The sequence below is a fragment of the Serratia quinivorans genome, from assembly GCF_946227985.1.
Taxonomy (GTDB): domain Bacteria; phylum Pseudomonadota; class Gammaproteobacteria; order Enterobacterales; family Enterobacteriaceae; genus Serratia; species Serratia quinivorans_A.
Genome location: NZ_CAMKGL010000004.1, coordinates 230,687 through 286,978 on the forward strand (window position 1 = coordinate 230,687; position 56,292 = coordinate 286,978).

Sequence of the window (56,292 nt, forward strand, 5' to 3'; positions counted from 1 at the left end):
GCCATCTTTGGTGACGTGTCCCACCATCACAATCGCCACACCGCGCGTCTTGGCGAAACGGGTCAGGTAGGCGGCGGTTTCACGCACCTGCGCCACGCTGCCCGGCGAAGACTGAATATCCGCCATGTGCATCACCTGAATGGAGTCGATCACCATCAGTTTCGGCTGTTCCTGCTCGGCAATCAGGCAGATTTGCTCGATACTGGTTTCCGACAGCATATTCAGGCCGCCGGTCGGCAAGCCGAGACGGTGAGCGCGCATCGCAACCTGCTGCAATGATTCTTCACCGGTGACGTACAGGGTTTTCATCTGTTCGGAAAGTTTGCATAGCACCTGTAACAGCAGCGTACTCTTGCCGGCACCAGGGTTACCGCCGATCAGGATCGCACTGCCTGGTACCACCCCACCGCCCAGCACCCGGTCAAACTCAAGGAAACCGGTGGAGAAACGCGGCAGCTCATCCAGACTGATGTCCGACAGCTTTTGCACCTTGCTGATGCCGGCATCACCGGCGTAGCCGCTCAGGCGCTCATTGCGAGAAGAGGAGGACACCGCAGCCAGACGCACTTCTGTAATGCTGTTCCAGGCGTGGCAAGCGCTGCACTGCCCCTGCCAGCGCGGATAATCGGCCCCGCACTCATTACATACAAACGCCCGTTTTGCTGCTTTTGCCACGTATTACCTCAATCTTTTGTTTATACCCTAAATAATTGGAGTTGCATCAAGGCGGCAAGTTTGTGAGTCCCCAGGAGCTTACTTAGGTAAGTGACTGGGGTGAGCAAATGCAGCCAACACAGAGACAGCTTCAAGTATGAAGGGTTTAGCGAACTTCGTGTTTCAGGCTGCCGGTCAGTACACACAGCACGCCAATCAGGTCAGCATGGCGAATCGACACCTGCGCCTTCTCATAGACTTTCGGTTTGGCGTGATAGGCAATGCCCAACCCGGCAACCTGCATCATTTTTAAATCGTTGGCACCGTCGCCGATGGCCACGGTTTGCTGCGGCGCAATGCCCAGCTTTTCCGCCAGTGCGACAAGCGTATCGGCTTTGAACTGTGCATCGACTATCGGTCCCAGCACTTCACCGGTCAGCTTGCCGTCGCGAATTTCCAGCTCGTTAGCTGCCACCGCCACCAGTTTTAGTTTATCGCGCAGGTACTCGGCATAATAGGTGAAACCGCCGGAAGCGATCGCCACATGCCAGTCCATCGCCTGCAGCTTGCGCACCAGGTTGACCAGCCCAGGCATCAGCGGCAGCTCATCGCGCACCTGCTTGAGGATATTGGCATCGGCGCCTTTCAGCGTGCCGACGCGTTGGCGCAGGCTGGCGGTGAAATCCAGTTCCCCCCGCATCGCGCGTTCGGTGACTTCAGACACTTGCTCCCCGACGCCCGCCAGTTTGGCGATCTCATCGATGCATTCAATCTCTATCGCCGTAGAGTCCATATCCATCACCAGCAACCCTGGGGTGCGCAGATGAGGGATCTTGCCGAGAGGGGCCACATCCAGCCCGCTCTCCGCCGCCAACAGCTTGGCGCGCGCCGTCAGAGTGCCTGCCAGACGCACCACCTGATAGTCCTCGACGCACCAGGCGGTAACAATCACCATCGCCGCACCCAGCTTACGCTGGAAATCGGTAATGCGCGTTTTGTTCAGTTCTCTGCCATATAATAGCCAACCGGTATGACCCGCCCGATAATCCAGCGGCATCACTTCGTCACCGCTCAGCGAAAGGGGAAGACCCGGCCATTGAGAGATCTCTGCCGGGAGATCGCAATAGGTCAGACTATTCGACATCCTTAACTCCTGAAAAACACTGCATGATAAAACGACGCATCAAGCTATCCTATCGCCATTGCTTCTGGCAACATAAAGTGTCCAAGATGCCCAAGGAACCTGCATGGCTCGCGCTAAACTGAAATTTCGCCTGCACCGCACCGCTATTATCCTGATTTGCCTGGCTTTGCTGGTACTGTTGATGCAGGGCGCGTCCTATTTTAGCCTGAGTCATCAACTGGCGCGATCCGAACAGGTGGAAGAACTGGCGCAAACGTTGACCAAACAGGTCGCGTCCAGCCTGGCACCGCTGATGGACGACGACAGCGACGTCGATAACCAGCGCATTGACGCCATCCTCAAACAGCTCACCGGGGGCAGCCGCATTCTGGACGCCAGCGTCTATCAGCTTGACGGTACATTGGTTTCCCACGCCGGTGAACAGATAAGTATACGCGATCGTTTGTCGCTCGACGGTAAACGCGCCGGCAGCTACTTCAATCATCAACTGGTTGAGTCCATTCAGGGCAAAGACGGTCCGATCGGGTTTATCCGCATCACGCTGGACACCCACGTACTGGCGACCGAATCCAAACAGGTGGACAACACCACCAACCTGCTGCGCCTGATGATCCTGCTGGCTCTGGCCATAGGTATTATTCTGGCACGTACCCTGCTGCAACACCGTCGCAGCCGCTGGCAGCAATCGCCGTACCTGCTGACCGCCAATACGCCATTGGAGGAAGGTAACACGGTAGAAAATGACGATGATGACGCGCGGCCGGATGCGAATAAAGAAGAAGAGAAGAAGCCCGAGAGCGGTTCTTAAGCCATTCGCTGAATACGCTCGTTCAGCCCCTGAACCTGTGCCAGCATCTGGTCGGCGATAACGCGAAAATCTTCGCTGATAAGTGTATGCCGTGCCACACGTTGCCAAAACTCCAGCGCCATCAATTCCGCCTGCCGCCAAACGGCACCGCTGACTTCATGACCCAATCGGATTTCCAACGCTTGATGGCGCATATTACCGCTGCTGGTTGGCGCAAATGCCATCGGCAACATGTCATACAAAGGGGCTAAAACTACCGGCCGCTGTTCGGGGTGCAGAAACGACAAGTTCCCCTGATGCATATCGCTATTGGCAATCAACCTGCCGAATGCCCAATACAGTGCCATTCTCTGACAGGTAGGGCTGTCTATCACACCATGCTGCAATAACCCTTGCGCCGCCGTAACCCAATTGGCATTGCCGCTACCGCTAAACTCGGCATCCAATGCTTCGAGTGAAACCATCGCCACCCGGCCAAACGGGCCGATGCGATCGAACCGTTCAATTTCCAGAAAACACTGCTGATTTTCACCCAACAAGACTTCACTTCGTGCCGCAGGCAACCCCGCTTCCGCCACGACCTGTAACGCCAGTGACTCTGCGATCAGCAAATCACTCCAACGCTGCGCATTGGGGTTTTCCGGGGCCGTACTGAATTTAACCAATACATGACCTTGTCGCTCGTCCCTCAGTTCAGCATAAGCAATAAACTTGGGTTGCTCACCACCGGCAGAAGACCCGACCAGTTCCCCCGCCAATGCCTGCTTCGCCAGCTCTGCGTAACGGACTGTTTTTTCCGCCATCGGCACTGCCTGCTCCAGGTCATGTACCAGCCAGCGTTGATAGCTGCCGTTGCCAGGCAGCAGGTTACCGCTCATGTCGTCACCAAAGTGACAAAGCGCCCACAGTCGCTGCTCTTCGTTCCAAAGCAGAGTATCTTCCGGCAGGCGCAATACTTGAGAAACCGCCTTCCCCCATGCCCGGCCAAGAAAACCTATCGGCCGCAGATCGTTCAGATACCAAGGCAGACCATCATAAAGTTGCCATTCACCATTTTGCTCATTTTGTACCGCGCATCCTTCAGCCGGATAGACAGGATAAAGCGTGGCAAACTTATGTGCCTTACCCTGCTCATCCACCTGATACAGCGGAAAATGCCCTTCACCTGCCCCGCTTCTGAGCAACGCATAGCGGGTGGCCCGGCCTTTGCCCATCACCAGTACGCTTCCTGCCAAATTGCGAATACGGCGCGATAGTGTCGGTTGACTGATACCCAGCGCTTCAGTAAGTGCTGTAGATGTCGCTGGGCCATTACGTAGTAATTGCTCGATACCCGTCATAGATGAATAGATTCGTGAATAGATTTATGAATAGAGTAATAGCGCTAATTAGCTGTCAGGTAAAGTATTTGCAGGAAATGATTTAGGAAAGGTGAATAGATTGCTACAGGGGCGCAGCAAGGTGCTGCGCCCGCTGGATATTACTCTTTGTCGCCCAGCAGTACAGATTCCAGCGCGATAACGATCATTTCGTTAAAGGTGGTCTGACGCTCTGCTGCGGTAGTCGCTTCGTGACGCAGGATGTGGTCAGAAACGGTACAAATGGTCAGTGCCTTACAGCCAAACTCTTCGTACAGCTCCGCCGCCACACCGTAGATACCGGCCGCTTCCATTTCCACACCCAGGATGCCGTACTTCTTCATCACCTGGAACATGTCCGGATCTGGCGTGTAGAACAGGTCAGCGGAGAAGATGTTGCCCACGCGCGCCGGGATACCCTGCGCTGCCGCTGCGTCTACTGCGTTACGCACCATGTCAAAGTCGGCAATTGCCGCGTAGTCATGATCCTTGAAACGCATACGGTTCACTTTGGAATCGGTGCAAGCGCCCATACCGATCACCACGTCACGCAGTTTGACATCGTCACGCACCGCGCCACAGGAACCCACACGGATGATTTTCTTCACGCCGAATTCGGCAATCAGTTCGCGTGCATAAATGGAGCAGGACGGGATACCCATACCGTGACCCATTACGGAGATTTTGCGGCCTTTGTAAGTGCCGGTGAAACCCAGCATGCCCCGCACGTTGTTCACTTCCACCGCGCCTTCCAGGAAAGTTTCCGCGATGTATTTTGCACGCAGCGGATCGCCCGGCATCAGTACTACGTCAGCGAAATCACCCATTTCAGCATTAATATGCGGCGTAGCCATAATTGTCTTCCTTTAGAAATCGTATTTAATAAAAACGTCAAACGTCCAAGCCATTGGATTTCAAGTTGTAGCTAGGCAGCTAGCGAGTGAATCCCCAGGAGCTTACTTGAGTAAGTAATTGGGGTTCACTCGTGAAGCTAACAACGCTGCAGCTTGAAAGACGGGGCTTAGAACATGGATTTGCCGTAATCCATCGGCGACACACCAAAGTAACTGGCGACGGTCTGGCCAATGTCGGCGAAAGTTTCACGGTGGCCCAGCGAGCCAGGCTTCACGTTCGGGCCGTAAACCAAGACTGGGATATGTTCGCGGGTGTGGTCGGTGCCCGGCCAGGTTGGGTCACAGCCGTGGTCAGCGGTGAAGATAATGATGTCTTCATCTTTAACCAGTTTCAGCAGCTCCGGCAGACGGCGGTCGAACAGCTCCAAGGCGGCGGCATAACCCGCAACGTCACGGCGGTGGCCGTAAGAGGAGTCAAAATCAACGAAGTTGGTGAACACGATCGTGTTGTCGCCGGCTTTTTCCATTTCAATCAGGGTGGCGTCGAACAGCGCGTCGATACCGGTCGCCTTGACCTTCTTGGTGATGCCCACGTTAGCGTAAATGTCGGCGATTTTACCAATAGACACCACTTCGCCGCCCTTCTCGTCCACCAGCTTTTTCAGCACGGTTGGCGCCGGTGGTTCGACAGCCAGATCATGACGGTTGCCGGTACGCTGGAAATTGCCCGGCTTGTCGCCCAGGAACGGACGCGCGATCACACGGCCAATGTTATAACCGCCTTCGGTCAGCTCTTCACGGGCGATTTCACACAGTTCATACAGACGGTCCAGGCCGAAGGTCTCTTCATGACAGGCGATCTGGAAGACCGAGTCGGCAGAGGTATAGAAAATCGGCTTGCCGGTTTTCATATGCTCTTCGCCCAACTGGTCGAGGATCACGGTGCCGGAAGAGTGGCAGTTGCCGAGGTAACCCGGCAGATTGGCGCGCTCAACCAGCTTGTCCAGCAGCTCCTGTGGGAAGCTGTTGTGCTCATCGCTGAAATAACCCCAGTCGAACAACACCGGGACGCCGGCAATTTCCCAGTGGCCTGACGGCGTATCCTTACCGGAGGAGAGTTCGCTGGCGTGTGCATAGGCACCAATGATGTCTGCATTGCGGTCCAGACCCTGCGGGAAGGTGCCGGTGGATTCTTCCGCCGCTTTGCCCAGGCCCAGACGGCTCAGGTTAGGCAGGGTCAACGGGCCCTGACGGCCCACGTTGGCCTCACCGCGCGCGCAAACCTCGGCAATATGGCCCAGAGTATCGGAACCCTGATCGCCAAATTTCGCCGCATCCTCGCTTGCGCCAATACCGAATGAGTCTAATACCATAATAAATGTGCGTTTCATCATGCTCTCCTGCGTGTTCTCACGCTATTGCGGCTGCAAGACTGCAATCGCCCTTAATTCTCTAAATTTATACCCAATGGATTTCGAGTTGTAGCTAGGCGGCTAGCGCGTGTATCCCCAGGAGCTTACTCAAGTAAGTGACTGGGGTGCGCGCGTGCAGCCAACAACGCTACAGCTTGAAAGACGAAGGGAATCACTCTTTAGTGATGCGCTTATACACTACTGGCGTCACTTCCGGCGCTTTGTCACTCAGCACCATCGCACTGCGTACCGCTTCGGCCGCCTGCTGCCAGCTTTCTTCGTCGTTGGCGTGGATCACCGCCAGCGGCTGCTGGGTATCGACTTTATCGCCCAGACGGGCCATGCCTGTCAGGCCGACGCTGTAGTCGATATTATCGGTCGCGCGACGACGACCACCGCCCAGCGATACCACCGCCATGCCCAGCGCACGGGTATCCATCGCACTGATGATACCCTGTTTTTCGGCGTAAACCGGTTTACTCAGGGTGGCTGCCGGCAGGTAGCTGTCGTAGCGCTCGACGAAATCGGTCGGGCCCTGTTGCGCGGCCACCATGCGACCAAACACTTCCGCCGCTTTACCATTGTCCAGCACCGCCTGCAGTTTGGCACGCGCATCGGCGTCATCTTTCGCCAGGCCACCGGAAAGCAGCATTTCCACGCACAGTGCCATGGTCACTTCCAGCAGGCGCGGGTTACGGTATTCACCGGTCAGGAAACGCACCGCTTCACGAACTTCAACCGCATTACCTGCGCTGGAAGCCAGCACCTGGTTCATGTCAGTCAGCAACGCGGTAGTTTTACAGCCTGCGCCGTTAGCCACGCCGACAATCGCCTGCGCCAGATCGGCCGACAATGCGTAGGTTGGCATAAAGGCACCGGAACCGACCTTCACATCCATCACCAACGCATCCAGCCCTTCTGCCAACTTTTTCGCCAGAATTGAGGCGGTGATCAGCGGGATAGAATCCACGGTGGCGGTGATATCACGGGTCGCGTAGAAACGCTTGTCCGCCGGTGCCAGCGAGCTGGTCTGGCCGATAATCGCCACGCCCACGTCCTGAATGATTTTACGGAAGGCATTGTCGTCCGGGAAAATATTAAAGCCCGGGATCGCCTCCAGCTTGTCCAGCGTACCACCGGTATGCCCCAGGCCGCGGCCGGAAATCATCGGCACATAGCCACCGCAAGCCGCCACCATTGGCCCGAGCATCAGCGAAGTCACGTCGCCCACACCGCCGGTAGAATGCTTGTCGACCAACGGCCCGTTCAGCGACAGACTTTTCCAGTCCAACACGGTGCCGGAATCACGCATTGCCATGGTGAGCGCCACCCGCTCCGGCATGGTCATATCGTGGAAGTAAATGGTCATCGCCAGCGCCGCGATCTGCCCTTCGGAAACCACATTGTCACGGATCCCATTGATGAAAAAGCGGATTTCCGCTTCGCTCAACGGCTGACCGTCACGTTTTTTACGAATAATTTCTTGTGCCAGGAACAAGGCATCCCCCTGTTTTAGCTAATGTAGAGTGCAGGCAGGCGCCATTTCGCGCCTTGCCGACGGAATCGATCAGTAACCGCTGCCAGACGTCTCGGCACCGTGGCCCAGCGTTGCCAACAGGCTGGCTAACAGGCTGGAAGCCCCGAAGCGGAAATGACGCGCATCGGCCCAGCCCTCACCCAGAATACGATCGGCAAGTTGCAGGTAATGCAGCGCGTCTTCCGCCGTACGCACACCGCCGGCCGGCTTGAAGCCCACCGTCTTGGCGACGCCCAGATCGCGGATCACCGACATCATCAGCTCGGCGCTTTCCAGCGTCGCGTTGACCGGCACTTTACCGGTTGAGGTCTTGATAAAGTCCGCGCCGGCATTGATGGCAATTTCCGAAGCTTTGCGGATCAGATTGGCCTGCTTCAGCTCACCGGTTTCGATGATCACTTTCAGCAGCACGTTAGCGGCCAGACAGGCCTGCTTGCACTGTTTCACCAGCTCAAAACCGACCTGCTCATTACCGGCGATCAGCGCGCGGTAAGGGAACACCACGTCCACTTCATCGGCACCGTAAGCGATAGCTGCACGCGTTTCCGCCAGCGCAATCTCGATATCATCATTGCCATGCGGGAAGTTGGTGACGGTCGCAATGCGGATGTCCGGCGTCCCCTGCTCACGCAGGGCCTTGCGCGCCACCGGGATAAAGCGCGGGTAAATGCAGATGGCCGCGGTATGTCCGGCCGGGCTGTTCGCCTGACGACACAGCGCGATCACTTTCTCATCGGTGTCATCATCGTTCAGCGTGGTTAAATCCATTAAGGTCAGCGCACGTTGCGCTGCTGCGGTTAATTCGGTCATAAAACTCTCCAACTGAGAACCTGGATGTTGGCGAGCGGACTTGGTTCCTTGAAGATAGCACTGGGGAACGGGTTCCCTCATCGGCAACTGAGATCCTTCTCACCGCACATACCCTCCGCATCGCGCAGGGTCAGTAATAGCTATTTGAACACGATCGCCTGGGGCAATTCGCGCTCACAGTCACACTATATGAAATAACACTGTAACAGACCGGAATTATATGTGAAGAACATCACAAAATAACGCGATATCGTTCACAAATTCGCTAAAGAAACGGGCAAAGACAGCGGGCACAGCATTCTGTGCCCGTCAGATTACTGACAAAGTCCTTTGCGGTTAAAAGTCCTGATCCGGGGCCCGATAGAAACAAAGGATTATGTCTTCTGATTTACCCCAAACACCCGAAAACCACGTTTTTCGGGTGTTTGCCAACGGGCTACGGGCACAGCATTCTGTGCCCGTGTTAGAAGTATAGGCGCTGTCCTGCAATAGAGCCTGTTGCCCTATGTAGGACGGCCTGGGGTTTACAACGCCAGGAAGAACCCGGCGATGGTTGCGCTCATCAGGTTAGAGAGCGTCCCCGCAGCCACGGCTTTCAGACCGAAACGAGCGATATCATGGCGACGATTCGGTGCCATACTGCCCAGACCACCGAGCAGGATCGCCACCGATGACAGGTTGGCAAAGCCGCACAGGGCAAAGGAGATGATCGCCTTGGTATGCGTTGAGAGCACCTGCAGCCCCTCTGCCGCCACCACATCGTCCGGACGCAAATAAGCACCAAAGTTCATGTAGGCAACAAATTCATTCACGATAATTTTCTGGCCGATAAACGAACCGGCGGTCATCGCTTCATGCCAGGGCACGCCAATCAGGAAGGCAATAGGTGAGAACACCCAGCCGAGGATCAGCTCCAGCGACAGTTGCGGATAGTCGAACCAGCCACCGATACCGCCGAGAATGCCGTTCAACAGGGCGATCAGCGCGATAAACGCCAGCAGCATTGCGCCAACGTTCAGCGCCAACTGCATACCGGAAGCGGCACCGGAAGCCGCGGCGTCGATCACGTTGGCCGGGCGGTCTTCTTCTGCGATCAACTTCGTCGCATCGTCCTTGTCGTGGGTTTTTTCGGTTTCCGGCACCATCAACTTGGCAAACAGCAGGCCACCCGGTGCGGCCATGAACGAAGCGGCAATCAGGTATTCCAGCGGTACCCCCATCTGGGCATACCCCGCCAGCACCGAACCGGCCACAGAAGCCAGGCCGCCGCACATCACGGTGAATAACTCAGATTGGGTCATGGTGGCGATATACGGGCGCACCACCAGCGGAGCTTCGGTCTGACCAACGAAGATATTGGCGGTAGCAGACAGTGATTCCGTCCGCGAAGTACCCAGCAATTTCTGCACACCGCCGCCCAGCACGCGGATCACCAGTTGCATGATGCCGAGGTAATAAAGCACCGCAATCAGCGAGGAGAAGAACACGATCACCGGCAGAACGCGCAGCGCAAAAACAAAACCACCGCCGCCAAAGACTTCAAACATCTTGTCGGAAACCAGACCGCCGAAGATAAATGAAATCCCCTGATTACCGTAGGCAATCACGTTGGCCACGCCGGCCGACATGCCGCCAAGAATGGCGCGACCTACCGGGACGTACAGCACCAACGCGCCGATGGCGACCTGAAGAACGAATGCCCAGCCAACGGTGCGAAACTTAATCGCGCGGCGGTTGCTGGAAAGCAGCACGGCGATGGCGATCAGCACTGCCATACCGACCAGGCTCATGATGAGTTGCATGCAAAATATCCCTGTTGCGAAAAAAAGAAATGCATCCCAGTCCGGTTGTACCGCAAGGGTTGCTTATGAGTGATTTCGGGGTGCGATTATACGGAGCGAGAGGATACCCGCACCGATTTATGTCACAAATGTATACAACAGGAAGCAAATGAAAATCTTATAACGTGACACTCATCACACTTAAGTCGTGTTTTAACGCTCAGAGCGTAAATAAGGCGTGAGTGTTGTGTTGCAGATGGGCGGCAATCTCATCCGGGGATTCAGGGCGCAGTTGGCACAGCGTATGGAATACTTCCACCGCGCGCTCGGGGCGGTTGGCTTGCCCCTGGTAACCGGCCAGCGGCATATCAGGCGCATCAGTTTCCAATAACAGCGAGGTCAGTGGCAGTTGGGCCATCACATTGCGGGTTTTCTGCGCCCGCTCATAGCTGATGGTGCCCCCCACGCCAATGTAATACCCCAGTCGAATAAACGCCTGCGCCTGCGACAGGCTGCCGGCAAAGCCGTGTACTACGCCACGCCGCGGCACTTCGGTGCGACGCAGCATTGCCGCCAGCTGATCGTGACTGCGGCGAGAATGCAGGATCACCGGCAAATCATGTTGCTTTGCCAGCTTCAATTGCGCGGTTAACACCCGCTGTTGCCGCTCGAACAGCGGGTTTGCCATATACAGATCGAGGCCAATCTCCCCCACAGCCACCAGCTTCTGCGGTCGGCTGGCCAGGAAGCCCGCCAATTGTTCAAGCTCGGGTTCATGGTGCTCGGCAATATACAGCGGGTGTAGCCCCAGGGCGGCAAATAACGGTGGATAATCGCGTGCCAGCTTTAACACCCGCACAAAACGATCGGCGGTTACCGTAGGTACGATAATCCGTCGCACACCCGCCTGTTCAGCCAGCGCCAGGCTCTCAGGCTCATGACCGCAAAAGGGCGGGAAATCGAAGTGGCAGTGGGTGTCGGTGAAGTCGTGCATCACAGCACGCCACCCTCGCCCGGTGGCACTTCGCCCGGCAAGATAATGTCCATCGCCGCCAGCTTGGCTTCCGACGGATTAGCAAGATCACGCGGGTGAGTGATGTCGGTAATGATTGGTGAAGGCATGATCACGTTTTCCGGTTGGATCAAGCGGCGTGACAGCGCCTTTTTCACCTTCATGCCATCCAGTTTGTCCTGCTCTACCAGCCAGTGGCCAACGGTCGCCAGGAAGTAGCGCCCGCACTTGCGGCCCAGGTGATAGTCCTGATTGAGCGACGTTAGGCGGCTCCCCAGAGCGTTACTGGCCAACGGTTTCGGCGGGAAAATCTCGAAGATGCGCAGCTTGCCGGGTGGCTTCTCAATAAACTGCTGGATGCGGTGGTAACTTTGTTCGTGGTGTTGCAGGATGCGCACCATCTGCTGCAGGCTGCTTTCGCTCAGCCAGTGCTCCATGCGTTTCATCCATTGTGGCGTGTAGTACATCTGCGACGGCACGGTGCGGATCACCACGATGGTATCCGCGCCCCGGCGATAGGCCTCTTCAACCGGGATCGCATCGCTGATGCCGCCATCCTGATAGCTAACGCCGTCCAGCTCCACACCCATGCGGTAAAAACCGGGGATGGCGCTGGATGCCTTGAGGGCCGGCAGCCAGCTTTCGCGCTGCGCCGGCAGGTAGGTCGGCTCAAAGTCATCACTGCGGCAGGCGCACATCAGGAATTCGCGGCCATCAATCAGGCTTTTTTCCGCAACGTCCATCGCCAACGGGACCTGTTGCGAAGTGGTATCGAGTAGCCAGTCGAGATCGATCAGATGCCCACCGCGCACAAAGCGCAACGGGTTAAAGAATTCAGCGGAAGTGGTGTAGCGGGTGATCACCCGCCGCGCGTAGCCCATCTGGCCACAAATAAAAGCCGAGAGGTTTTGCGCGCCGGCAGAGGTGCCGATCATCAGATCAAAAGGATTAAAGCGGGCACGCTGGAACTCGTCCAGCACGCCGGCAGTAAAAATGCCGCGCTGCCCGCCCCCTTCACATACCAGCGCCATTTTACCGGGCCGGTAAGGTTTATACGCCAGCGGTTCGATATTGCCGAGCGTGATGGGTATTCTGTATCCCAACCCTGCATCCTCAGTGAGACGTTTTACCCGAGGATACCTTGTCTTGCTCTCTTCCGTAATCCTCTTGCAGTACACCAGAGAGGCAATCATTGCTGCCCATCAGCCAGATGCAGTCGCTGTCAGACCACTGCGCTAACCTCTGACACACCTGGCCCTTCAGCTGTTTCCAGCGTCCGAGGATGATGTCACTGTTCATGACTGACCTCCCTACTGCGAGAAAACGGATTAAGCTTTGTTACACTTTGAGGATAAAGCTAAGGGCGTCGGCGGCCGGTAAACAGGCTGACCAGGAACAGAATGATCCCTACGACGAAGACGATTTTTGCAGCCCAGGCGGCGGTACCCGCCAGTGAACCAAAACCTAATGCTGCAGCAATCAATGCGATGACTAAAAAGATAATGCCCCAACGAAACATAAGCTTCTCCTTACCATAGTGAAAAAACGCATCGCAATCCGTGCCCTTCTCGGGCGCAACCAGACTGCCGGTCAGTTTCTTTTTTTGATGGTGCATCCTGGGCTAGCCTCACGGCTAACCCAGGATTTGGTGCTTGTTGTTACGCTTGCTAAAAAATTTATGGCTTAACGACCAGGTCGTTTTTAACGCTTTTCACACCGTCGATAGCCTTGGCAATGCTTTCTGCACGTTCTGACTGTGCCTGAGTTTTCACTTCACCGGAAAGCTGCACCACACCGTCGGTGGTTTCTACTTTCACGTTGCGCGAAGGTACGATGTCATCGGCCAGCAGTTTGGCCTTCAGTTCGCTGGTCGTCGCGGTATCACCGGCATAAGCCTTCATGGACTGTTTGCTTTCGTCTTTCACATGCAGCTTGTCGCTGACGGATTTGACGCCTTCCACTTTACCGGCCACTTCAACCGCGTGCTCGGCCTGCGCCTGGCTGCCGACAAACCCACTCAGGGTGACGGTGCCTTTTTCGGTTTTCACCGAGATATCAGAGCTGGCGATGGATTTATCATCGACCAACGCACTTTTAACTTTAGCCGTTGTTGCGCTGTCATCCATGTAGCCGTCAACTTTTTTCATGGAGCTATCGATTTTGGCACCCGCGCTATCAGCGGCACTTGACGCTTTATTGAGCATAGTATCTTCAGCCAGCGCGCTGCCACTAACCAGAACGGAACCCAAAACAACAGCCATCAGTGATTGTGCAAATTTAGTATTTTTCATCGATCTCTTCCTTTGGTTGTGGATCCAAAATGGTTACGGATCCTTCAGCCGCCATAACGCGGCCCACTCAGTAATACTTCACGATTTCTATACGTTCAAACATTCACGTTAAACGATTGTTGCCACATCAGGAGTATTGCAACGGCCATGCCAATTTTAAAAAACCATTTAAAATCAATAATAAAACAAATAACGCTTACATTTTAGGCTAAAAACTGTCGTCTATTGGCGACAACACCTATCAGTAAAATCCATGTTATCGCTATGTTGTTGATTTACATGACATCATACTGTCTCTAATTGGCAACAGTTCCGAATAACTCGCTGCCGTTATGACAAAAAGCAGTGAATTACGCTTACCCGATCGGTTATGCCCTGTTAAATATAGACCATATGACAAAAAAAGCAGGCGTTACCCGGCAAAACGGTTAACGATGAGGGATACAAAAAACTGATGAGGGGGATTAACTAATTAGCAGGCTCTGGGGGAAGACAACACAGGGCGCCCTAAGGCGCCCTGCTGTTCTGTTAGTGCTCGCGTGTTTTGCGGAACACCACTTCAGGGTAGCGTTCCTGGGTGATATTCAGGTTAACCATGGTTGGCGCGATGTAAGACAGGTTGTCGCCGCCGTCCAGTGCCAGGTTAAGCTCACACTTGCGCTTGAACTCTTCAAATTTCTTCACGTCGCTGCATTCAACCCAACGGGCGGTCGAAACGTTGACCGACTCGTACAAGGCTTCCACGTTGTATTCGCTTTTCAGGCGTGCGACCACCACTTCAAACTGCAGCACACCAACCGCACCGACGATCAAATCGTTGCTGGCGATCGGACGGAATACCTGTACTGCCCCTTCTTCGGACAGTTGCACCAGGCCTTTCAACAGCTGTTTTTGCTTCAGCGGATCGCGCAGACGAATGCGACGGAACAGCTCCGGTGCAAAGTTCGGAATACCGGTGAACTTCATGTCTTCACCCTGGGTGAAGGTATCGCCGATCTGAATGGTACCGTGGTTATGCAGACCAATGATATCGCCCGGATAAGCCTCTTCGACGTGCGAACGGTCACCCGCCATAAAGGTCAGGGCGTCGGAGATCACCACGTCTTTACCGGTGCGCACCTGACGCAGCTTCATGCCTTTCTCGTAGCGGCCGGAGACCACACGCATAAAGGCCACGCGGTCACGGTGTTTAGGATCCATATTGGCCTGGATTTTGAACACGAAACCGCTGAATTTCTCTTCCGCTGCTACCACTTCACGGGTGCTGCTTTGACGCGGCATCGGCGCTGGAGCCCAGGCCACCAGGCCGTCAAGCATATGGTCAACACCGAAGTTACCCAAAGCGGTACCGAAGAATACCGGCGTCAACTCACCGCTCAGGAAAGCTTCATGATGGAACTCGTGGGATGCGCCCTGCACCAGCTCCAGCTCTTCACGCAGCTGCGCGGCCAGGTCTTCACCCACGGCGGCATCCAGCTCCGGGTTATCCAACCCTTTAACAATGCGCACTTCCTGGATGGTGTGGCCTTTACCGGTCTGATAGAGGTAGGTTTCATCCTTGTACAGATGATAGACCCCTTTAAACAGCTTGCCGCAGCCGATAGGCCAGGTGATCGGTGAACAGGCGATTTTCAGCTCGCGCTCAACTTCATCCATCACTTCCATCGGATCGCGGATATCGCGGTCCAATTTGTTCATAAAGGTCAGGATCGGCGTATCACGCAGACGGGTAACTTCCATCAGCTTGCGGGTACGATCCTCAACCCCTTTGGCGGCGTCGATCACCATCAGACAGCAGTCGACTGCGGTCAAAGTGCGGTAGGTATCTTCGGAGAAGTCTTCGTGCCCCGGGGTGTCCAGCAGGTTAACCAGACATTCGCGGTACGGAAACTGCATCACCGAGGTAGTGATTGAGATCCCACGCTGCTTTTCCATTTCCATCCAGTCGGATTTGGCATGCTGATTTGAGCCGCGGCCCTTTACCGTACCGGCGGTCTGGATAGCCTGTCCGAATAACAACACCTTTTCGGTAATGGTGGTTTTACCGGCATCGGGGTGCGAGATGATGGCGAAAGTTCTTCTTTTCGAGACTTCGCGGGCAAATTCACTAGGAGACATGTTTTCAGATTCTACAGTTAGTCCGCCCTGCGAAAGCATCAGAACGCGCCGCGCACGGCGCCAGGCAAAGCGGTAAATAAAAGATAATAGCCGGGCATTTTCGCTGATTTACCAACCGGTGACAATCAATGCTTTTACCCGCGGAAAAGTTAGGACCGAGATATTCGCTATGCCAGCGGCAGCGCCATGACTATCGCGTCTTCACGCCCATGGGCAGCGGGGTAGTAGTTACGGCGGATGGTCACTTCATTAAAGCCGAGATCTTCGTACAGTGCGATGGCCGCACGGTTAGAAGCACGCACTTCCAGCCACAGCGTAAACACGCCGCGGGGTTCCAACTGTGCAATCAGCGCTTCCAGCAATTGACGGCCAAAACCCTGGCGTTGCCAGTCGGGATGAATCGCGATATTGAACAACGTGGCTTCATCCAGCACGATCTGGGTGATGGCAAAACCCGCCATCTGCCCGTCGACTTCCAGTTTCAGGTTAAGGTAGCGATCGCCCTGATTAGTGGCAAAGGTAGCTTGTGTCCAGGGAAAGGCGTGGCTGGCTTGCTCAATCGTGAAGGCTGTGGCCAGGTCGGCCGCGGTCAGGGTAGAAATCTTGTTCATGATGACAAATCTGCTGCCAGAGTGCGCGTTTGGCACTCGCATCGAGAGAAAGCTCGGCCAGTGCCGGGCTGTATAGCTGCGCGCCGGCCACCGCAAGCGGCTCCGCAACGCCCAACCGCCAACTGTTGCATTCGGTATCCTCAGGCAACATCGCCACCTGATCCGGCGTCAGGCCATAGGTTTGCGCCGGGGTCAGCCCCAGGCTGCGCAGCACGTCGCAAAACAGCGGATCGTTATGCTCAGGCAAGGCCTGCGCCACGACCAGTAAACGCACATCGGGTGACAGGCTGACCGCCACTTCGCCCTGCAACACGCCCGGGCGGCGCAATGTCCACTGCGTAATACCCAGTTGTTGTAACAGCCAGTCGCGTTTTGATGTCATGCCGATTCCTGTCAGGATCTACCCGTTGTGGTGCGCCATGCCTGCCATGCGCCGCGCTATGCTAACAAACCCGCGCGGCCTGCGCCAACAAACCCGTCGAACATATCGCCACAAAGCTCTATAATCCCCGGTCTAATTTCTAGGAGCCAAAACCTGATGTCTGCATTAACCCCCGCCAGTGAAGTCATGCTGCGCCACAGTGATGAGTTTATCGAACGCCGCGTTCTGTTCGCCGGTGACCTGCAGGACGCCCTGCCGGCCCAATTTGAGGCCGCGGATGTGCGTGTCCATACCCAGCAATACCATCACTGGCAGTTACTGAACCGGGCGATGGGTGACAACGTGCAGTACGGCCTGACCGTAGATGCCGCGTTCGTCGCCGAGTGCGATACGCTGATCTACTACTGGCCGAAGAGCAAACAGGAAGCGCAATTCCAGCTGTGCAACATTCTGGCATTACTGCCGGTAGGTGCCGATGTGTTCGTGGTCGGTGAGAACCGCAGCGGCGTGCGCAGTGCCGATCAGATGGTGGAAGACTACGCCACACTGGTGAAAATCGACAGCGCCCGCCGCTGTGGCCTGTATCACGGCCGCCTGGATACCCAGACCGAATTCAACCTGGAAGACTGGTGGGAAAGCTATCAGTTGCACGATCTGGAAGTGAAAACCCTGCCGGGCGTGTTCAGCCGCGACGGGCTGGATGTCGGTAGCTCACTGCTGCTGTCGACGCTGGATAAGCACATGAAAGGCAAAGTGCTGGACGTGGGCTGCGGTGCCGGTGTAATGGCCTCAGTGCTGTCCAAACTGTCGCCAAAAATGAAGCTGACCCTCAGCGACGTCAACGCCGCAGCCATTGAATCCAGCCGTGCAACGCTGGCCGCCAACGGCATTGAAGGTGAAGTGATCGTCAGTAACGTCTATTCCGACATTACCGGTCGTTTCGACCTGATCATCTCCAACCCACCGTTCCATGATGGGCTGCAAACCAGCCTGACGGCGGCGGAAACCCTGATCCGCGGTGCGTTAAAACACCTGCCTATCGGCGGTCGTTTGCGCATCGTGGCCAACGCCTTCCTGCCTTACCCGGACATTCTGGACGCCACCTTCGGCAGCCATGAAGTGCTGGCACAAAACGGACGCTTCAAGGTTTATCAGGCGACGGTCGGCCGCCCGCCACGCGATCCGAAAAAGAAAAAATAAGTCACCCCCGACGCGCAAATCTCGGGGATCAGGGCGCAGCGTTCACACGCCGCGCCCTTTTTTTATCCGTTGATATAGGTCATCGACTCTGCGCCATAGCGTGCGCCTGCCGCCGCCTGCAACGGAAACACCGCCTCAATCGCCGCCAGTTCCGCCTGGCTCAGCGTCAGTTCAACCGCCGCAATGTTCTCTTCCAGATAACGACGACGCTTGGTCCCCGGGATCGGCACAATATGTTCGCCCTGCGCCAATACCCACGCCAATGCCAACTGTGAAGGCGCTACGCCTTTCTGTTTGGCCAGTTCGCTGACTTTCGCCACCAGCGCCAGATTGCGGGCAAAGTTTTCCCCCTGGAAACGCGGGTTGCTGCGGCGGAAGTCATCGGCATCCAGATCTTCCGGCCGTTGAATAGCTCCGGTCAGAAAACCTCGCCCCAACGGGCTGTAAGGAACAAAGCCGATACCCAGACGCTCACAGGCCGCCAATACTCCTTGCTCAGCATCACGCGTCCACAGTGAATACTCGGTCTGCAACGCGGTTATCGGATGCACCTTATGCGCACGTTCCAGCGTAGCGACCGAAGCCTCACTCAGCCCGATGTAGCGGATTTTACCTTCGCTGATCAGATCCGCCATGGTGCCAACCACCTCTTCGATCGGCACCTCTGGATCCACGCGATGCTGGTAATAAAGATCTATCACCTCGACCCCAAGCCGCTGCAGGCTGCCTTCTACCGAACGACGAATATACTCGGGCCGACTGCTGACGCCCCTGGCACCGGGATTGGCCGGATCGCGCAGGATGCCAAATTTGGTGGCCAGGAAGACCTGCTGCCGTTTGCCCTTGATCGCTTTACCAATCAGCTGTTCGTTGGTGTGCGGGCCGTACATGTCGGCGGTATCGAGCAGGGTAACCCCCAGTTCCAATGCCCGGTGCAGTGTGGCGATGGCCTCTTTCTCGTCCTGCGCCGTCGAATAGAAATCACTCATCCCCATGCAGCCCAGCCCCAGGGCAGAAACGGTCGGGCCATTGGGACCTAATTGACGTTGTTGCATTGTGTTGCCCTCATGCGGTTTTCATCAGCGGAGTGCTGGTACAACTGAGTCTGGTTGTTTACCCTGAAAAGATAAATAATGCAGATCAGACATCACTGTTCAAAAATCGCTAACAATACGGGGCGGCAAAATGGATCAGATCCAGGCCATGCGCATTTTCACCCGCATCGTCGAACTGGGCAGTTTCAGCCGCGCAGCCGAGCGTTTGCAGTTACCGCGTGCCACGGTCAGCAATGCCCTCAAACGGCTCGAGCAGCGCCTCGGCGTCCGTTTGTTGATCCGCACTACCCGTCAGGTGCAGGTAACCCGCGAAGGCACGCTTTATTATCAGCGCTGCGTGCAGTTGCTGGGGGCGCTCGAAGAGGCGGACACGCTGTTCAGCCACCATAAACTGCAGCCTTCCGGCAAGATACGCATCGATATGCCCCATTCGCTGGCGCGTGAAATCGTGATCCCCGCTCTGGATGACTTTTACCAACGTTATCCTGACCTGACGCTGGCGTTGGGCGCCAACGATACTCATGTTGATTTGCTGCGCGAGGGAGTGGATTGCGTGCTGCGCGCCTGGGAAACCGAAGATGGCAGCCTGGTGGCACGGCGCATCGCCATGCTGCCACAGCTAACCTGCGCCTCTCCCGGCTATCTGGCCGCGTTCGGCGTTCCTCAGTCGATTGACCAGTTGCAGCAGCATCAGGCGGTGGGCTATTTTTCCCTCGCCAGCAACCGTAATTACCCGCTGGAGTTTTGCCGCAACGGCAAAGTGGAGTTGCGCGAATTGCCCGCCAGGCTGAGCGTCAGCGGTGCCGATGCCTACACCAGCGGCTGTCGCGCCGGAATGGGTCTGATCCAGGCGGCGCACTACTCGCTGGCCCCCTGGCTGCAGAAGGGAGAATTAGTCGAAGTGTTGGCGGAAACCCCGCCGCCGCCAATGCCAATTTACATCATGTATCCCCCCGGTCGTTTCCTTGCGCCCCGGGTCAGGGTATTGATTGACTGGCTGATTTGGCTGTTTGAACAGTATCAACAGCCCAAAACGGACGTTTTTCCAGCAAACGCCCGCAAACAGGGGAAATAACTATTGACGTCCCCGCCAAAATCTCTAGAATTCGCCTCCGTGGTACGTTACTCCGGTAATGTTCTTGGAATGCGAAGGTGGCGGAATTGGTAGACGCGCTAGCTTCAGGTGTTAGTGTCCTTACGGACGTGAGGGTTCAAGTCCCTCTCTTCGCACCAAATAACCACATGATTTATATTGCACAGCATCAATGCGAAGGTGGCGGAATTGGTAGACGCGCTAGCTTCAGGTGTTAGTGTTCTTACGGACGTGAGGGTTCAAGTCCCTCTCTTCGCACCAAGCTGGTGATATAAATCGAAAGCAAAATAAAGATATCGGCTGTGCGAAGGTGGCGGAATTGGTAGACGCGCTAGCTTCAGGTGTTAGTGTTCTTACGGACGTGAGGGTTCAAGTCCCTCTCTTCGCACCAATCGATAATTCTCTCCGGTAATATTCCCGAAGTCATTCCCAGTAGAACGATAATGAACACGCGAAAGCGTGGTTTTTGCGTTTTCAGCCCAGATTGAAGTTCAGACCGATAGCCGCCAGTCCGCCAGCCAGCGCCATGCAGGAAGGCAGCAGCAGGTAGTGGCGCCAGCGACTATTGAACAGCATCACCAGGGTGGCCAGCATGGCAATCACAATCAGCGTGCGTAATTGCATCATATCCAGATTGATCAATGCCAGTAACGGCATCAAGGCACAGGGCAGTAAAACCCCCCAGGCGCTGGCCAAACGGTTGCCAAGGCACCAACTGACGCCCCACAACCCACACGCGGTAATCATGGCTGCAATCATGATAACCCTACCCTTCAAGTGATAATGATAACCAATATCATATACCACTTTTTTTCACTGCGCATCATTTTCGCCGCGACGGTCAAACGCGGATGACATAACGGTTGAAAAATGATAGTTTGCCATAAGAAAATTCCTAGTCTAATTCGCATGTTAATAATCACAATCTACAACCATACAATGCGAGTGTTTAATTCCCACCGACAGAATTTTTCGCAACCTTACCTTTTCGACAGATCGATATTGTAAAGAGTGAACTCCGTATGAACGCGCGTTCTTATCAGGAACTGCTGAACAGCAAGCACCGTTTGTCATTATTTTTATTTTTATTGATGAACGCTGCCTCTTCCGTATTTACATTATTAGTCCCATTTCAAAACAAACCCGCATTTACCCTGCCTTTATTAGGGATACCGCTATTTTGTCTGGCGGCACTGTTATTTACCCTGCAATCTCCACGGTTATACGTCAGAAAACTGAATCTATTTTCCTGCGTTCTTGGTCTGCTGTGGGCAACGCATATTTACCTTAAAAGTCAGCACTGTGCGCCGAACAACCAAAGTTTTCTATTAATTAGTCTGTTCAGTATGTTCTTTATCAGCGCCATTGCCTTAACCGATAACTTTATCGCCTTTTGCCTGCACGCCGTTCCGTCCGCATTAGTCATTCTATTACTGGATGGTATGCACAATACCATGCGGATAGTATTCACCACGGTATTGCCGATTATCGCCTTCTCTATCCACCACCTGATGCTTAAACGCAGCGAACACTTTACGCAAACGCTGGTGGCTAATCTGTATAACGAACGGGACAGGTTCAGTAATTTAAGCATGATAGATCCCTTAACCGGGCTTTATAACCGCCGTGGTCTGGAGAATAAAATCAATATGTTGCCGGCAGCCGCGTCAGGCTGCCATTTCGTGCTACTGCTCGATATCGATCACTTCAAGGCTTATAACGATAATTATGGCCATACCATGGGTGACCAGGCGCTGGTGCAGGTCGCCATCGCCATCCGCGATTCGGTACGTTCACGCGATATCGTGGTGCGTTACGGTGGGGAGGAGTTTCTGGTGCTGTTGACCAACGTGAGCGAGGATTATGCCACCCAGGTGGCTGAGCGGGTACGTCAGCAGGTGCAGGGATTGAAAATCCCCCACCGCTTTAATCAGTTTGAAACTACCACAGTCACGCTCAGTGCCGGAATTTCCGTGTTGCACGAGCTTGATGTCGCCTCGGCAATCCGGGCGGCCGACGCCGCGTTATACCAGGCAAAAAACAACGGCCGCAATAACATTCAACTGGCGCAAATCATACAGCCCACCGCTGGCTAAGCCGGCGGGCTGTGAGCTTAGCGGCGGCGCTGCTGTAAGCCGTAAGCAAACACCACGGCGAAGCACAGCAGCGGCAGACAATACGACAACGCCGTGCTGTACCTGTCCGCCAGCGCTCCCATAAAGTAAGGCATGATGGCGCCGCCAACGATCGCCATGATCATAAAGGAGCTGGCGCGCTTGGTGTGTTTGCCCATGTTTTTCACCCCGAGGGCGAAAATGGTCGGGAACATAATCGACATAAAGAAGAATACGGCGATCAGCGCCACCACCGAGATGCCATCCATACTGAGCATGACGACACCGCACAGCACAATGTTGACCAGCGAGTAAACCATCAACAGCGTGGCCGGTTTGACCCTGCCCATCAGCCAGGTGCTGAAGAAGCGCCCGACCATAAAGCAAATCATGGCGATAGAAAGCAGGTAGGACGCGCTTTGGTTGGAAACATCACTCCAGTGTTCGGTGGCGTAGTTAATAAAGAATGCGCCGACGCCAACCTGTGCCGCAACGTAGAAGAACTGGGTGATCACCCCGCCAACAAAGTGCTTGTGCTGCCACAACCCCTGAGCAATTTCACCGTGCTCCGGCCGTTCTTCCTCGCGAATGTCCGGCAACCGGGTACGGCTGAACAAAAAAGCAATCAGCAACACCAGCACCGCGATAGCCACATAGGTCATCTTCACCGCGCTTTGGTCACCGCTGCCTGCCCCCTGGGTGGCAGAGAAAAACAGCGTGCCGCCGATCATCGGGCCGATAAACTGCCCTAACCCGTTAAACGACTGGGAAAGGTTCAAGCGTCTTTCTGCCCCCTGTACGTCCCCCAATACCGTGGCGTAAGGGTTGGCGGCGGTTTCCAGGCAGCCCAGTCCGCAGGCAATGACAAACAGCGCAAACAGGAACATGCCAAAACTGTTGGCGGAAGCCGCCGGCACAAACAGTAATGCTCCCAGCGCATACAGGCACAGTCCGATCAGAATGCCGGCTTTGTAGCCTTTTTTATCCATAAAATAGCCGGCGGGCAGCGCCACCAGGAAGTAGGCACCAAAATACGCCGCCTGTAACAATCCCGACTGCGCTTTGGTCACATGCAGGGTTTCCTGAAAGTGCTTATTTAATACGTCCAACAGGCCATATGACAGCCCCCACATAAAGAACAGGCTGGTGACCAGGATAAAAGCCCAGCGCAGATTGGCCGTCGCCTTGGCGCCCGCCTGAGGTGGGGCAGCAGTTTTTTCAGCAAGCATTGAACTATCCTCGGTAGGGTAAGTTATTGTTGTTTCAATGAGAATATCCGCTCCATCACCACCCATTTTTCGCCTTGCGGCGTCCAGGGGGTGGCCACCTGGTAGTGCCACATCAGGGCTTCCCAGCGCTGCACGTGGGGATTGCTCAAACCGGCGGCGTCAAACCGCTCGGCATCGAATCCGCTACTGACTTCAACAATCATGAACAGCCGGGTACCCAGCCGGTAAATCTCCATATCCAGGATGCCGTGCTCACGCAGGTGAGTGGCAATTTCTGGCCAGATGCGTTGGTGATAGGCCAGGTATTCCTCGATCAACGCCGGTGAGTCGACCAGATCGAGCGCCTGACAAAAGCGCTGCCCCGTCCCCGCCGCGCCACTCATGTGATCGCCCGGTCAAGATGCAGATAACCCCCGTCCACCGACAGCCACTGTCCGGTGGTGTGCGACGAACGCGAAGAAATCAAAAACACCACGGTGTTGGCGATTTCCTGCGGTGTAGTCATCCGCTGTTCGAAAGGAATGCGCGCGGTAATTTTCTCGAGCTGCTGCTCCGGCTGCTCAAAGGTATTGATCCAGCGTTGGTACTGCGGCGTGATCACCTCCGCCGGGACCACCGCATTGACCCGCACCCCTTCATGGCGCAGCGACACCGCCCACTCGCGTGTCAATGCCAGCACCGCGCCCTTGGCGGCGGTATAGCCACTGGTGCCGCCCTGCCCGCTCAGTGCGGTCTTGGAGGCGATATTGACGATAGCCCCCTTACTGCTTTGCAACGCCGACTGGCACAGGTGCGCCATCAGGTAGTAATGAATCAGGTTTTTCTCCAGCGATCCGACAAAGGCTTCACGTCCGGCCTCCAGCCCCACCCCGTCGTTAACCCCGGCGTTATTCACCAAGGCATCGATACGGCCAAAGGTTTCCTGCGTTTGCGCCACCGCCCGCCGACACTGCTGTTCTTCACACAAATCGGTGATGATCACCGTGCTTCGGGGCTGCAAGAGACGCAGCTGCGCCAAAAATGCGGCCTCTGGCATGGCATTAGTGACAATCACCGGGATTGCCCCTTCTTCAGCCAGCAATTGGGAGACCGCCGCACCGATGCCGGAGCCGCCACCGGTAACAATCACCACCTTATCTTTCAGATACAGATCCATAACCCGACTCCGTTAACCCATAAATTCGGCAGGCCGTGCCACCCCAAATCTCCGCCTGCTGCGAAGGACTCAGCATGGCGATGGCCTGCGCATTCAGTTGATAAACCTGGCCGTAATCACCCGCCAGCAGGCACACCGGCCAGTCAGAACCGAACATCAGCCGTTGCGGGCCGAACGCCTGCAGCGCCGCCTCAAAAAACGGCAATAGCTGTGAGGCCTGCCAATGCCCGTCGGGAGCTTCGGTGATTAACCCGGAAAGCTTGCAGACCACGTGCGGCAACGCCGCCAAAGGCTTGATTTGCTGTAACCAATGTTCTGCACCCTGGGCGATATCCGGTTTGCCAAGATGGTCCAGCACCAGCCAGTAATCATCATGTTCGGCGGCAAACTGCGCAGCCGCCGACAAATGCCGGTGAGTGACCAGGATGTCGTAAACGTACCCCTGTCGCTGCAACGCCTGCATACCGCGGCGCACCTCCGGCCGTGCCAGCCAGACGTCCGGCTGCGGCTCGTCTTGCACCAGATGACGCCACCCGCGCAGCAGTGGTTGCTGGCGCCATTCCTCAAGCCGCTGTGGCAACTGCGGCGCGGTGATGTCCAGCCACCCCACGACACCGCATACGCCTTGGCTTTGCTGCACCTGCGCCAGCAACGTCTGGGTTTCCTGCTCGCACTGCCGTGCCTGCACCACCAGCGCACCGTCAAAATCATGCTGTTGCAACAGGGGTTCGAGCTGCTTTGGGCCAAAATCCTGTTGCAACACCGTCATCTGCTCGCTGATCCACGGATAGCGTTGCGGCTGGTAATGCCAGTAATGCTGGTGAGCATCGATACGCAACATGGCGTGTTTCCCGTTCAACCGCGGAACCGGTACTGTTCGAGCGACGCCTCATGCATCTCGATCGAATATCCGGGATTGAGCGGGGGCATATAGGCCGCCCCCTTGACCTCACAGGGGTGGATAAAATGTTCATGCAGATGATCGACGTATTCGATCACCCGTCCATCGTGGGTGCCGGCAATGCACAGGTAGTCGATCATCGACAGATGCTGAACGTATTCGCACAGACCCACGCCACCGGCATGCGGACACACCGGCAGATGATATTTGGCCGCCATCAGCATCACCGCCAGCACTTCGTTGACCCCACCGAGACGACAGGCGTCAATCTGCACCACGTCAATTGCTTCGCGCATAATGAACTGCTTGAACAGGATGCGGTTTTGGCACATCTCACCGGTAGCCACCTTGACCGGATGCACCCCTTCGCGGATGCGGCGGTGCCCTTCCACATCGTCCGGGCTGGTCGGTTCTTCGATAAACCAGGGGTTGGCGAACGCCAGATGCTTTACCCAGGGAATGGCGTCATTGACTTCCCATACCTGGTTGGCGTCGATCATCAGTTGACGATCGGGGCCGATCACCTCGCGGGCGATGCGCACCCGGCGGATATCATCTTCCAGATCGCGCCCGACCTTCAGCTTCAGGTAGGAGAAACCGGCGTCGACCGCTTCCTGGCACAACCGGCGCAGCTTATCGTCCGGGTAACCCAGCCAACCGGCAGAGGTGGTGTAGCAGGGGTAACCGTCCTGCAGCAGTCGTTCCAGGCGCTGCTCCTTGCCGTGCGCCCGCTGTTTGAGCAGGGTAAGCGCTTCCTGTGGCGTAATGCAGTCAGTGATGTAGCGAAAATCGATACAGCGCACCAGTTCCTCTGGCGTCATCTCTGCCACCAGTCGCCATACCGGTTTGCCCTCGGCCTTGGCCCACAGATCCCAAACCGCGTTGATCACCGCCCCGGTCGCCAGGTGGATCGCCCCCTTGTCCGGGCCGATCCAGCGTAACTGGCTGTCACCGGTAAAACGTCGCCAGAAGGCCCCCATATCGGCGGCGATCTCCTCCAACGAGACCCCGACGATCTGATGCTCCAGCGCGCGGATCGCCGCGCAGCAGATCTCATTGCCGCGGCCGATGGTAAAGGTCAGCCCGTGGCCGGTCAGATCGTCGCGATCGGTCTCCAGGATCACGTAAGCGGCGGAATAGTCCGGATCCGGATTCATCGCGTCGGATCCATCCAGCGCCAACGAGGTGGGGAAGCGAATATCTTCAACCCGCAGTGCGGTAATTGTGGTCATGGCATGCTCCCCATCAGGCTTGTACGGTTGTTTGACGCTGTTCACCCAATCCCTCAATGCCCAGACGCATCGTCTGCCCGGCCTTCAGGTAGACAGGCGTTGGCTTTTGCCCCATGCCGACGCCCGGCGGCGTGCCGGTGGAAATCACATCGCCCGGTTGCAGACTCATAAAGCGGCTCAAATAACTGATAATTTGTGGAATGCGGAAAATCATGGTGCTGGTATTGCCGTCCTGATAGCGTTTGCCGTCCACTTCCAGCCACAGATTCAGGCTATGGGGATCGGCAATTTCATCGGCAGTCACCAACCAGGGGCCGGTGGGGCCAAAGGTGTCGCACCCCTTGCCCTTGTCCCAGGTGCCGCCGCGTTCGATTTGGAATTCACGCTCCGAGACGTCGTTAATCACACAGTAGCCGGCGACGTGCTGCATCGCGTCCTGCTCGCTGATATAACGCCCCCCCTGACCAACGATCACTCCCAGTTCCACCTCCCAGTCGGTCTTGAGCGAGTCACGCGGGATTTGTACCTGATCGTTCGGCCCGACCACCGCGCTGGTCCACTTGCTGAACACCACTGGCTCAGAAGGGATCGCCGCGCCGGTTTCCGCCGCATGGTCGGCGTAATTCAGCCCAATGCAGATAAACTTGCCGATGTGGCCCACACAGGCCCCCAAACGCGGCTGCCCTGCTACCTTCGGCAGTTGATTGATGTCCAGCGCGCGCAGTTGGTCCAACGCGGCGGGCAACAGTGCGTCACCACTCAGATCGGCGATGTGCTGCGAAAGGTCACGGATCTGCCCCTGAGTGTCCAATATCCCTGGGCGTTCCTGCCCCGGTGCGCCATAACGTAAAAGTTTCATCCTGTCCTCACTGTGGAGAATGTGTCGGGCATCGCTGTCTGGGCAGGGCCTCAGTTACTCCAGCCGCCATCGATAATCTGTACCGTGCCTGTGGTATAGGAACTGGCGTCGGACGCCAGATACAGCGCCAACTGGGCAATCTCGCCGGTGGTGCCGATGCGGCCAATCGGCTGACGGGCAACAAACGCCTGATACACCTCTTCTTCGCTACGGCCCTGCTCACGTGCCTGCTCGGCTATGCGCTGGCGCAACGACGGCGATTCCACCGTACCGGGACAAATGGCGTTGCAACGGATGCCCTGGGTGACGTAATCCGCTGCTACCGACCGCGTCAGGCCAATCACCGCCGCCTTGGTGGCGCTATAGGCAAAGCGGTTCGGCACCCCCTTCACGCTGGAGGCGACCGACGACATATTGATAATCGAGCCGTTTTTGCGTGCCAGCATGCCGGGCAGGAAGGCACGGATCATGCGGAACATCGCCGTCACATTCAGATCAAGGGCAAACGCCCACTGCTGTTCGCTGCACTCGAGGATCGAGCCGCTATGCACCACACCGGCACAGTTGAACAACACGTCGACAGGTCCGAGGATTTCCGCCGCTGCGGCGATCGCCGCAGGATCGGTGACGTTTAGCGTCATTGCTTGAATTCCGGCCAGCCCCTGCAGCGGTTCGGTGTTGATATCGGTGGCGATCACCTCGGCCCCCGCATCGGCGAACAGCCTGACGGTGCTAAAGCCAATCCCCTGTCCGGCAGCGGTGATCAGTACGCGTTTTCCGGTTAAATTCATTTTCGCTCCCTTGGCCTAAAGGCCTAATGGTCAGGCCATTAAAGGCGGTTAAAGGTCAGGCCTTTAACATGACAAAAGACGCTTTACGCGTTATGGTTTGGTGATAATGTTATGAGGCACACTTAAAACAGCATTTCGTTTAACCAATTTTTTACACTTGATTAACCATTACTCAAGCGGCTTGAGCAATATTTGTGCGCAACATCACTTAACATCGAACAGCCTAAGGTAAAAAATGCCGATCACCCGACTGGAAAACCCACGGATTTACAGACAGATAGCCGACCAACTGAAGCGGCTCATCGATAATAATGAATTTCCGCCGGGCAGCCGCCTGCCGTCAGAGCGGGATCTGGCCCAGCAGTTACAGGTCAGCCGCGCCTCTGTGCGCGAGGCGCTAATCGCACTCGAAGTGATTGGTCTGGTGGATGTTAAAGTCGGCAATGGCGTGATTGTCCGGGCGCAGACGCCGACTATGGTTTCGCAGGAGCCGGTGATGGCGCAGGCCGGGCGCGGTCAGTGGGCGGAAATCGACGATGAGCTGAATATCGAGCTGGACTTTAACGCCGAGCTGCCGCCATTTTCCCTGTTGCAAACCCGTTTATTGATCGAACCGGAAACCGCCGCGCTGGCGGCGCGCCATGCCACCGACCAGGAATTGGCGGGTATCCGCGCCGCCTACGAACAAAACTGCCGTGATAACCGTGAAGGCTCGGCCACCCACCCCGGCGACCGGTTGTTCCATATCCGCATCGCCCAAGCCAGCGGCAACCCGGCCTATGCCTTTGTTATCGGCCACCTGCTCGGCCACCGCTACGGCAGCATGTTCCGCGTGTTGCAACGCAACTATACGCCGGACGATATGTCGCACCGCTCCGAGCAGGAACATCAGGCCATTCTGGCGGCGATCGAAGCGCGTGACGTGCGGGGGGCGCGTAAAGCGATGAAAGCCCACCTGGACCAGGTGATCGCTATTTTCACTCGCGCGCAATAGGGCAATCCGGCGGCTTCAGGGCGGCGGAAAATTATTTATCAAACCGCTCTTTTTTCCACATACAGCCAGGGCCGAGGCACATTACACTGACAACAGATAAGACCGGGTCATATTGCAGCCACGGCCTCTCCCTGTTGCCTTTTAAAATGGATAACAACACCGTTGAAGAACTCTTTCTCCGCTTCATTGCTGGCGCTCGGCCTGTGTGCCGCCCCGCTGGCCGCGCAGGCCGCCGCCCCGCAGCTGGCTTCGCAAATCGTCGACCAGTATGCCGAACATATTTTCTATAACAGCGGTGCCACCGGTATGGCACTGGTGGTGATCGACGGTAACCAGGTGGTTAACCGCAGTTTTGGTGACACCAAACCCGGCAACAATCTGCGCCCGCGCCCGGACTCGCTGATCCGCATCGCCTCAATCACCAAACTGATGACCAGTGAAGTGATGGTCAAGATGGCGGCGGAAGGCCGGGTCAAACTCAACGATCCGTTGCGCAAATATGCCCCCCAGGGTGCCTACGTGCCGGCGTATAACGCTCGCCAACCGATCACTTTGCTGAACCTGGCAACCCACACCAGTGCCCTGCCGCGTGAACAACCGGGCAAGAAGCCGCCAAAAACGCCGGTATTTACCTGGCCAACCAAGGCACAGCGCTGGCAGTGGCTGGAACATGCCAACGTCACGGTGCCACCGGGCGTACGCGCTTCCTATTCCAACCTGGCCTATGATCTGCTGGCGGATGCACTGTCGCGGGCGGCGGGTAAACCTTATACCGCCCTGCTGAAGGAAAAAATCACCGCACCGCTCGGCATGGTCGACACCACTCTGACCCCAAGTGCCGAACAGTGCTCACGCCTGATGGTGGCTTCCGCCGGCCCGAGTGCCTGCCGTGATACCACAGCCGCGGCCGGCAGCGGTGGCGTTTACTCCACCCCACGCGACATGCAGCGCTGGATGCAGCAATTCCTTAGCTCCAACGTCTCAGGTGCACGCAAATCGACCGCCGCCAGCGAACAAACCATGTACTTCCAGCGCAACGATCTGGTGTCGCTAAAAGGCATGGACGTGCCGGGTGAAGCCAGCGCGCTGGGTCTGGGATGGGTGTATATGGCCCCAAACGGCGAACTGCCGGGGATTATTCAGAAAACCGGCGGTGGCGGTGGCTTCATTACCTATATGGCAATGATCCCGCAGAAAAACGTCGGGGTATTTGTGGTGGTGACCCGCTCGGAGCTGAGCAAGTTCACCAACATGAGCGATCCGGTGAACCGGCTGGTGAGTGATTTGGCAGCGAATAAAAGTTGATGTTAAAAATCAAACTATTGAACTGAACTTCATACCAGAAGCATGCACGACACGAGTGATCGTCTTTAAGGTAGGGTTCCCTTTAGGCGATAGGGTGCGATACAGCGTTTCTCTGGATATGCCTGCCTTATCGGCAATAAACGCCATTCCACCATTGGCTTCAACAATGTGGCGTAATGCGATGAGGAACGCTGTTTCCCCCCCCTCTTCATCAAGCTCTTCTAATGCTGTTTTTAAATACGCGGCTGCAAAGGCCCGATCATTACGAATCATTTCAATAACAGACGCATCGTGATCACGGGATTTCATATATTACCTCGACTGATAATCTCTTAAATAAACTATGGCTTTCTCAATATCTGCCTGTTGTTTGCGTTTGTCACCCCCGGACAAAAGCAACAACGTGATATTTTCTATCTGAGCATAATAGACCCGATATCCTGGCCCTTGATCTATTCGAAGCTCCCAAACACCTTCTCGTAGAGGTTTACAATCGCCGAAGCTACCGGCAGATAATCGGTTAATTCGAGTAGTGATTTTTGCTTTTGCGATAGGATCTTTCAGCGAGTTAAGCCACTCCTGATAAGGGTCTTTACAATCGGCAGTAAGGTAATGAACTATTGTTTTCACTGGTGAAGTGTAGCTTTAAAGCTACAAAAAGCAAGCGTTAGGGTTGGTATCTATTCCAGATTAATGCTTCAAGCCCCGGTTAATTCCTTCAGTTAAAATCGTCGGGCGCAGCGGCGAGCTGCGCCCGATAGGGTCAGGCCAAAGCCAGCCTTTCGTGCATCACCGGATGGAAGTTGCGCTTGAAGTAGATCAGGCCGTTACCGGCCGCACTGACCACGATCTGGCGGATCTGTACCAGATACACCTGGTGGGTGCCGATGCTTTGGATCTGCTCGATCTCCCCTTCCAGGCTGGCCAGCGTGTTACGCAACACCGGTTGCCCCAGCGCACCACTCTGCCAGTCATCCAGACGGAAACGCTCTTCCATGCTGACCTCGGTCATTCCGGCAAAGTGACGTGCCATCAGCTCCTGCTCATGATTCAACACGTTGACGCACAGCCGTTGATTGGCCTGGAAAACCGGGTTCATCGCGCTGTTGCGGTTAATGCACACCAGCAGCGTCGGCGGCGTATCGGTCACCGAGCACACCGCGGTGGCGGTAATACCACAGCGTCCTGCCGGGCCGTCGGTAGTGACGATATTCACCGCGGCAGACAGGCTGGCCATGGCGTCGCGAAACAGCAGACGGTGTTCATTTTCCTGAGACATACAAACCTCCTGGCGGATCACTTAAGCAGTTTATCCAACTGATTAATATCGTCATTATTATGCAGATGCGGTACTTTCCAGCCGTGCTGGTCATAGTCGGACAGGCATTTGTCGACCATCTCCATCATCTTGCCCATGGTGCCGGATCCCTGCGCCTGACGCAGGCACTGCAGGCGGATCTCGTCCTGGCTGCCGGCATAGTTGATCTCATACAGTTCGTGACGGCCACCGAACTCACTGCCGATCGCATCCCACATCAGTTTGAGGATCTTGATGCGCTCGACGTGATCCATACCGTTGGATCCGCGCACATAGCGGGACAGATATTTGTCGATTTCCGGATTATTCATGTCGCGCACGCTGGACGGCAGGTAAATCAGGCCGCTGGTGACGTTCTTTTCGATAATGTTCTTTACCTTGGCGTAGGCCATCGGCGCCATCACACGATAAGTCTGCAGCGCGGCGGAATCCGGTAAATAGGCACCGTTTTCCCACTTGGTGGCCTCGGCGCACATCGCATCGGTCAGCGACCAGAACAGATTGCGCCAGGCCACCACTTCGCCGAGATCGGCCTGAACGCCACGGAACTCCAGCACGCCGGTACAGGCCAGGCTCTTTTGCAGCAGCGCGGTAATAAAGTCCATCTTCACCGCCAGACGAACACAGGCCTGCAGCGGGAACAACCGGGCGAAGCCGCCTTCGGTGCTCCAGCGGCGGCAACGATCGAAATCGCGGTAGATCAGCACGTTTTCCCATGGGATCAGCACATGATCCATAATCAGGATCGCATCGTTCTCATCAAAACGGCTCGAGAGCGGATAATCGAATGGCGATCCGGTGGCACCGGCGACCAGTTCATAAGAGGCGCGAGAGATCAACTTCACCCCTTCGGCGTCCATCGGTGCGACAAACATCAGCGCAAAGTCCGGGTTGTCGCCCATCACCTGAGCAGAACCGAAGCCGATAAAGTTGTAGTGGGTCAGCGCCGAGTTGGTCGCGACCACCTTGGCACCGCTGACGATAATGCCGGCGTCGGTTTCCTTCTCCACCTGAATAAATACGTCTTTCACTTCGTTGACCGGCTTGTGACGGTCGATCGGCGGGTTGACGATGGCGTGGTTAAAATACAGACCGGTTTCCTGAATGCGTTTGTACCAGTGGCGCGCATTGTCGGCGAACTGACCGTAAAACTCCGGGTTAGCGCCCAGCGCGGATCCGAAGGCCGCCTTGTAGTCCGGGGTGCGCCCCATCCAGCCGTAGCTCTGGCGAGACCAGTCGGCGATGGCGTCACGCTGCTGGCGCAGCTCATCCGGGCTGCGGGCGTAGCGGAAGAATTTGTGGGTGTAGCCGCCATTGCCGGTATCGGTACCCCAGCACAGACGGTCCTGGCTAACCGGATCGTGCAACGCGTCGTACAACTGACCGACCGAGGCCGCCGCGTTGCGGAATGCCGGATGGGTGGTAACGTCCTTCACCCGCTCGCCATAGATATAAATTTCGCGGCCGTCCTGCAAACTCTTCAGGTATTCGTCACCGGTGAACGGGCGTTTGTTGTCAGCACGAAAGTCTTCAGGTTTCATTAAGCGTTCCTCGTAATCGGCCTACCCTTCATATTTGAAGCTGCCGCGGTGTTGACTGCGCTCTCTCACCCGAATCACTCACCAAAGTCAGCTCATCGGGATGTGTTCACTGGTCGCCTTGCTGCAACTCCAACTATTTTGGTTAGCGCTAATATTGTTTGAACATTTCATTGTTAATAAAATGTTTTATTTTGGTTGCTTAATTGAAGCCTCCAACGCCGATTTCGAGAAGAGACTTTTGCGGCAATCGCCGGTACTTTTCAGGCAGCTTGGCCACTATCGCTGCAAACTGTGATCCAGCTTACGAAAGGGAATGTTGTGCGGCGCGGTAGCTCGAGGGGGAACAGCCTTCCAGCCGATTGAAAAAACGGGCGAAATAAGCCGGATCCTTAAAACCCAGGCTATAAGCGGTTTCATGCACCGTGCAGGCGCTAAACAGCAGCATACGTTTGGCTTCACGCAACAAGCGTTCGAATATCAGTCGTTTGGGGGGCTGATTGGCAAAACGCCGACACAGGTCATTGAGCCGCGATTCGGTGACGCCCAGCGCCTGGGCATAGTCCGGCACCGGCAGGTGCTCGCGGAAGCGCTCGTCCACCATCTTGTTGAAACGCTGGAATAATTTCAGCTCGCCGCGTACCCCACTGGCGGCAGAGTCCTCCAGAGACGCATTGCGCAACAGCAGGGTGAACACCGCCTGCGCCAGCAGCGCCAGCGTCTGTTCGCGACCGGGCAGGCGCTGGCTGAATTCGCGGCGGACAAGCGCCCAGTAATGGCTGAGCGCCGTCAGCTCCTGCGGCGCGTCCGCCATCGACAGACAAATGCCTGGCATGTCCAGCGCCAGATTACTGCCGGGGTACAAGCGTTCCAGCAGCGGCCAGATCAACTCCTGACGCACCGTCAGCACGTGGCCGTCGCTGTCCGGCTCGGTGAAAAACGCATGCGGCACCGAGGGTGGCGTGAGGATGAACAACGGTGCCTGCACCGAATAGTGTTGGCTGTCCAACTGCAGCTCAATCTTACCGGTCTCCAGAAAATGCACCTGGAAGTAACGGTCGTGCCAGTGCACCTGCATATCGCGACCAAAAAAGGCCGCCAGCCCGGCAAAGGTTTCGTAATGCACTTCATCGGTGGCATAACGCGCATCGTACTCTTTGCAAATATCAATATTGGCGATAAAACCGGTACTTTTCTGCACATCATCCTCCCTCAGCGATACGCCTTTTATTAGGCGTCATTGTCGCAGACAGTTTGGCCATGGACTGCGCACAGGAACCCAAGCGTACACCTAGTACGTAAGGGTTCCGAGCACTGCCCTAGGCCAAAATGGCAAGTAAAATAGCCTAATATCAGGCTTATGGCGTGGCCCGCGGCCGCGAACCCTGCATCGGGATACGCCAGACGATCAGCGCCCCCAGGATCAACAACGCCGCAACGAAATACAGGCCGGAGTTAAAGCTGCCGGTCAGATCCTTGAACCAGCCAATCAATAGCGGGCTGACCGCCGATCCTATATTGCCGGTGGCGTTGATCACCGCGATCCCGATCGCCCGCGCCTCCAGGCTGATCGACTGATCCGGCGTGGTCCAGAAAATTGCCATGGCGGTGAACGAGCCCACCGAAGCCATTACGATCCCCAACAGTTGGATCATGCTGTGATCGGTAGCCGAAGCCAGTAACCAACCGGCGGCGGCAAACAGGTACGGCAGCGCGGTATGGTGTTTTCGCTCCTGTAACCTATCCGAGCGTTTACTCCACCAGATCATGCCGGCGATGGTGCAGATCTGCGGGATCGCCGCCAGAATGCCAATCACAATGTTACTGCTGCCCTGGTTGAAGCTCTGCAGGATCTGCGGCGTCCAGATATTAATGGCGCTCAGGGTATTGGTCAGGCAGAAATAGGCCAGCGTGTACATCAGCACGATTGGCGTGAAGATTTCCCGCCACAGGTTGCGCTGCTGCATCGCCCGGTGGCTACCTGGCCCATTGGGCTGCACCAGTTGCAGCTTGTCGGCGTCCATCATGGCTTTCAGACTGGTTTTTTCTTCGTCGGTCAGCCATTTGGCCTTGGCCGGAGTATCGTCCAGGTAGAACCACACCACCACGCCCAACAGCACCGAAGGAATGCCCTCCACCAGGAACAGCCATTGCCACCCCTTGAGGTTCATCAACCCGTCCAGTGCCAGAATATAGCCGGACACCAGCGAGCCGATCGCCATCGTCACCGGCATGGCGATCATAAACAGCGCGTTGGCCCTGGCGCGGTAAAACGCCGGGAACCAGTAAGTGAGATACACCAGAATACCCGGCAGGAAACCGGCCTCGGTAATGCCGACGATCATCCGCAGCACATACAGACTGGTTGGCCCGGTGGCAAACAGGGTGCAGGTTGAGGCGATGCCCCACAGCACCATGATGGTGGCGATCCAGCGCCGCGCCCCGACGATCCCCAGCATGATATTGCTCGGGATACCGAAAATCACGTAGGTGACGTAGAACAGGGTCGCTGCCAGACCAAACATGGTCGAACTCAGCCCGAGATCCTTGCCCATCGTTAGCCCGGCAAAACCGATATTGATGCGGTCGAGGAAAGAGAAAACAAACAGCACAAACAGAAAAATAATCAGTCGCCGAAATAACTTTTTAATCACCGATTGTTCGGTGGCGGTTAACGCTTTATGTTGCTGCGCCGGGTTGACCGGCGGCAGCGAATCGACGTTACTCATGGTGTCTCCAGTAGGATTGCGTCCTATAACCATCATCTTTCACATCGCAGGGGGTTGCCTGCCTTCACTCACCCCAGTCACTTGGTGGGGCCAAGCTCCTGGGGCTTCATTCAGTTGCCGCCTACCTGCAACTTGAAATCCAAGGGGTATACAACCTAATAAACGCCCGGGGATTGCTCGGGAGGCTGGTGCTGCTTAAAGCGACCGGCCAGGGACTCCGCCGCCCGCGCCAACAGGGTGGTATCCACCCCTACCGCGACAAACAGCGCGCCGGACGCCAGATAATGCTGCGCCAGCTCCGGGTTAGCGGTCAGAATGCCCGGTGCCTTGCCGGCAGCGCTGATGCGCGCAATGGCATCGTCGATGGTGCGTTGCACCTCCGGTTGTTGTGGATTACCGGCATAACCCATGTCGGCACTGAGATCCGCCGGGCCGATAAACACCCCGTCGACGCCTTCCACCTGCAGGATCTCATCCAGGTTTTTCACCGCTTCACGAGTTTCGATCTGCACTAATACGCACATCTGCTCGTCAGCCCGTTGCAGATAATCCGGTACCCGATTCCAGCGTGACGCACGCGCCAGCGCACTGCCGACCCCGCGTATTCCCTGCGGCGGATAACGGGTGGCACGCACCGCTTCACGTGCCTGCTCGGCGTTTTGGATCATCGGGATCAGCAGCGTCTGCGCGCCGACGTCCAACAGTTGCTTAATCAGTACCGCGTCATTCCACGCCGGGCGTACCACCGGTTGGCTCGGATAAGGCGCGATCGCCTGCAACTGGCCCAGCACCGTTTGGACATTGTTAGGCGCGTGCTCGCCGTCGATCAGCAACCAGTCAAAGCCGGAGCCGGCCAACAGTTCAGCACTGTAGCTACTGCACAACCCCAGCCACAGGCCGATCTGCGGGCGTTTTTCCTGCAGCGCCTGCTTGAATGCGTTGGTTAACATGATGTTCTCCTAAACAAACCGGCAGCTAATGCAGCCCATCGGGCCGTAATCGGCATGGAAGGTATCGCCGCGTCGTGCAGCCACCGGCCGGGTAAAGGAACCGCCGAGGATCACCTGTCCGGCTTCCAGCTCCACGTCATACGGGAACAGCTTGTTGGCCAGCCAGGCCACGCCGTTGGCCGGATGGTTCAACACCGCCGCCGCCACGCCGGATTCTTCGATCACGCCGTTTCGATACAGCAGCGCACTGATCCAACGCAGATCCAGCGCATCCGGTTTAATCGGCCGGCCCCCCATCACCACACCGGCATTGGCGGCGTTATCGGAGATAGTGTCGAACACTTTGCGCGGCCGCTGCGTTTCCGGATCGACGTTATGGCTGCGCGCATCGATGATTTCCAGAGCCGGGATGATGTAGTCGGTCGCGTTATAAACGTCGAACAGCGTGCAGTTCGGCCCGCGCAGCGGTTTGGCCAGCACAAATGCCAGTTCAACCTCGACGCGCGGCACGATAAAGCGATCGATCGGAATATCGCTGCCGTCGTTGAAAAACATGTCGTCCAGCAACGCACCGAAATCCGGCTCGGTGATTTGCGAACTGACCTGCATGGCGCGCGACGTCAGGCCGATTTTATGGCCCTTCAACGTGCGGCCTTCGGCGATTTTCAGCGCTACCCACTGCCGCTGAATGGCGTAAGCGTCTTCGATGGTGATCTCGGGATGATCCAGCGACAGCGCACGGATCTGCTCGCGGTTCTGTTCCGCCTGATGCAAACGCTGCACGGCACGGCTAACCAGCTCTTTATTCAACATGGAGGCCCCTTACTCTTTACGAAATAGCGCGTGGACATTGTTTTGCTTGTAGTTCAGCACCGGATGCAGTTCTTCCATGGTGAACGACAGCGCCAGAAAGCGGTTGGCCATCAGTTCGGCGAAGTGCTCGGCGATCAGGCTGAACAGCATCTCCCCTACCTGCTCACGGCTTTCCAGACTGCGGCCGTGGCCGATCTTCAATGTCATATGCACGAAAGCGTAATCCCGCTGGCCATCGGCCATCTGCCAGGTATCCAGCCAGATGGCACGGCTGCGCACCCCGGCCAGTGGGAAAATACCGGTGTCCGCCAGCGCCTGATTGACCTTGGCGAACAGCGCGGGCAAATCCGCTTCATGGCGGATATTGTCAGTACATTCAGCGTAAAAATGGGGCATCGGTGATCCTTAGGCTTCGGCCCGCAGCGGGAAGATGGCATTGACTTGCCCGGTGCCGGAACTGGCAAACAGCGGGGTAACAAACTCCACTTTGCCGTCATATTTGTCCCAGCCCAGCAGACCGAGCAGCATCACGGTGTCATGCATGTTGCCCTCGCCGTAGCAGTAGTCGGCGTACTCCGGCAGCATTTCGCAAAACTCGCGAAAGCGCCCTTCTTCCCACAGCTTGACCACCCGTTCATCCATCTGCTGGTCAAACTGACGGGTGTAGCTGTTCATGCCTTCTTCGGCACGCTGGTCGTCGATGAAACGGTGTGAAAGCGAACCGCTGGCCAATACCGCCACCGTGCCGTCGTATTTCTCAATCGCGGTTTTGATCGCCTCACCCAACCGGCGGCTGTCGGCAAAGTCATGCACGGTGCAAAACGCCGAAATCGAGATCACCTTGAAATGTTTGTCGCTGTTCATGTAGCGCATCGGCACCAGCGTGCCGTACTCCAGCTTCAGGCTTGGGATCTCATGCGCTTTGGCGCGTACCCCAAGTTTGCAGGCTTCAGCGGCAATCAACTGACCCAGTGCCGGGTTGCCTTCGTATTCGTAGGTCATGTCGCGGATAAAGTGCGGCAGTTCATTGCTGGTATACAACCCTTCGAAATGCGGGCTGCAGTTGATGTGATAGGCGCTGTTCACCAGCCAGTGGGTGTCGAACACAATAATGGTGTCGACGCCCATTTCACGGCAGCGCGCGCTGATCTCTTTGTGACCGTCGATCGCCGCCTGGCGGCAACCGTGGTTTTTTCCTGGCATTTCCGACAGATACATTGACGGCACATGAGTGATCTTTGCTGCTAAAGCCAATTTGCCCATATAACCCTCCTAGACGCCCCAGCGTGGGATCGGGTGATCCCCCATGGAAATACACACGTTCTTCATCTCGGCGAACACTTCGAAGCTGTATTCCCCGCCTTCGCGGCCGGTGCCGGACGATTTCACGCCGCCAAATGGCTGGCGCAGATCGCGTACGTTTTGGGTGTTGACGAAAACCATGCCCGCTTCAATATTGCGAGCCAGACGCAGCACCTTGCTCACATCCTGCGTCCAGATATACGACGCCAGGCCGTACTCCACGTCGTTGGCCATGCGCAGGCCGTCTTCTTCTGATTTGAACGGCAGCAGGCAGGCCACCGGCCCGAAAATCTCCTCCTGCGCAATGCGCATCCGGTTGTCGACATCCGCCAGCACCGTCGGGCGCAGGAAATTGCCGTGGCTCAGACCGGTCGGCTTATCCGGGCCGCCCGCCAGCAGGGTTGCCCCTTCTTCGATGCCAAGGCGGATATAGCCGGAAACTTTTTCCCAGTGCTGCGGGCTGATCAACGCCCCGACCTGGGTGTTGGGGTCTTGTGGATCCCCCACTCGCAGGCGGTTGGCGCGCTCGGCGAAGCGTTTGACGAATTCCGGGTAGATGCTTTCCTGAATAAAGATGCGCGACCCGGCGGTGCAGCGTTCACCGTTGATCGAGAAAATGGTGAACAACGCGGCATCCAGCGCGCGTTCGATGTCGGCATCCTCAAAAATCAGCACCGGCGATTTGCCGCCCAGCTCCATGGAAAACTTCTTCAGCCCGGCGCTTTCAATAATCCGGCGACCGGTAGCGGTGCCGCCGGTAAAGGACACGGCGCGCACGTCTTTATGGCGCACCAATGCATCCCCGGCAGTCGCGCCGTAACCCTGCACCACGTTAAGCACCCCGGCCGGAATGCCGGCTTCCAGCGCCAGTTCGCCCAGACGATCGGCGGTCAACGGCGAGAGCTCGGACATCTTCAGCACCGCGGTGTTGCCCAGCGCCAGGCAGGGCGCGGTTTTCCAGGTAGCGGTCATGAAAGGCACGTTCCACGGCGACACCAGTGCACATACCCCGACCGGCTGGATCAGCGTGTAGTTGAGCATCTTGTCGTCCACCGGGTAGGTACGGCCATTCATCTGCTGACAGATCTCGGCGAAGAACTCAAAGTTGTGCGAGGCGCGCGGGATCAGTACGTTTTTGGTTTGGTGGATCGGCAAGCCGGTATCGGCGGTTTCCATCTCGGCGATCTGCGGCACGTTCTCGTCGATCAGCTCACCCAGTCGACGCATCAGGCGCGCACGCTCTTTCATTGGCGTATTGGCCCATTTCGGGAAGGCCGCCTTGGCGGCAGCCACCGCCTGGTCGATTTCCAGCTGTCCGCCGGACGCCACTTCCGCCAGCACCTCACCGTTGGCCGGGTTGGTGGTGGTGAAATACTCTTTGCTGGCTACGTTTTTACCGTTAATCCAATGGTTGATGGTTTTCATCGCAGGCTTTCCTCGTAATCTTTTTCACTGATGATGTGGTTAACCAGCCGGCCAATGCCCTCGATCTCCACCACCACTTCGTCACCCGGCTGCACGTCGGCCAAGCCTTTCGGCGTGCCGGTGGCGATCATGTCGCCCGGCTGCAGCGTCATAAATTCGCTCAGGTAACTGATCAAATAAGGGATATCAAAAATCATGTCGCCGGTACTGCCGCGCTGGCGCAGCTCACCGTTGACGTAAGTGCTGAGCGCCAGACGGTGCGGATCGGCGATATCATCGCGATCGACGATATACGGCCCAATCGGCGTCAGGGTGTCTCGGCTTTTCACCCGCAGGTTGGGACGGTAATAGTTTTCCAGATAGTCGCGGATGGCGTAGTCGTTACACAGGGTGTACCCCGCCACATGGTCCATGGCGTTCTCACGGCTGACGTTGCGTGCGGTTTTGCCGATCACCGCCACCAGCTCGGCTTCGTAGTGCATATACTCGACGTCGGCCGGGCGCACCGATACCTGACGGTGGCCGGTCAGGGTGTTGGGGGCCTTCAGGAACACCAGCGGTTCTTCCGGCGCCTTGAATTCCAGCTCGCTGGCGTGGTCGGCATAGTTCAGGCCCAGGGCAAATACCGTGCCCTGCGCCGGTGGCAACCACTCGACGTCCAGTTCATTGAGCACGCTGCCATCAGGCAGGGTGACGCGCAGTTGCTGGTCAACGCTGACGTTAAAGATTTGGCCGTGATGGCGAATACGGGCGTGTTTCATGATGCTCCTCCTGCCTGCGTCACGCGGTTGGTCAGGGTCGGCAGACCGGCGGCGCGTACCGTCACTTCATCCCCCGGTTTGATCTCCACCCGTTGGTGCGGCGTGCCGATCAGCACCGCGTCACCCGGCTGCAGGGTAATAAAATCGCTGATGGCGGCGATCAGTTCCGGCACCGAACGCACCAGATCGGCCGTTGACCAGCGATCCTGCTCCACCCCATTGATTTCGGTGATAATTTCCAGCCGGTCGCTGGTTGCCAGCTGGCCGATCTCCCCCAGCGGACAAAAACCGTCACGGCATTTGGCTTTGATCGCCGGGCGGTAAAAACTGCTTTCCGGCAGGCTGACGTCATTGGCCAGCGCGTAGCCGGCCAGATAGTCGGCTACCCGCCCGACCGGCACCTTGCGGGCGGTATTGCCAATAACCACCGCCAGCGTCGCGCCGCTTTGTACTTGCTCACCGGCAGGAAACGGGATCGCTCCGCCGTTGGCCAGGTGGGTATTGCGGGGTTTGATAAACCACACCGGGGTCTTCGGCGGGGTTTTATAAGGTGGCTGATGAAACGCCTGATCCCAGGCGTCCATCTGGCTGCGGTGGTTCAACGCGACGGAAAATACGGTGCCTTTCATGCAAACTCCTTTCAATGACAGAACATGACAACCGGCATTCATTAATATGTTAATGATTACTTTTATACGCTGTTCAGCTTTTACGCAACGCGGGAGGATTGATTTGTGATCGTGATAACAAAATATTCACAATCCGTGAACATTAGCGTGATTATTCAACGCATTAATCATTTTCAGGCGATTTTTCCACCCGTAGGTACATTTTCGCTTTATCCGGCAAGGTAAATCTGGCTACTATTAAGTTATTAATAAATCCAGGCAGCGCATTGCGTTCCCAGCGATCAGCGCCGGAATAACAAACACCTTGATAGCAAAGGCTAAATCTATGCATGAATCCTTAACTATTGCCCTGCTGCAGGCGCGTGAAACCGCCATGGGGTTTTTCCGCCCGATCCTGAAAAGCCATAATCTGACCGAGCAGCAGTGGCGCATCATTCGCGTGCTGGCCAATAGCCGCTCTATTGAGTTCCATGAACTGGCTGCAGAAACCTGCATCCTGCGCCCCAGTCTCACCGGCATCCTTTCGCGCATGGAGCGCGACAAGCTGATCTTCCGCCTGAAGCCGGTTAACGATCAGCGCAAGCTGTATGTGTCGCTGACCCAGCAGGGCCAGGAGCTGTATGAAGTGGCGCGCCATCAGGTGGAACAGGGCTACGCGGAGATTGAAGCCGCCTTTTCGCAGCAGAAAATGGGCCAACTGATGACGTTGCTGGACGAACTGATCCGGCTTGGCGACCAGCTGCCCACCAACGTGACCGCCCATCCGACAAAGAAATGATCCTTCCGATTATCATCCTCTAATTAATTGGCGTTGCAGCTAGGCGGCCAGGGCGCGAGTCCCCAGGAGCTTACTTAAGTAAGTGACTGGGGTGAGCGCATGCAACCAACAACGCTGCAACGTCAAGAAAGAGGAGGATGCGCCTCGGGGAGTAATGCGCCGCCGTCCACCACCAGCGTTTGGCCGGTGATATAGGCCGCCGCCGGAGAGGCGAGAAACACCATTGCCGCCGCGATGTCCTCCGGCTCCCCCAGCCGCCCGAGCGGCACCGCGGCGGCAATCGCCTGATTGACCGCCGCGCCCCCCAGGTTGGCCATGGCCGGCGTGCGGATCATCCCCGGCTCCACGCCATTGACCCGAATGCCCGCCGTTGCCAGCTCCAGCGCCGCCGCCCGAATAAAACCGTTCACCCCGGCCTTAGAGGCGGCATAGTGCGCCAGCCCCGGATAAGCCACCCGTGGCCCGGTCACCGACGAGGTCACCAGAATGCTACCGCCGCCCTGGCGCTGCATCCACGGCAACGCCGCCTGCGCCAGAAAAAACGGTGCCATCAGATTGACGCTCAGCGTGCGTTGCAACAGCACCACGTCAATCTCAGCAAAAGGGGTCAACGGGAAGTAGGCCGCGTTGTGAACCACCACATCCAACCGCTGATGCTGCTGCCCCACCGCCGCCACCCGTTCGGCTATTTGCCCAGGGTCGGCCAGATCGCAGGCCACCGCCTGCACCCGCCAGCCCTGCTGCTGCAGCGTCTCGGCGGCATCCTGCGCCTTTTGCAGTTGCAGATCCGCCATCACCACCGTCGCCCCCAACCGGGCAAAGGCGCTGACAATCGCCAGCCCAATGCCCTGAGCGCCGCCGGTCACCAGCACCACCTGACCGCTAAAGGCATCGGCCGCATAAGTTGTCTTCATCGGCCTATCCCTGTGGATGACGAGTGGTGTTCAGCACCTGCGCATGGGCTCCCACGGCAAAATTGCTCAGCGCGCTGAAATCGCTGCCCTGATAACCGAGGATCTTGCCGTCGGTGCGCATGCCCTGCAGATCAATCATCACCACGCCCAGCGTCGGCACGATCTTCTCGCGCCACACGAACAGGTAAAGTTTTTCAGCCACCTTCACGTAATGACAACGATCGACGTCCGCCAACCCTTTCTCCACCCCATCCAGACACTGCCAGGCGTAAAAATTGTCGTTCAGGTAGATATGTTCGTAACGTTCGGTCGGGCTGTAGGTGTACATATTGCGCATACCGATTAACTCATCGGTGAAATGCGGCGGCGCAACGGTAGCGTCATCCAGCGTGCCGAAATGGAACTCCGCATTGACCGCCGTCAGCGGCAACCTTTGTTCTACGCGGCTGAAAGCGTCCAGACGGGTTTGCTGTTCGTCCGGCAACTGGCCGTAGACCGCCGTGAAATTGCCCTGATTGCGATCGCACACCAGCGTAATACTGGCGTTATCCTGCCCAGGATCGAGAAAATCAATAAACAAAATGCCAGGACGAATACTGGTGGCGCGATAAGCGATGCCCCGATACTCGCCCCAGCTCAGCGTCTGCTGATCGACGAAATGACAGCTCAGCGTTTCCCCGTCGGCAAAGCGCAATGCCAGCGTGGTGCCGCTCAGGCCGTGCTGCTGTTCCAGCGTATTGCTGTGCGGCGCAAAACCTTCCGCCAGTGCGCCAACCTGAATGAATATCGCTTCTGTACTCATTTGCTGCTCCTTAAAGGGAAGTAAATGCCAAAGTCGGCACGTCGACAATGGTTGAGCCACCGTCGGCCACCAGCGCCGCGCCGGTAATAATTGATGCCTCGGCCGAACAGAGAAAACGGCAGATGCCGGCGATTTCTTCAGCACTGGCCGGGCGACGTAACGGCACATCGCGGCACACCCGCTGGTAGGCTTGTTCCAGCGTCAGTTGGTGCGCAGCCATCAACGGCTGCATCTCTTCATCCGCCATCGGCGTCGTCACCCAACCAGGGCACACCGCGTTGGCGCGCACCCCCAGCGGGCCATAATCACGGGCGATAGATCGCATCAGCCCGATCAGCGCATGTTTGGCAGTCACATAACCGCAGACTTCCGGCCCGGCGGCCAATGAAGCAATAGAGGCGACAAACAGCAGGTTGCCGCCGCTTTTCACCAGTTCCGGCAGGCAGGCGCGGGCGCTGGCAAAAGCGCTGTTGAGATTGCTGTCCAGCGCCTGTCGCCAGGCATCGTCACCCATCTCGGTAATGCGCCCCACCCCCATGCCGCCGGCGCAGCCGATCAGGCAGTCGATGCGCCCGGCCTGTTGCAAAATGGCCGGCAGCAGCAGGCTTTGCCAACATTCCCCGCTGGCGGCGTCGCCGACCAACGCCTGAGCGCCAATCTCGTCCGCCAGCGCAGCCAGCGGTTCACGGCGGCGGCCGATGATAAACACCCGATCGCCGTGGGCTGCCAATAACCGGGCGCAGGCGGCCCCTACCCCGGTGCCGCCACCGGTAATCACCACCACTCTACTCATCGATTTTCTCCATCAATTGGCCGATCATCAGCAAGCTGCTGAGCAGTAACCGCCGTTGCTCCGGCTCCAGCCGCAGATAGCGACGGCCGGCCGGCAAACGGCTGACCACTTCTGACGCGGCAAAATGTTCGATCTCCAACCGCCAACGACCGGCAACTACCGTCAGTTGAACACGGCGAAAATCAAGCTGCTCCAGCGTTTGGCCAATCTGCGGATAACGCTGCAGGGCGGCGATCACCCGTTGCGCCGTTGCGTCATTCCGGCTGGCGCGATAAACCACGCCGCTTCGCCGTAGCCATCCCCCGGCGGTAATACGCAGCGTCAGTGGCTCTGTCAGCCGACAGTCCCCCTGCCGTTGAAATCGCTGGCTGACGATATGTGCCATAAACAGCGCGCTAACCTGTTCGCTGATATCGACAACCGGCCCCTGTGGCAACGTCAGTCGCAGCAGGCACGGCGCAACGCGCTCGCAGGCGTAGGGCTGCAGGTTGTTCGCCAAGCGGCTGAGGGTCACCCCGGGCTGATAGCCTGTGGGCGTTCGCTGCCACAGGCGGTTAAATGAGGGAAGTAAGCCGATCAAACTGCGCCTCCTCGTTTTCTGCCTTGGCAAAAGCGGTTTCCAGCACCTGCTCAACCGGCACCGGTTTGAACGGGTTGACCTTCTGCACGCACAGGGTCCAAAACAGTGCGTAAGCGGCTGTCAGGCCAATCATGATGCTAAAAGGGATATACACCGCGCGCGGGTTCATGCCTGGCGGAGTGATATAGATAATCGCCAGCACGATACCGACGCTGGAGACGATTTGCGGCAGCGGGAACCAGGGCGATTTGTAAGCGCGCGGCAGATCCGGACGGCGGATCCGCAGGATCACCACCGAGCAGGTCACCAGCAGATAGGCCACGCCCCAGGCGCACACCGCCGCCAGCACCAGCGGAATAATACGGTCGAGATTGCCCTGAATGGCAAAGGCGTGCACACAGGGGATCAACACCGCCACCAGGATCCCCACCACCGGAGTTTTAAAACGCGGGTGCAGATAAGCGAAGATGCGTGGCAGCGCGCCATCCAGCGCCATCCCGTAGAGAATACGTGGCACCGCCGCCATCAGCGTGTTGATGGTCGCCGCCCCGGCCAGCAGCAGCCCGATGCCCAGCCAGTATTTGCCGAATTCCCCCATCACCTGGCCGGCAAAGGCCGGAATGGCCATCGGCGTGTCCAGCAGATGAACGCCATTGGCGGCATCCAGCAGCACGTTTTCCACCTGGTGGCTGAGCGCTGCGCCATATAACGCCATGCAAACCGCTACGCCGCATAGCCCCAGCGACATGGCTCGCGGGATCACGCTGGCGGAGCGTTTGATCTCCGGCGCCATCGGCGTAACCAGTTCGCAGCCGACGAACATAAACATCGCCATACCGATCAGGCTAAATACCGCGAACGGATCGTTCAGGCTCAGCGTGCTGCCGAACCAGCCTTCCAGCGGTACCGCATGCGGTGACAACAGGCCGGCAATGCCGAAGATCACCAGCGTGCTCCACATGGCGAAGGTCAGCACGATTTCCGCCTTACCGAACGCCTCGATGCCGAAAGCGTTGAGGATGCCGAACACAATCACCAGCCCAACCCCGACCATCCAGGAGGCATTGTGGGTTTCCATCAGGGTGTTGAGGTGCTCGAAGTTCACCAGCGCCATGATGCCGGAGAGAATGGTTTCGGCGGTACCGGCAAAGATGTGCACGATCAGGTAGGCCGACAGTGCGCCGGTAATGGCAAAAAAGCGCCCCATGCCGCAGGCGATGTAGTCATATACCGAGCCGGAAGTCGGCAGTATCGCCGCCGCCTCGGAGAAGGTGGTGAGCTGGGCTTGCATCATGATAAAGGCGATCAGCATCGCCAGCACGAAGGTATCACCGCCGATACCGAAACCGCTGGTGACGGTGAGGATCACCGGACTGGCCATAATCACCCCGACCGAACTGGCCAGCGTGGTAGGGAATCCGACCTTGCCCCGCTCAAGATGGGCGTGAAGCCGCGACGACAGGTTCATGGGTATTTCCTCTTATAGTTTTATCGTTTTGCCCTGATGTTGCATTTGCAGGTATAGCGTCGCCAGTGGCGGCAATATCACTATAGAGAGGAAAAGAAAATGCTGACTATCGTCCTTAAGAACGAGAGAGTTTGATCGCAAAGTTGCTGTTTAGCTCGAGATACCCGGGCCTAGCGCACCGAGGGGGTATTATGGGACACATCCGTGTGTCCCCCTCTTCGGGCCGACGAAGTCGTTCCAATTTGCTCCCGGCAAATTGGTCGGCGGCTGCGCCGCTACGACCCCTTCGGCACGCTCTCCCTAATAACGGGCTTTTTATGAAATCTGAGGCCGAGCCATAGCTTTTTCGTCTTACCCTGGTCGCCCGGCCAGCCGTTATGGTTTTAACCGGTTCGAAGCGGTGTTCACGTGGTGAATAAGAGAGGTTGCGTTTGTCTATCGTTCTTAGGAACGAGACGCCGATGGCGGCTAAACGGGGGCGATAAAAGGACGATTCGTGGCGGGGACGTCACTCTACATGGGAAATCGCTGTAAATTCAGCGGGAAGGACACAGCGAACTCGTTAATATATTAATGAAATATTGCCCCCCAAGGACCGTCAGGGTCTTCAACCACCGGCCGCCACCTTGTTATTTATGTATTTTATTGCAATCCCGCTCACGTTGTTAATATGTTTTGATTGTGTTGCTAAATTGCTACAACTATGCTTGTATCGTTCATATATTGACCGAACATTCCAGAGCGAACGGGTAAAGGGAGGAAATGAATCATGCACACCACACCATCCGATGCCTTTATCACGAGCTGCCTGAACACCATTGCGCACCTGATCCCGGTGTCCGCCGGAGTATTTTATTTGGTGAACTCGGATCTGCGGCCAGACCATTATATTTTGCATGGCATTTCCGATAAAACCCATCAGCAGTATTTGAACCATTTCCAGCAGATTGATCCGCTTAAGCCGGCCAACTTCCACCAGCAGGATATCAATATGGTCGGTATGAGCCCGGCGGCGATCAACAATAACCGTCATTATTATCATGACTTTATGCTGCCCAATAATATGCGCGATATGACAGAGATATTTATCCGCCAGCGTAAGCGTATTGTCGCCGGGGTGTCTTTGATTCGCGATACGCCGTTTACCGAACTTGAACGCGGTCGTCTGCGGGCGGTGTTGCCGCTGATTGAACTGGCGACCCGCGATCTGTTGCCCGAGGGCGAGGCCCAATTGCTGACCGCCAAGGAGCAAGAGATCGTCAATATGGTGCGCGAAGGGGCCAGTAATAAACGCATAGCGCTGAAATTGGGTATTTCCCTGTCCACGGTAAAAACCCATATGCGTAATATTTTTGCCAAAACCGAAGTCGTCAATCGCACCGAATTGGTCGCCAGCAGCTTTATTGCACACGGTTGATAAACTAAGCCATAGCAATGGCTTATGACCGATAAATTAAACGCGTTAATTATTCGCCATTAATGGCGCGGCTCCCGCCTGCCCAAAACAGGGTGCCGCGGATATATCTGACCCAGACTTGCCCGGTGGAGATAATTTCTATGTCCAGTGATTCTGTTTCCGTACCCGCAGCCGGGGCGGCTCTCCCCTGCCCGCCGCGGCTGCTGACCGCCATTATTATCTTTGCCGCCATTGCGCCGGGCATCCTGATGACCGCACCGGCGGTGGCGGCACAACTGGCCAGCCAGTGGCAGCTGACCCCGGCGCAAGTCGGCCACCTGTTTTCGACCGAACTGGGGGCGATGAGCCTGGCCACGCTGCCCGCCTGGTGGTGGATTGGCCGCGTTAACTGGCGTCGGGTGGCAGCGCTGGCGGCAGGGGTGTTTATCACCGGTAACCTGGCATCGGCACTGGTCGGTGATTTCAGCCTGCTGCTGGGGTTGCGCTTTGTCGCTTCGCTGGCAGGCGGCACCTTGATGATCCTGTGCATCACCTGCGCCGCCGGCACCGCCAACCCCAGCCGGGTCTATGCCCTGTGGGTGCTGGGCCAACTGGTGCTGGGAACGCTCGGGCTGCTGGTCCTGCCTGCGTTATTTGCCCATTTTGGCCTGATGGCGGTCTATCTGATCCTGGCGGCTATCATGCTGTGCTGCCTGCCCCTGATCGCTGCCTTCCCCACTGGGTTTCACCCGGTGCAATCCGCCGCCCATCGCGCCGCAATCCCCTGGCTGCGTAAACTCTTCGCCGTGCTGGCGGTTCTGACTTTTTACATCAGCCTGAGCGCGGTCTGGACCTTTATTGGCAGCATCGCCGCTGCCGCTGGTCTTTCGCCGGTCCATAGCGGACAGATACTGGCCGCAGCCACGCTGTTCGGCATCGCCGGTGCCGGGGGTGCGGCGTTAATCCGCGGGCGACACGCGGGTAATCGGCTGATTTGGCTGAGCTATGGCTTGTTAATCACCGGTATCGCGCTGCTGACTCGTGAGCCACTGCTGCTGCGCTTTGCGGTGGCCGCCGTATTGTTCAAGTTCACCTGGACCTTTGTACTGCCGTTTATTCTGGCTCGCGTCGCCGGACTGGATAACAACGGCAAATTGATGAACAACATCAATCTGGTGATTGGCGGGGGTATGGCGATGGGCCCGACGCTGGCCGGTTACCTGATTGAATCTTTCGGCGGTTTCGACGCACTGCTGGCCGGGGCGCTGGGCTGCTCACTGCTGTCGTTGCTGTTGATTTTGTTGGCTTCACCGCGCGCACGCCGCGCCGTTTAACAGGAGTAATAAGGTGAAAAGAAAAACCGGTTTCTTGTTTGATGAACGCTGCTTCTGGCATAGCACCGGCCTGCACGCCACCACACTGCCGGTCGGCGGCTGGGTGCAACCGCCTTCGGGGGCCGGCCATGCCGAGTCGCCGGAGACCAAACGGCGGATGAAGAACCTGATGGACGTGTCCGGCCTGTCGCGCCAGCTCACACTGCTAAGCGCCGAGCTGGCGACCGATGAAGACCTGCTGCGCATTCACCCCGCCGACTATCTGCAACGTTTCAAACAGTTAAGCGACAACGGCGGCGGCATGCTGGGAGAGGAAGCCCCGCTGGGGCCGGGCAGTTATGAAATCGCCAAACTGTCCGCCGGGCTGGCCTGCGCCGCCGTCGAAGCGGTATTGCAGGGAGAACTGGAAAACGCCTATGCGCTGTCGCGCCCACCCGGCCACCACTGCCTGCCGGACCAGTCGATGGGCTTTTGCTTTTTGGCCAATATTCCGATCGCCATCGAACGTGCCAAGGCCAAATACGGTCTGGGCAAAGTCGCGGTGCTCGACTGGGACGTGCATCACGGCAATGGCACCCAGCATATCTACTGGCAGCGGGATGACGTGCTGACGCTGTCGCTGCATCAGGACGGCTGCTTCCCCGCCGGGTACTCCGGTGAACAAGACCGGGGTGCCGGAGCGGGTGAAGGCTATAACATCAATATTCCCCTGTTGGCCGGTGCCGGTGACGACGGCTACCTGCATGCCATGCGCCAAATCGTCATCCCGGCGCTGGAGCAATTCCAACCGGAACTGATCATTGTCGCCTGCGGCTACGATGCCAACGCGCTCGATCCGCTGGCGCGCATGCAGTTGCACAGCGACAGTTTCCGCAGCATGACGGCTTTGGTGCAGGACGCCGCCGATCGTCTGTGCAATGGCAAACTGGTGATGGTGCACGAAGGGGGATACGCCGAATCCTACGTGCCGTTCTGCGGCCTGGCGGTGATGGAGCAGCTCAGCGGCATCCGTACCGAAGTGCAGGATCCGCTGCTGGCCTTTATCCAGCAACAGCAGCCACGCGAGGCCTTTAATCAGTTCCAGCGTCAGGCTATCGACCGGCTGGCACAACAGTTCAAACTGTAATTTCGCTTCGGGGCACAGCACGTTGTGCCCCTTGGCAATTCTGGCTTTGCCGCTACGCTGAATATGACCCTTCCGATGAGAACCATAATATGTCTGAACAAAAAATCAGCTTTATCAAAGGCAACCAGGGCGATATTGCAGTGCATGACTGGGGCCATGACCAGCCGCGCTTTCTGGCGCTATTGGTGCACGGTTACGGCGAACATCTTGGCCGCTATCAGTACGTGGCGCGAGCATTAGAGGCACAGGGCGCACGGGTATTCGGCCCCGACCATCTCGGCCATGGGTTGTCACAGGGCGAACGCGTATTGATTGAAGATTATGATGCTGTAGTCGACGACGTTCACCACGTAGTTGAGCATTTTAAGTCATTGCACCCTGATCTGCCGCTGGTGGTCATCGGCCACTCCATGGGCGGGATGATTGCCACCCGTTACGTTCAGCGTTATGGCGATAACCTGCGTGCGCTGGTGCTGTCCGGCCCGTTGATCGGCGAAAGAACCCAGATCTCCGATCTGCTTGAATTGCCGAAGATCCCCGACGAGCCGCTCGATACCGCCACCCTGTCGCGCGATCCGGCGGTCGGCATTGCCTATCAGGCCGATCCGCTGGTGTGGCATGGGCCGTTCAAACGCCTGACGCTGCGGGCGATGCAGCAGATGCTGGCCAAAATCAACGCCGGTCCGGGTTTCGGCACGCTGCCCACGCTGTGGATACACGGCGATGACGACCGGCTGGTGCTAATGGCGCAATCGCAAACCGCCATTAACCTGCTGAAGGGCAACGATTTTGAAGTCATGATCAATCCGGGCGGGCGGCATGAAAGCTTTAACGAGACCAACAAGGATCAGATATTGCGGCGGATCGGCGATTTTATTGAACGGGTGCTGGGGTAGCGGATCCCCTCTCCAACGAAGAGAGGGGAAAGTTCGAGATTAGCCTTCGACAATCGCCAGATAGTGTTTCACAAAGCGATCGGAGGTGATCTCCCAGCGCACCGGGGTTCCCTTCTCGACAAACCACGAGTCACCGGCCTGATACTGCACGGATTGGCCGGTGTTCTCATCGGTCAGGGTCGCGGTGCCTTCCCACACCGTGGCATGCTCGGCAAACGGATACTCCATCACGAAGGTGCCACGGGTGCAGCTAAAGATACCGCAGCTCAGGTTGTCGGTCGGCTCCCCAAAAATGCCCGCCACGCCGACGTTCGGTTCACCGGCGATCACGGTGGCGCCCAGGTTGCTGACGCTGCCAATGTCCAGCAGTTCAGGCAGCGGTTGTTTAAGCAGTAATGGTTTCATTTCTCTCTCCTGTGATAACAATTAACGGCGGCCTTTCCAGTAGCCGGAAGTCTGGTGCCACACCTTGCCGGCGGTGGTCATCACCCGCCGCAGTTTGTCCTTGCCGAAGATATTGACGTGTGGGATCGAGCTCATCAGATCGTAGCGATCGGATCCTTCACTCATGCCCTCCGCCAACACCTTGCAAACGATATGGCTCGGGGTCACGCCAAAGCCGGAATAACCCTGCACGTAGAACACGTTGTCGTGCTGCGGCAAGGTCCCGATCTGCGGGAACAGGTTGGCGCTGCAGCACAGCGGCCCGCCCCAGGCCAGATCAATTTTGACGTCGTGCAAATAGGGGAACACCTTCAGCATCAGGTTGCGGTTCCAGGCTTTGAGATCCGCCGGAATGTATTCGATCAATCGGGTAGCGCTACCGAACAGCAGGCGGTTTTCGTTGGTCACCCGGTAATAGTCGATCACCGGACGGATGTCACTGTAGGCCCCGCGAATCGGGCTGATCTGGCGGATCAGCTCGTCAGAAAGCGGTTCGGTCGCCAGTTGGAAAGCATAGGTATTGATGGTTTTGTTGTAGATGAACGGCTCCATGCCGTTGAGAAAACCGTTGCATGCCCACAGCATTTTGTTGGCACGCACTGACCCCATGGCGGTACGCACCTTTATGCGCGGGCCATACTCCACGTCAATCACACTGCTGTTTTCGAAGATCTTCACGCCGTAGCCGCTCAGCGCCTGGGCCTCACCCAGTAGCAGATTGAGCGAATGCACGTGGCCGCCGCCCATGTGTTTCAATGCGCAGGTGTAGGCGTCCGATCCCACCACCTGCTTTACCTCAGCGCCGGTATAGAGCTCGATCTCTTCATTCGGCGAAACCGCCTTGAACTCCTTCAGCCAACTGCGCAGGGTTTTCTCCTGGCGGGCATTGCTGCCGAGGTAGCCGTAGCCAAAGCAGAAATCGGCATCGATTTGGTATTTTTTGATGCGTTCGCGAATGATCCCGGCGCCGAGATTGCTGATTTTGAAGATGGTTTCCAACCCCGCCGGGCCGACGTGACGTTTGATCTTCTCCAGATCGTGGCCGATGCCGGCCATCACCTGCCCGCCGTTGCGTCCGGTGCCGCCGTAACCCAAATGGCGGCCTTCCAGAATAGCGATATTGGTGATACCCCGTTCCGCCAGCTCCAGCGCGGTATTGATGCCGGAGAAGCCACCGCCGATGATCACCACGTCAACGTCCAGATCCTCTTCCAGCGTCGGGAAGCGCAGATCGTACTTTTTGGTTGCCGCGTAATAGGTTAAGGATTCGATATTATTATTCACTGCCGCACTCCCGATGACCCTGCTCTGTCATCGGATTATCAGCAGGCGGCGTTGTCGTCGCCATGTCCCCTTAGGGACATTCGCAACAAATAATTAACACTCAGGCGCTGCGACGCAGCGGCGTGGCCAGCAGCAGGCTGAACAGTTCGGCCTGCGAACCAATATCCAGCTTGCTGTAGATGTTTTTGCGGTGGTTTTTCACCGTACCCAGACTGATAAACAGCCGGTCGGCGATCTGCTGCGAACCGCAGCCGTCGAGGATCAGATCCACAATCTCACGCTCGCGTGGCGTCAGCAGATAGCGTGCCTGTACGGCGCTGTCCGTCACCCTGCCAGGCGTGGCGGGTGCAACCCGCACTTCGCCATGCAGGCGAGCGACGCTTTTCAGCAGCATTAACGCATCACGCAGGTCTGCCAGCTGCGGGGAACGAACGCCCACCGACTGGCGCGCCGAGCCGAAAAATACCCCCAGCCCGCGCTCCGGCGTCAGGGGCAGCAGCACGCCGGCTTCATCATGCCAGCCGGTCTTGCGATAAAAATTACGGTAATAATCCGTATGGTAGAAGCCGCAGGGGGCCAGTTGGCGCAGGGTCAATACCTCGCCGCCTCCAGCGCCGTTCAGCGCCTGATAAAACGGATCCTGCAGGTAAGCGCCCTGCTGGTAGAGCTGATTGACCGCGTCACTGTTTTCCTGCTCGGTTTTTATCAGGCAGCATGGTGCCTGGCCGCGTTCAAAGGCATACACTATGGCGTTATCAAAGGCGAAGAAACCTTCCAGCCAGGCCAACAGGCTGGGATAGAAGCGCGGGGTCGCCACCGCGTCGATCACCGCTGATAATCTTTCGACCTGAATATTCATCTTCGCCTCGCCATCATTAATAAATTAACAATCACTTTGTTTCGGCTGCACCCTGGCCTGCTTGTTATAGAAAACACTCAATAGCGCCAAATGCAACAGCGCAATTGTTTACATGTTAAACAAATCACACCTTCGCCCGGTAATTGCCGTCTGGCTCAGAGACTTAGGGTTAATATATTAACGGAATGCCTTTCAGGCGGTGAAAGCAGTGGTTCAGCCGCAGAGGCTGGATTATGCTGGGGTTTTCGCGCGCCAAGGAGCGACCATGACTACCAGCCTGACGATAGCCAACCGCCATACCTGGTTCGGCCACGGCAGTATCAGCCAACTGATCCCGCTACTGACCGCTAAACCGCAGCCGACGCTGCTGTTTAGCTGTCGTTCATTCCTCAATGGCGCGGTGTACTCTTCTCTGGCCGATGCGCTAACGCCGCTGCTGATCGGCACCGAGGTCGTCAGTCACGAGGCGTCACCGCAGGAGATAGACGCCTGGGTGGCACGCTGGCGCGGCAAGGCCCAGCGTGTCGTCGCCATCGGCGGTGGCAGCGTGCTGGATGCCGCCAAGGCGTTCGCCGCCCTGGTGGAACACCCGCTGCCCACCCTGCGCTATATGGAAAAGATCGGCGACACCAAAATCAGCGGCGCCACGCTGCCGCTGATCGCCATTCCGACCACTGCCGGTACCGGCAGCGAAGTCACGCAAAATGCGGTGATCACCGACACTCAATTGAGCAAGGTAAAAGCCTCGCTGCGCCATAACAACTTTGTGCCACATACCGCCATTCTGGACCCGCAACTGCTGGAGGGTGCGCCGGACAAGGTGCTGGCTTACTGCGCCATCGACGCCTTCACCCATTTGTTCGAAGCCTATTTGTCCAAAACCGCCAACGCCATGACGCACGAAATGTCGCTGACCGGCATTCGCCATTTCCTGCAGGCCTGGCCGACGCTCAACCGCAGTGCCCAGGCGCGTGAACACATTATGCAGGCCTCATACCTTGGCGGGCTGACGCTGAGCGCCGCCGGGCTGGGAGTGATCCACGGTATTGCCGGCGAGGTAGGCGCCTTGCGCGATTATCACCACGGCCAGGTTTGTGGCCGCCTGCTGTTGCCGTTCCTCGAGCTGCTGGCGCAAAGCGAACAACCGCAGCAACGAGCACTGATGGCCGAACTTGCCGCCCGCCTGTTCCCCGACCAACAGGACAGCCCTGAGCGCTATCTGATCGACTTTATTACCCGCAACGCCATCGCCAGTTTCTGGCAGGACGACCTGCCGATTACCGCCGATGAACTGGCAGTGACGCTGGCAAAATCCAACAGCAAAAACTCACTGATCGACTACAGCGCGCCGCAGCGGCAGCTAATGATCGAAGGCGCTTTCCGCGTCGAATGATTATATAATTAGATCAAAGTAATAGCGGGAGATGGGAAATGGGTATCGTCAGTTGGATT

The 56,292-nt window shown here is 57.0% G+C and carries 58 protein-coding genes and 3 tRNA genes (1 of these 61 running past the window's edge); 15 read left to right on the forward strand and 46 right to left on the reverse strand.

Annotated elements, in window-relative coordinates; translation table 11 throughout:
- Both radA and serB read right to left on the reverse strand, forming a co-directional pair.
- Window positions 1–675: the 5' end (the start) of a DNA repair protein RadA gene (gene radA / locus OCH02_RS14110; RefSeq protein WP_012005120.1), read on the reverse strand. It extends 711 nt beyond the left edge of the window; 675 of the gene's 1,386 nt are visible here — the first part of the coding sequence; it begins with the start codon at window positions 673–675; its stop codon lies beyond the left edge, outside the window.
- A gap of 145 nt (window positions 676–820) precedes the next feature.
- Window positions 821–1,798 carry a phosphoserine phosphatase gene (serB, locus tag OCH02_RS14115; protein ID WP_261431763.1) on the reverse strand — a complete coding sequence of 326 codons (978 nt, stop codon included), beginning with the start codon at window positions 1,796–1,798 and terminating at the stop codon, window positions 821–823.
- Between the two features lie 103 nt (window positions 1,799–1,901).
- On the opposite strand from serB, the gene OCH02_RS14120 reads away from it, so the two are divergent.
- Complete coding sequence (locus OCH02_RS14120; RefSeq protein WP_012005118.1) at window positions 1,902–2,606, forward strand: YtjB family periplasmic protein; 705 nt, start codon at window positions 1,902–1,904, stop codon at window positions 2,604–2,606.
- On the opposite strand, the gene yjjJ is transcribed toward OCH02_RS14120, so the two are convergent.
- The 14 genes from yjjJ to OCH02_RS14190 all read right to left on the reverse strand — a co-directional run bounded on the left by yjjJ (window position 2,603) and on the right by OCH02_RS14190 (window position 16,772).
- Complete coding sequence (yjjJ, locus tag OCH02_RS14125; protein WP_261431764.1) at window positions 2,603–3,946, reverse strand: type II toxin-antitoxin system HipA family toxin YjjJ; 1,344 nt, start codon at window positions 3,944–3,946, stop codon at window positions 2,603–2,605. The two genes, OCH02_RS14120 and yjjJ, sit on opposite strands and share 4 nt — an antisense overlap.
- Before the next feature lie 140 nt (window positions 3,947–4,086).
- On the reverse strand, window positions 4,087–4,818 hold the full coding sequence (gene deoD, locus OCH02_RS14130) for a purine-nucleoside phosphorylase (protein ID WP_012005116.1): 732 nt from the start codon (window positions 4,816–4,818) through the stop codon (window positions 4,087–4,089).
- Between the two features lie 167 nt (window positions 4,819–4,985).
- Window positions 4,986–6,209 (reverse strand): phosphopentomutase, encoded by a 1,224-nt coding sequence (gene deoB, locus OCH02_RS14135; protein ID WP_261431843.1) that lies wholly within the window; start codon window positions 6,207–6,209, stop codon window positions 4,986–4,988.
- 193 nt (window positions 6,210–6,402) lie between these two features.
- On the reverse strand, window positions 6,403–7,728 hold the full coding sequence (gene deoA, locus OCH02_RS14140) for a thymidine phosphorylase (protein WP_261431765.1): 1,326 nt from the start codon (window positions 7,726–7,728) through the stop codon (window positions 6,403–6,405).
- 69 nt (window positions 7,729–7,797) lie between these two features.
- The gene (deoC, locus tag OCH02_RS14145) at window positions 7,798–8,577 is read right to left on the reverse strand and encodes a deoxyribose-phosphate aldolase (RefSeq protein ID WP_261431766.1); all 780 of its coding nucleotides are present in this window, start codon (window positions 8,575–8,577) and stop codon (window positions 7,798–7,800) included.
- Between the two features lie 524 nt (window positions 8,578–9,101).
- Window positions 9,102–10,379, reverse strand: coding sequence for a NupC/NupG family nucleoside CNT transporter (locus OCH02_RS14150; protein ID WP_261092356.1), 1,278 nt, complete (start codon window positions 10,377–10,379; stop codon window positions 9,102–9,104).
- A 199-nt stretch (window positions 10,380–10,578) separates the two neighbouring features.
- Complete coding sequence (locus tag OCH02_RS14155) at window positions 10,579–11,355, reverse strand: TatD family hydrolase (RefSeq protein ID WP_261431767.1); 777 nt, start codon at window positions 11,353–11,355, stop codon at window positions 10,579–10,581.
- The gene (locus tag OCH02_RS14160) at window positions 11,352–12,473 is read right to left on the reverse strand and encodes a patatin family protein (RefSeq protein ID WP_261431768.1); all 1,122 of its coding nucleotides are present in this window, start codon (window positions 12,471–12,473) and stop codon (window positions 11,352–11,354) included. Before OCH02_RS14160 ends, OCH02_RS14155 begins: the two co-directional genes overlap by 4 nt.
- 10 nt (window positions 12,474–12,483) lie before the next feature.
- A complete protein-coding gene (locus tag OCH02_RS14165; protein ID WP_261431769.1) occupies window positions 12,484–12,669 on the reverse strand; it encodes a CsbD family protein in 186 nt (61 codons plus the stop codon).
- A gap of 58 nt (window positions 12,670–12,727) precedes the next feature.
- Complete coding sequence (locus OCH02_RS14170) at window positions 12,728–12,889, reverse strand: DUF1328 domain-containing protein (protein ID WP_004857650.1); 162 nt, start codon at window positions 12,887–12,889, stop codon at window positions 12,728–12,730.
- A gap of 157 nt (window positions 12,890–13,046) precedes the next feature.
- Window positions 13,047–13,661, reverse strand: coding sequence for a molecular chaperone OsmY (gene osmY / locus OCH02_RS14175; RefSeq protein WP_261092352.1), 615 nt, complete (start codon window positions 13,659–13,661; stop codon window positions 13,047–13,049).
- A gap of 528 nt (window positions 13,662–14,189) precedes the next feature.
- Complete coding sequence (prfC, locus tag OCH02_RS14180; protein WP_261431770.1) at window positions 14,190–15,779, reverse strand: peptide chain release factor 3; 1,590 nt, start codon at window positions 15,777–15,779, stop codon at window positions 14,190–14,192.
- Window positions 15,780–15,946: 167 nt separating this feature from the next.
- On the reverse strand, window positions 15,947–16,390 hold the full coding sequence (gene rimI, locus OCH02_RS14185; protein ID WP_261431771.1) for a ribosomal protein S18-alanine N-acetyltransferase: 444 nt from the start codon (window positions 16,388–16,390) through the stop codon (window positions 15,947–15,949).
- Window positions 16,335–16,772 (reverse strand): DNA polymerase III subunit psi, encoded by a 438-nt coding sequence (locus OCH02_RS14190; protein WP_261431772.1) that lies wholly within the window; start codon window positions 16,770–16,772, stop codon window positions 16,335–16,337. The genes rimI and OCH02_RS14190 overlap by 56 nt, the downstream gene beginning before the upstream one ends.
- 156 nt (window positions 16,773–16,928) lie before the next feature.
- Between OCH02_RS14190 and rsmC the strand changes: the two genes are divergently transcribed.
- Entirely contained in the window at window positions 16,929–17,972 is a 1,044-nt protein-coding gene (rsmC, locus tag OCH02_RS14195) for a 16S rRNA (guanine(1207)-N(2))-methyltransferase RsmC (RefSeq protein WP_261092349.1), read from the forward strand.
- A 62-nt stretch (window positions 17,973–18,034) separates the two neighbouring features.
- Here the strand turns inward: rsmC and OCH02_RS14200 are convergent, their stop codons facing one another.
- Window positions 18,035–19,027, reverse strand: a complete 993-nt coding sequence (locus OCH02_RS14200) for an aldo/keto reductase (RefSeq protein ID WP_261431773.1) — start codon at window positions 19,025–19,027, stop codon at window positions 18,035–18,037.
- A gap of 130 nt (window positions 19,028–19,157) precedes the next feature.
- Between OCH02_RS14200 and OCH02_RS14205 the strand changes: the two genes are divergently transcribed.
- The 4 genes from OCH02_RS14205 to OCH02_RS14220 all read left to right on the forward strand — a co-directional run bounded on the left by OCH02_RS14205 (window position 19,158) and on the right by OCH02_RS14220 (window position 20,511).
- The gene (locus tag OCH02_RS14205) at window positions 19,158–20,102 is read left to right on the forward strand and encodes a LysR family transcriptional regulator (protein ID WP_261431774.1); all 945 of its coding nucleotides are present in this window, start codon (window positions 19,158–19,160) and stop codon (window positions 20,100–20,102) included.
- A gap of 71 nt (window positions 20,103–20,173) precedes the next feature.
- A tRNA-Leu gene (locus OCH02_RS14210) sits at window positions 20,174–20,260 on the forward strand.
- 34 nt (window positions 20,261–20,294) lie between these two features.
- A tRNA-Leu gene (locus OCH02_RS14215) sits at window positions 20,295–20,381 on the forward strand.
- A gap of 43 nt (window positions 20,382–20,424) precedes the next feature.
- Window positions 20,425–20,511 (forward strand) — tRNA-Leu (locus OCH02_RS14220).
- A gap of 83 nt (window positions 20,512–20,594) precedes the next feature.
- Here OCH02_RS14220 and OCH02_RS14225 read toward each other — a convergent pair.
- Window positions 20,595–20,879 (reverse strand): DUF1435 domain-containing protein, encoded by a 285-nt coding sequence (locus tag OCH02_RS14225; protein ID WP_037424165.1) that lies wholly within the window; start codon window positions 20,877–20,879, stop codon window positions 20,595–20,597.
- Between the two features lie 263 nt (window positions 20,880–21,142).
- On the opposite strand from OCH02_RS14225, the gene OCH02_RS14230 reads away from it, so the two are divergent.
- Complete coding sequence (locus OCH02_RS14230; protein WP_261431775.1) at window positions 21,143–22,216, forward strand: GGDEF domain-containing protein; 1,074 nt, start codon at window positions 21,143–21,145, stop codon at window positions 22,214–22,216.
- Window positions 22,217–22,233: 17 nt separating this feature from the next.
- Here the strand turns inward: OCH02_RS14230 and fucP are convergent, their stop codons facing one another.
- From fucP to OCH02_RS14265, 7 genes are read right to left on the reverse strand one after another with little or no spacing between them, the layout of a single operon-like run.
- Window positions 22,234–23,463 (reverse strand): L-fucose:H+ symporter permease, encoded by a 1,230-nt coding sequence (gene fucP, locus OCH02_RS14235; protein WP_135315018.1) that lies wholly within the window; start codon window positions 23,461–23,463, stop codon window positions 22,234–22,236.
- A gap of 23 nt (window positions 23,464–23,486) precedes the next feature.
- Window positions 23,487–23,846: an L-rhamnose mutarotase gene (locus tag OCH02_RS14240; protein ID WP_261431776.1), complete on the reverse strand. Its 360-nt coding sequence runs from the start codon at window positions 23,844–23,846 to the stop codon at window positions 23,487–23,489.
- On the reverse strand, window positions 23,843–24,619 hold the full coding sequence (locus tag OCH02_RS14245; RefSeq protein ID WP_261431777.1) for an SDR family oxidoreductase: 777 nt from the start codon (window positions 24,617–24,619) through the stop codon (window positions 23,843–23,845). Before OCH02_RS14245 ends, OCH02_RS14240 begins: the two co-directional genes overlap by 4 nt.
- Window positions 24,597–25,460, reverse strand: a complete 864-nt coding sequence (locus OCH02_RS14250; protein WP_261431778.1) for an amidohydrolase family protein — start codon at window positions 25,458–25,460, stop codon at window positions 24,597–24,599. Before OCH02_RS14250 ends, OCH02_RS14245 begins: the two co-directional genes overlap by 23 nt.
- A gap of 14 nt (window positions 25,461–25,474) precedes the next feature.
- Window positions 25,475–26,752 (reverse strand): L-fuconate dehydratase, encoded by a 1,278-nt coding sequence (locus tag OCH02_RS14255; RefSeq protein WP_261431779.1) that lies wholly within the window; start codon window positions 26,750–26,752, stop codon window positions 25,475–25,477.
- Window positions 26,753–26,765: 13 nt separating this feature from the next.
- Complete coding sequence (locus OCH02_RS14260; protein WP_261431780.1) at window positions 26,766–27,611, reverse strand: fumarylacetoacetate hydrolase family protein; 846 nt, start codon at window positions 27,609–27,611, stop codon at window positions 26,766–26,768.
- 50 nt (window positions 27,612–27,661) lie between these two features.
- The gene (locus OCH02_RS14265; RefSeq protein ID WP_261431781.1) at window positions 27,662–28,402 is read right to left on the reverse strand and encodes an SDR family oxidoreductase; all 741 of its coding nucleotides are present in this window, start codon (window positions 28,400–28,402) and stop codon (window positions 27,662–27,664) included.
- 235 nt (window positions 28,403–28,637) lie between these two features.
- Between OCH02_RS14265 and OCH02_RS14270 the strand changes: the two genes are divergently transcribed.
- Both OCH02_RS14270 and ampH read left to right on the forward strand, forming a co-directional pair.
- Window positions 28,638–29,396, forward strand: coding sequence for a FadR/GntR family transcriptional regulator (locus OCH02_RS14270; RefSeq protein ID WP_261431782.1), 759 nt, complete (start codon window positions 28,638–28,640; stop codon window positions 29,394–29,396).
- A 162-nt stretch (window positions 29,397–29,558) separates the two neighbouring features.
- Window positions 29,559–30,701, forward strand: a complete 1,143-nt coding sequence (gene ampH / locus OCH02_RS14275) for a D-alanyl-D-alanine-carboxypeptidase/endopeptidase AmpH (protein ID WP_261431783.1) — start codon at window positions 29,559–29,561, stop codon at window positions 30,699–30,701.
- Between the two features lie 9 nt (window positions 30,702–30,710).
- On the opposite strand, the gene OCH02_RS14280 is transcribed toward ampH, so the two are convergent.
- From OCH02_RS14280 to OCH02_RS14340, 13 genes are all read right to left on the reverse strand, one after another.
- Window positions 30,711–31,010: an addiction module antidote protein gene (locus OCH02_RS14280; protein ID WP_261431784.1), complete on the reverse strand. Its 300-nt coding sequence runs from the start codon at window positions 31,008–31,010 to the stop codon at window positions 30,711–30,713.
- Window positions 31,011–31,013: 3 nt separating this feature from the next.
- Window positions 31,014–31,331: a type II toxin-antitoxin system RelE/ParE family toxin gene (locus OCH02_RS14285; protein WP_112363120.1), complete on the reverse strand. Its 318-nt coding sequence runs from the start codon at window positions 31,329–31,331 to the stop codon at window positions 31,014–31,016.
- A gap of 133 nt (window positions 31,332–31,464) precedes the next feature.
- On the reverse strand, window positions 31,465–31,980 hold the full coding sequence (gene hpaC / locus OCH02_RS14290) for a 4-hydroxyphenylacetate 3-monooxygenase, reductase component (RefSeq protein ID WP_017891532.1): 516 nt from the start codon (window positions 31,978–31,980) through the stop codon (window positions 31,465–31,467).
- Between the two features lie 17 nt (window positions 31,981–31,997).
- Window positions 31,998–33,560, reverse strand: a complete 1,563-nt coding sequence (gene hpaB, locus OCH02_RS14295) for a 4-hydroxyphenylacetate 3-monooxygenase, oxygenase component (RefSeq protein WP_261109839.1) — start codon at window positions 33,558–33,560, stop codon at window positions 31,998–32,000.
- Window positions 33,561–33,861: 301 nt separating this feature from the next.
- Window positions 33,862–34,758, reverse strand: coding sequence for a 4-hydroxyphenylacetate catabolism regulatory protein HpaA (hpaA, locus tag OCH02_RS14300; protein ID WP_261431785.1), 897 nt, complete (start codon window positions 34,756–34,758; stop codon window positions 33,862–33,864).
- 157 nt (window positions 34,759–34,915) lie between these two features.
- A complete protein-coding gene (gene hpaX, locus OCH02_RS14305) occupies window positions 34,916–36,286 on the reverse strand; it encodes a 4-hydroxyphenylacetate permease (RefSeq protein WP_261431786.1) in 1,371 nt (456 codons plus the stop codon).
- Between the two features lie 155 nt (window positions 36,287–36,441).
- Window positions 36,442–37,236 carry a 4-hydroxy-2-oxoheptanedioate aldolase gene (gene hpaI / locus OCH02_RS14310; RefSeq protein ID WP_261431787.1) on the reverse strand — a complete coding sequence of 265 codons (795 nt, stop codon included), beginning with the start codon at window positions 37,234–37,236 and terminating at the stop codon, window positions 36,442–36,444.
- A gap of 9 nt (window positions 37,237–37,245) precedes the next feature.
- On the reverse strand, window positions 37,246–38,049 hold the full coding sequence (gene hpaH / locus OCH02_RS14315) for a 2-oxo-hept-4-ene-1,7-dioate hydratase (RefSeq protein WP_012005083.1): 804 nt from the start codon (window positions 38,047–38,049) through the stop codon (window positions 37,246–37,248).
- Window positions 38,050–38,058: 9 nt separating this feature from the next.
- Complete coding sequence (locus tag OCH02_RS14320) at window positions 38,059–38,445, reverse strand: 5-carboxymethyl-2-hydroxymuconate Delta-isomerase (RefSeq protein ID WP_261431788.1); 387 nt, start codon at window positions 38,443–38,445, stop codon at window positions 38,059–38,061.
- A gap of 9 nt (window positions 38,446–38,454) precedes the next feature.
- A complete protein-coding gene (gene hpaD, locus OCH02_RS14325) occupies window positions 38,455–39,312 on the reverse strand; it encodes a 3,4-dihydroxyphenylacetate 2,3-dioxygenase (protein ID WP_261431789.1) in 858 nt (285 codons plus the stop codon).
- A gap of 9 nt (window positions 39,313–39,321) precedes the next feature.
- Window positions 39,322–40,776, reverse strand: a complete 1,455-nt coding sequence (hpaE, locus tag OCH02_RS14330; RefSeq protein WP_261431790.1) for a 5-carboxymethyl-2-hydroxymuconate semialdehyde dehydrogenase — start codon at window positions 40,774–40,776, stop codon at window positions 39,322–39,324.
- Complete coding sequence (locus tag OCH02_RS14335) at window positions 40,773–41,537, reverse strand: fumarylacetoacetate hydrolase family protein (RefSeq protein WP_261431791.1); 765 nt, start codon at window positions 41,535–41,537, stop codon at window positions 40,773–40,775. The genes hpaE and OCH02_RS14335 overlap by 4 nt, the downstream gene beginning before the upstream one ends.
- Window positions 41,534–42,166 carry a fumarylacetoacetate hydrolase family protein gene (locus tag OCH02_RS14340; protein WP_261431792.1) on the reverse strand — a complete coding sequence of 211 codons (633 nt, stop codon included), beginning with the start codon at window positions 42,164–42,166 and terminating at the stop codon, window positions 41,534–41,536. The genes OCH02_RS14335 and OCH02_RS14340 overlap by 4 nt, the downstream gene beginning before the upstream one ends.
- A gap of 325 nt (window positions 42,167–42,491) precedes the next feature.
- On the opposite strand from OCH02_RS14340, the gene hpaR reads away from it, so the two are divergent.
- On the forward strand, window positions 42,492–42,944 hold the full coding sequence (gene hpaR, locus OCH02_RS14345; protein WP_261431793.1) for a homoprotocatechuate degradation operon regulator HpaR: 453 nt from the start codon (window positions 42,492–42,494) through the stop codon (window positions 42,942–42,944).
- A gap of 122 nt (window positions 42,945–43,066) precedes the next feature.
- Here the strand turns inward: hpaR and OCH02_RS14350 are convergent, their stop codons facing one another.
- From OCH02_RS14350 to OCH02_RS14370, 5 genes are read right to left on the reverse strand one after another with little or no spacing between them, the layout of a single operon-like run.
- A complete protein-coding gene (locus OCH02_RS14350; RefSeq protein WP_261431794.1) occupies window positions 43,067–43,858 on the reverse strand; it encodes an SDR family oxidoreductase in 792 nt (263 codons plus the stop codon).
- A gap of 4 nt (window positions 43,859–43,862) precedes the next feature.
- Window positions 43,863–44,660 carry a molybdenum cofactor biosynthesis F family protein gene (locus tag OCH02_RS14355; RefSeq protein WP_261431795.1) on the reverse strand — a complete coding sequence of 266 codons (798 nt, stop codon included), beginning with the start codon at window positions 44,658–44,660 and terminating at the stop codon, window positions 43,863–43,865.
- 10 nt (window positions 44,661–44,670) lie between these two features.
- Entirely contained in the window at window positions 44,671–45,453 is a 783-nt protein-coding gene (locus tag OCH02_RS14360; RefSeq protein ID WP_261431796.1) for an SDR family NAD(P)-dependent oxidoreductase, read from the reverse strand.
- Window positions 45,446–46,033 carry a DUF3156 family protein gene (locus OCH02_RS14365; protein WP_261431797.1) on the reverse strand — a complete coding sequence of 196 codons (588 nt, stop codon included), beginning with the start codon at window positions 46,031–46,033 and terminating at the stop codon, window positions 45,446–45,448. Before OCH02_RS14365 ends, OCH02_RS14360 begins: the two co-directional genes overlap by 8 nt.
- Window positions 46,008–47,501 carry an APC family permease gene (locus tag OCH02_RS14370; protein WP_261431798.1) on the reverse strand — a complete coding sequence of 498 codons (1,494 nt, stop codon included), beginning with the start codon at window positions 47,499–47,501 and terminating at the stop codon, window positions 46,008–46,010. Before OCH02_RS14370 ends, OCH02_RS14365 begins: the two co-directional genes overlap by 26 nt.
- A gap of 769 nt (window positions 47,502–48,270) precedes the next feature.
- Between OCH02_RS14370 and OCH02_RS14375 the strand changes: the two genes are divergently transcribed.
- The 4 genes from OCH02_RS14375 to OCH02_RS14390 all read left to right on the forward strand — a co-directional run bounded on the left by OCH02_RS14375 (window position 48,271) and on the right by OCH02_RS14390 (window position 52,253).
- On the forward strand, window positions 48,271–48,918 hold the full coding sequence (locus tag OCH02_RS14375; protein WP_261431799.1) for a LuxR C-terminal-related transcriptional regulator: 648 nt from the start codon (window positions 48,271–48,273) through the stop codon (window positions 48,916–48,918).
- A 140-nt stretch (window positions 48,919–49,058) separates the two neighbouring features.
- Complete coding sequence (locus tag OCH02_RS14380; protein WP_261431800.1) at window positions 49,059–50,231, forward strand: MFS transporter; 1,173 nt, start codon at window positions 49,059–49,061, stop codon at window positions 50,229–50,231.
- Between the two features lie 13 nt (window positions 50,232–50,244).
- On the forward strand, window positions 50,245–51,357 hold the full coding sequence (locus OCH02_RS14385) for a class II histone deacetylase (protein WP_261431801.1): 1,113 nt from the start codon (window positions 50,245–50,247) through the stop codon (window positions 51,355–51,357).
- Window positions 51,358–51,446: 89 nt separating this feature from the next.
- On the forward strand, window positions 51,447–52,253 hold the full coding sequence (locus OCH02_RS14390) for a lysophospholipase (protein ID WP_261431802.1): 807 nt from the start codon (window positions 51,447–51,449) through the stop codon (window positions 52,251–52,253).
- A gap of 39 nt (window positions 52,254–52,292) precedes the next feature.
- Here the strand turns inward: OCH02_RS14390 and OCH02_RS14395 are convergent, their stop codons facing one another.
- The 3 genes from OCH02_RS14395 to OCH02_RS14405 form a co-directional block, all read right to left on the reverse strand.
- Entirely contained in the window at window positions 52,293–52,658 is a 366-nt protein-coding gene (locus OCH02_RS14395) for a cupin domain-containing protein (RefSeq protein WP_135314989.1), read from the reverse strand.
- 21 nt (window positions 52,659–52,679) lie between these two features.
- Complete coding sequence (locus OCH02_RS14400) at window positions 52,680–53,981, reverse strand: NAD(P)/FAD-dependent oxidoreductase (RefSeq protein ID WP_026142182.1); 1,302 nt, start codon at window positions 53,979–53,981, stop codon at window positions 52,680–52,682.
- A 100-nt stretch (window positions 53,982–54,081) separates the two neighbouring features.
- Entirely contained in the window at window positions 54,082–54,840 is a 759-nt protein-coding gene (locus OCH02_RS14405) for a helix-turn-helix transcriptional regulator (protein ID WP_261431803.1), read from the reverse strand.
- Window positions 54,841–55,105: 265 nt separating this feature from the next.
- Between OCH02_RS14405 and OCH02_RS14410 the strand changes: the two genes are divergently transcribed.
- Entirely contained in the window at window positions 55,106–56,233 is a 1,128-nt protein-coding gene (locus OCH02_RS14410; RefSeq protein ID WP_261431804.1) for an iron-containing alcohol dehydrogenase, read from the forward strand.
- Window positions 56,234–56,292 lie beyond the last annotated feature (59 nt).

Excerpts from the sequence above, each read along its gene's own strand:
- serB (WP_261431763.1), bottom strand. The coding sequence starts at position 1,798 with ATGTCGAATAGTCTGACCTATTGCGATCTCCCGGCAGAGATCTCTCAA.
- OCH02_RS14120 (WP_012005118.1), top strand. The coding sequence starts at position 1,902 with ATGGCTCGCGCTAAACTGAAATTTCGCCTGCACCGCACCGCTATTATC.
- yjjJ (WP_261431764.1), bottom strand. The coding sequence starts at position 3,946 with ATGACGGGTATCGAGCAATTACTACGTAATGGCCCAGCGACATCTACA.
- deoD (WP_012005116.1), bottom strand. The coding sequence starts at position 4,818 with ATGGCTACGCCGCATATTAATGCTGAAATGGGTGATTTCGCTGACGTA.
- deoB (WP_261431843.1), bottom strand. The coding sequence starts at position 6,209 with ATGAAACGCACATTTATTATGGTATTAGACTCATTCGGTATTGGCGCA.
- deoC (WP_261431766.1), bottom strand. The coding sequence starts at position 8,577 with ATGACCGAATTAACCGCAGCAGCGCAACGTGCGCTGACCTTAATGGAT.
- OCH02_RS14150 (WP_261092356.1), bottom strand. The coding sequence starts at position 10,379 with ATGCAACTCATCATGAGCCTGGTCGGTATGGCAGTGCTGATCGCCATC.
- OCH02_RS14165 (WP_261431769.1), bottom strand. The coding sequence starts at position 12,669 with ATGAACAGTGACATCATCCTCGGACGCTGGAAACAGCTGAAGGGCCAG.
- OCH02_RS14170 (WP_004857650.1), bottom strand. The coding sequence starts at position 12,889 with ATGTTTCGTTGGGGCATTATCTTTTTAGTCATCGCATTGATTGCTGCA.
- osmY (WP_261092352.1), bottom strand. The coding sequence starts at position 13,661 with ATGAAAAATACTAAATTTGCACAATCACTGATGGCTGTTGTTTTGGGT.
- prfC (WP_261431770.1), bottom strand. The coding sequence starts at position 15,779 with ATGTCTCCTAGTGAATTTGCCCGCGAAGTCTCGAAAAGAAGAACTTTC.
- rimI (WP_261431771.1), bottom strand. The coding sequence starts at position 16,390 with ATGAACAAGATTTCTACCCTGACCGCGGCCGACCTGGCCACAGCCTTC.
- OCH02_RS14190 (WP_261431772.1), bottom strand. The coding sequence starts at position 16,772 with ATGACATCAAAACGCGACTGGCTGTTACAACAACTGGGTATTACGCAG.
- rsmC (WP_261092349.1), top strand. The coding sequence starts at position 16,929 with ATGTCTGCATTAACCCCCGCCAGTGAAGTCATGCTGCGCCACAGTGAT.
- OCH02_RS14200 (WP_261431773.1), bottom strand. The coding sequence starts at position 19,027 with ATGCAACAACGTCAATTAGGTCCCAATGGCCCGACCGTTTCTGCCCTG.
- OCH02_RS14205 (WP_261431774.1), top strand. The coding sequence starts at position 19,158 with ATGGATCAGATCCAGGCCATGCGCATTTTCACCCGCATCGTCGAACTG.
- OCH02_RS14225 (WP_037424165.1), bottom strand. The coding sequence starts at position 20,879 with ATGATTGCAGCCATGATTACCGCGTGTGGGTTGTGGGGCGTCAGTTGG.
- OCH02_RS14230 (WP_261431775.1), top strand. The coding sequence starts at position 21,143 with ATGAACGCGCGTTCTTATCAGGAACTGCTGAACAGCAAGCACCGTTTG.
- fucP (WP_135315018.1), bottom strand. The coding sequence starts at position 23,463 with ATGCTTGCTGAAAAAACTGCTGCCCCACCTCAGGCGGGCGCCAAGGCG.
- OCH02_RS14240 (WP_261431776.1), bottom strand. The coding sequence starts at position 23,846 with ATGAGTGGCGCGGCGGGGACGGGGCAGCGCTTTTGTCAGGCGCTCGAT.
- OCH02_RS14245 (WP_261431777.1), bottom strand. The coding sequence starts at position 24,619 with ATGGATCTGTATCTGAAAGATAAGGTGGTGATTGTTACCGGTGGCGGC.
- OCH02_RS14250 (WP_261431778.1), bottom strand. The coding sequence starts at position 25,460 with ATGTTGCGTATCGATGCTCACCAGCATTACTGGCATTACCAGCCGCAA.
- OCH02_RS14255 (WP_261431779.1), bottom strand. The coding sequence starts at position 26,752 with ATGACCACAATTACCGCACTGCGGGTTGAAGATATTCGCTTCCCCACC.
- OCH02_RS14260 (WP_261431780.1), bottom strand. The coding sequence starts at position 27,611 with ATGAAACTTTTACGTTATGGCGCACCGGGGCAGGAACGCCCAGGGATA.
- OCH02_RS14265 (WP_261431781.1), bottom strand. The coding sequence starts at position 28,402 with ATGAATTTAACCGGAAAACGCGTACTGATCACCGCTGCCGGACAGGGG.
- OCH02_RS14270 (WP_261431782.1), top strand. The coding sequence starts at position 28,638 with ATGCCGATCACCCGACTGGAAAACCCACGGATTTACAGACAGATAGCC.
- OCH02_RS14280 (WP_261431784.1), bottom strand. The coding sequence starts at position 31,010 with ATGAAATCCCGTGATCACGATGCGTCTGTTATTGAAATGATTCGTAAT.
- hpaC (WP_017891532.1), bottom strand. The coding sequence starts at position 31,980 with ATGTCTCAGGAAAATGAACACCGTCTGCTGTTTCGCGACGCCATGGCC.
- hpaB (WP_261109839.1), bottom strand. The coding sequence starts at position 33,560 with ATGAAACCTGAAGACTTTCGTGCTGACAACAAACGCCCGTTCACCGGT.
- hpaX (WP_261431786.1), bottom strand. The coding sequence starts at position 36,286 with ATGAGTAACGTCGATTCGCTGCCGCCGGTCAACCCGGCGCAGCAACAT.
- hpaI (WP_261431787.1), bottom strand. The coding sequence starts at position 37,236 with ATGTTAACCAACGCATTCAAGCAGGCGCTGCAGGAAAAACGCCCGCAG.
- hpaH (WP_012005083.1), bottom strand. The coding sequence starts at position 38,049 with ATGTTGAATAAAGAGCTGGTTAGCCGTGCCGTGCAGCGTTTGCATCAG.
- OCH02_RS14320 (WP_261431788.1), bottom strand. The coding sequence starts at position 38,445 with ATGCCCCATTTTTACGCTGAATGTACTGACAATATCCGCCATGAAGCG.
- hpaD (WP_261431789.1), bottom strand. The coding sequence starts at position 39,312 with ATGGGCAAATTGGCTTTAGCAGCAAAGATCACTCATGTGCCGTCAATG.
- hpaE (WP_261431790.1), bottom strand. The coding sequence starts at position 40,776 with ATGAAAACCATCAACCATTGGATTAACGGTAAAAACGTAGCCAGCAAA.
- OCH02_RS14335 (WP_261431791.1), bottom strand. The coding sequence starts at position 41,537 with ATGAAACACGCCCGTATTCGCCATCACGGCCAAATCTTTAACGTCAGC.
- OCH02_RS14340 (WP_261431792.1), bottom strand. The coding sequence starts at position 42,166 with ATGAAAGGCACCGTATTTTCCGTCGCGTTGAACCACCGCAGCCAGATG.
- hpaR (WP_261431793.1), top strand. The coding sequence starts at position 42,492 with ATGCATGAATCCTTAACTATTGCCCTGCTGCAGGCGCGTGAAACCGCC.
- OCH02_RS14350 (WP_261431794.1), bottom strand. The coding sequence starts at position 43,858 with ATGAAGACAACTTATGCGGCCGATGCCTTTAGCGGTCAGGTGGTGCTG.
- OCH02_RS14355 (WP_261431795.1), bottom strand. The coding sequence starts at position 44,660 with ATGAGTACAGAAGCGATATTCATTCAGGTTGGCGCACTGGCGGAAGGT.
- OCH02_RS14360 (WP_261431796.1), bottom strand. The coding sequence starts at position 45,453 with ATGAGTAGAGTGGTGGTGATTACCGGTGGCGGCACCGGGGTAGGGGCC.
- OCH02_RS14370 (WP_261431798.1), bottom strand. The coding sequence starts at position 47,501 with ATGAACCTGTCGTCGCGGCTTCACGCCCATCTTGAGCGGGGCAAGGTC.
- OCH02_RS14375 (WP_261431799.1), top strand. The coding sequence starts at position 48,271 with ATGCACACCACACCATCCGATGCCTTTATCACGAGCTGCCTGAACACC.
- OCH02_RS14380 (WP_261431800.1), top strand. The coding sequence starts at position 49,059 with ATGTCCAGTGATTCTGTTTCCGTACCCGCAGCCGGGGCGGCTCTCCCC.
- OCH02_RS14390 (WP_261431802.1), top strand. The coding sequence starts at position 51,447 with ATGTCTGAACAAAAAATCAGCTTTATCAAAGGCAACCAGGGCGATATT.
- OCH02_RS14395 (WP_135314989.1), bottom strand. The coding sequence starts at position 52,658 with ATGAAACCATTACTGCTTAAACAACCGCTGCCTGAACTGCTGGACATT.
- OCH02_RS14405 (WP_261431803.1), bottom strand. The coding sequence starts at position 54,840 with ATGAATATTCAGGTCGAAAGATTATCAGCGGTGATCGACGCGGTGGCG.
- OCH02_RS14410 (WP_261431804.1), top strand. The coding sequence starts at position 55,106 with ATGACTACCAGCCTGACGATAGCCAACCGCCATACCTGGTTCGGCCAC.